We start from the raw sequence: 57,410 nt of genomic DNA on the forward strand, positions 1-57,410 counted from the left end.
TTGTTAGCAACAACTGCGATTTCTGCAATCGTTGGTATCGCAGTGACTCAAGCATTTGGGCTTTCAGCGGAAGGCTTGACTGAAGGTGCTCGTGAAACTGCACGTATTGCAACATTAGAAAGTCGCATTGGCAGTGTAGCTGATCTGACGATTCCACAAATGCTGGTTAGTTTCATTCCAACAAATCCATTTGCAGACTTAACGGGCGCTCGATCTACTTCTATTATCGCGGTAGTTATCTTTGGTGTGCTAACCGGTATTGCAGCACGTAAAGTGATGGCAGAGAAAGAAGAGCTAGAATCACCAATCCGTACATTTGTTGAAGCGGCTCAGTCTATCGTTATGCGTTTAGTTAAGATGATCATGGCGCTAACGCCTTACGGCATCGCAGCGTTAATGGCGAAGGTTGTTGCAACGTCTAGCGCGTCTGACATTCTAAGCCTACTAGGTTTCATCGTAGCGTCTTACGTAGCGATCCTATTGATGTTCGTGGTTCACGGCGTGTTAGTTTCTTTTGTTGGTGTCAACCCGAAAGAGTACTTCCAAAAAATTTGGCCTGTACTGACTTTTGCTTTCACATCGCGTAGCTCTGCTGCATCGATCCCACTGAACGTAGAAGCTCAAATTACTAAGCTAAACGTACCACCAGCGATTGCAAACCTATCTGCGTCTTTTGGTGCAACGATTGGTCAGAATGGCTGTGCAGGCATCTACCCTGCAATGCTAGCAGTCATGGTTGCGCCAACAGTCGGCATCAACCCAATGGATATCAACTTCATTCTGTCTCTGGTTGCGATTATCACAGTAAGCTCATTCGGTATTGCCGGTGTGGGCGGCGGTGCTACTTTCGCGGCACTTATCGTACTGCCAGCGATGGGCCTTCCGGTAACTATCGCAGCATTGCTTATCTCTATCGAACCACTTATCGATATGGCACGTACGGCACTTAACGTTTCAGGTGCGATGACGGCAGGTACCATTACAAGTCGTCTATTGGGTAAGAAAGACAAAAAACAGGATTTAGAACAAGCGAGCGCTTAATAAATGACTGTCTGACTCTCCACTCTGAAACAGAATAAATAAAAAGACCGATGTTCGTACATCGGTTTTTTATTTCCCCCTACTGCTTAGTAAGCATAATTTCCTACCTAGTTCACTAAACGGCTCATCAACGACAATATTAGACTTACCCTTGAAACAAATTTGCGAACAGTGCTCAAATGGTTACGAACAACAAAGGTTTCTTCTGGTTGATTAATACCAACAAAAAATGCAGCGACAACCTAAGGTTGTTCGCTGCATTTTACTGTACTTTCTTCTTTACTATAGCGGCTCTTGACGAAAGCTATGTAAAAGAACTACCACATTAGATCATCAGGGATAACGAAGTCTTTATACGGGTCATCTTCGTCCACTTCATCAGAGCTTGCTGCTTGAGTATCAACAATAGATTCTTCATCACGCATCGCAATCTTGTTCGCTACCGATGTGGGAATCACAACATAACTTTCGCCTTGACGAGCAATACTCAGGATACCTTTACTTAGTTGCTTTTGAGTCAGCTCTTCTACGTATAAGTATTTGACCAAAGTACCGTCAGTGAAGTTGTATTTGATATCACCATCTTTTTGTTCGATCTTGTTCATCTCAATCAGTTGCTTTACCTGAGCTTTAATCTCTTTGCTCAGTTGCTGTTCTTTCAACTGTTGGTTTAACTCTTTGTCTTTCGTTTGCTGCGCCAGTTTCGTTTCTTCTGCTGCCGCTTTTGCTTCACGAGCTTGAACGCGAGATTTTTTAGAGCCTTTCTTCGCCTTCTTTAATTTTTTCTCATTTACCAAGCCAGCTTTAAGCATCTGTTCTTGGAGTGTTAACTTTGCCATGACTTTCCCAGTTAAGGATTAAAAACGGCACTATCATACCTGTTTTTATGGTTTCTGTTTACTGAACAATCGCAAAATATACGCCTATCACTCACACACTTCTATATCGCAGTCCAAACCTCATCATACATACACCGTCTAGCTCAAGACCGCCGCTCATTGATCATACGAATAGCACATGGTAAACAACGAACCATAGACACATATCTACATCTGATTACCATACTCAGTTTCAACCAATAAACTTAACAAACAGAAGTTTGGCATATCTCTCATATTTGAACAAACACCTAGAGTTATCACTCCAATGTCATAAGTTTTGACTACGTTATTCTAAACATCAATCAGTAAGGATAACGTAACACATGAAAACTCAATGGACTTGGTTAGCTGCACTAATGGCATCAACATCAATCGCCTCGACGTCCGCGATGGCAGATACAGACGTATACCTCACCAACAACACCAATCAAATCATGACCATTCAAGCTCGTCACAGTGGTACAGACTTACTTGAGCTCGGTAACGAGTGGCAGCAGCATGTCGAACAAATAGGGCCTTGGGAGACCAAAAAATTGATCAGTTTCAATCGTTGGACTGGCGTAAAATCTGGGGAAACGTATGAGTTTGACACTGTGGTTTCAAATTCCATTGGGGAAACAGTCACACTGAATCAAACCATGGAGGGGCATTGGTATAACTCATCATTACAACATGGTTTGAGTGCGGCCGACATTGGTTTAGCACTGCACGATGACCGCGACATTCACCGTCGTTCGACCGATGCTTTTTACGAAAACACAGAACTGGCGCTCAAAGCTGACTCAACCGCCCGCTACGATGATATTTACTACACCATCACCCCACAGAAAGTGGACGAACAGCCAGAGCCAGACGCCAACACGCTGAAAGTCATGACCTACAATATTTGGGCCCTGCCCGCTATCGCTTCCCATATTGGGGACCGTTACGATCTCATCCCCCAATACGTTAAAGGCTATGACGTGTTGGCGCTTCAAGAAGTCTTTGCCAACGGACGAGGCGAGTTTTTGCGTGAACTCGCGAAAGAGTATCCTTATCAAACCAAAATGCTCGACAAAGATGGTATCAACATCTATGACGGTGGCGTGATTATCGTTAGCCGCTATCCAATTGTTAATGAAGCACAATACGTTTTCCCGGATTGCACGGGAACGGATTGTTTCGCGGATAAAGGCGTAAATTACGCTGAGGTCATTAAGAACGGTCAGGCCTACCATGTGTTTGGCACTCATACTGCTTCGTTCGATACGGACACAGCTCGTGATTACCGACAGCGCCAGTTTAGACAGATGCGAGAGCTTGCACAATCACTGGAGATACCAACATCAGAAACGGTGATTTACAGCGGTGATTTCAACGTGAACAAGCTTAAGTTCCCTAGCGACTACCAACAGATGTTCGCTAACCTGCAAGCCGTTGAGCCAGAATATTCAGGTTATACCGCTTCAACCTTTGATCCTCGCATTAATAACTTTGCTGGCGAGCCAATGTCTGGCGGGGAGAATGTTGAATACTTGGATTACGTGGTGGTGAGTTCAGAGTACGGACAAAAAGCTCACAACAATAACCGCGTTGATATTCCTCGCTCGACCAGCAGTGAATTATGGAAGCACTACAACCTTTCAGATCACTTCCCTGTTAGTGCTGTCATCAAGTAACGCGGTGAACAAATAATGCATCGAGTTATATTAATCCTAATGCTCGTCGTTGTGACGAGCATTGTTGGCTATTCATGGTCATCAAAATCGATTGAAACACCGCAACCTTCTGTCCAACACACAGAAGCAAAACAGTACGTTTCTAAAGCGACTGATGACAATCGTCCCATATCCAATACAACAGGCCATTCAAACAATTCGGTCTCGCGAGGTAAACAAATCCAAGCGAAAAAATCACACGAAAAAGCGTATGCAGAGAACTTAACTGAACTTAAAGGTAAGGCGCTGGTGAATCAACTCGATGAATTTTGGAAACTTTGCCAACAAGCTGATAACTGCACTGAACAACTCGCCCAGTTGAAATCTGACTTACCAGAAAAATGGCTGAAGTTATTGAGTGACTACCCGCAACTTTCTGCCGACTGGCAAGTAGCAGAAAGCGCGATTCAACTCGAATCCATCGACTCTCTGGAAGAGCGTGTTGATCTGTTTAAGCAGTCTGCAGAACAGGTTTGGGGAGAGCTAGCCCACCAGATATTTGCTGATCAATTTACGCATTTGGACTTTACGCTCAGTGCAAGCACACTTAAGGAAGTTGAAGCGACTGATTTTATGTTGCACTACCAAAAGCTGATCGCTGAATGGGAGAATGAAACAGAAACATTAAACGTAGAGACTCCGTCTCAAAAATACGAACTTGCTGTCTCCTTGCTACCAAACAGCTACAGCTCTAGCGAGTTAGCGACTATCAAGTCAAAACTTCAAGAGACATATTTAGATGAGGCACAAGCCGATAATATTGCCGTGCGCGAACAGCAAATGGCGCAACAACACCAGGCTGTGAGGGCTTATCACGAGCAGCTTGATCAGCTCAAAGCGACCTTAGACTCTCAACGCTCATCAAATTATGCAACTTGGACTCAACAAGAATGGGACAGTTACTATCAACAGCAAGTCACCAATTTCCGGGAGCAGTTTTTTAGTAAGTAACGCTTTAACTTAAACCGTCACGAAACTGCGTGGGCGTTTTGTGCAGCCAGCCTTTAAACGCCCTTCTGAAGTTTGCAGGATCACTATAACCGAGCCTTTCACCGATATCGTCGATGCTCATGGTTGTACCGAGCAGTAGTTCTTTGGCTAACTCAACTCGAACTTCGGTAAGTAAGCCTTGATAGCTCGAACCATGATTTGTCAACTCTCGCCTTAAAGTGCGGGAACTACAGCCAAACTCATCCGCGAGTTGTTCAATATTTGGGAAGTTGCCTGCGGTTTGATAGAAGATCGTTTTGATCTGACTCGTCAGCAGGTGCTTTGAATCGAGAGTTTCTACTATCGACTGACAAGAAGCGAGATAGCGTTTGAGCGTTGTGGTATCACGCGTGGCTAATGTTTTTGATAGAACCGAAGCGCCGAAGCGCAGTTCGCAAAAATTGTCTCCAAAAACCACCGGACATTGAAAACGCTCTTCATAAAGCTTGGCGTAACTTGGCTGTTCATAAGGGAAAGAGAGTGTTTGAATGGCTAATTGGTCTCCCGTTAACTCCTTGAACAATGAAACAATCGAACTAAGGAAATACTCGTTACAGAATGGAAGTAGCTCTCCTACCTCCAAGGTGTTTTCAATTTGAATTACCGCGTGTTCAGTATCAACAATCAGCTTAACCGAGAATATAGGCCCATTTAATCGCAGGTATTTAAAGCCAGACTTAATAGCTTCGCCTACGTTGTGACTGGTCGACAATGCATAACCCAACACACCAAAATGGCTCAAGCTGGCATGTTCTCCCAACCATAAACCCAAACCATCATGTGGAAAGCTTTGGCTAGCCACACTGAAGATAGACAGTTTATCCGCGTAAGTCAGCTTCCCATTTGGGTTTTGCCAATCTAGGCTTTCTAACCCAGCACTAGCAAGCAGCGTGTCAATGTCGGCACCTCTTTGCGCTAGTGTATTCAGCAACAACGCAACATCCAATGTGCCTAATTGGTGGCGATGCTCCGTTGGCATGTATTCAGCGATAATTTCCAATTGTCCCTCCTTATCAGAACGTGCGCATCACTAATGTGCCGTGGCAAAGTCGTGATTCACCGCAATTTTTGTCCGAATATGACCTCCAAATTTTACGTTACTCGTCGCACAATGCTGTTAATTGTTAAATTTATGTGAACCATCGCAATGATAAAAACGAATCCAGCCCCACACAGTTTGATTGATTTTAATGGTCAGCCGACAATTGGACATTTTGATGGTATCCCTAAACAACTGAATATCGATAACTTTGACTACCGAAATACAATGGATGCAAAAGCAACCCCTTGGCAGAAGCACTTCCATTACAAGCAATTTCAATTTGTAAGCATTGTTACCGAGACACACATCATCGGTGTTGCTATTGCAGATATTCGCTACTTGGGCTCAGCATTTTGTTATCTGTACGATATCGAAAATAACCACCTAGAAGAGTGCTCTTGGTTAAGGCCGTTAGGGTTTGATAAACAGGTGGCTACTTCGCCATTTGACGGTACAACGTCCATTGCAAACCAACGCATCACCTTTGATATTGCAGGAGGACAATGGAAAGTTCGCTTGAGTACCAAGCACATCAAGGCCGATATCACTTTAGAACCTGAGACGAATAGCTTACCCATAGCGATGTGTAGCCCAACGGGTTACTCGGGTTGGACCTACACCCAAAAGCATAACGCGTTAAAAGTAACGGGCAGCCTTGAGATTAACCAACAACCTATTTCCCTAGAGCAAGCTCGTGCTGGCTATGATTTCTCTGCGGGATACATGAGGCGCGAAACCAGTTGGCGGTGGGCGAGCATCAACACACAATCCAATAATACCGACATTGGCCTCAACCTCGCAGCAGGTGTCAATGAAACTGGAGGATGCGAAAACGTATTGTGGGTGAATGGAACCAGACATCTGCTTAACTCAGTACAGTTTACGTTCAATCGCCAATATGCGGATTTACCTTGGCAGATAACATCACAAGATGGACGCATTAACCTGACCTTTACGCCCCTTAATAACCGCAGCGAAAAGCTCAACTTATGGCTGCTCAAAAGTAACTTCCGCCAGTTTATCGGTCACTTTTCTGGCTCAATTAAAGACAGCGACGGTATAACCCATGAGATCGACAGTGTAATCGGCCTAACGGAAGATCATTTTGCTCGCTGGTAGAAGCAACACTCCAGCTCTGATTCTCAAACACGAGTATACGAATAGGACCCAGAAATGAATTTCGACGCATTGAACAATCACCCGGAATGGCTACTGCTAGTATTAGCCCCTCTATTCGGAATCTGTATGCTGGCCGAGTATTTTATTGGTCAGAAGCAAGGTCAATTACCAGACAATTCGAGTTACAAGCTATCGGAAGTCATGTGTAACTTCACGTTAGCAGGCATGCATCAGCTATCCGATTTGTTAACCGGGTTGCTGATCGTTCAGCTCTATCTTTGGCTATTTGGTTGGCGCTTAATGGATATTGAAATGGGAGTGTTGAGTTTCGTTGTATTGATGGTTCTACAAGACTTTTTTTACTACTGGTTTCACAGAGCAAGCCATCGAGTTCGCTGGATGTGGGCTGCACACGTAGCGCACCACAGTTCAGAACGCATGAATTTCAGTACCGCATTTCGTCAGAGTTTAATGTACCCAATCGCGGGAATGTGGTTATTTTGGGTGCCACTAGTCATCATAGGTTTTGATCCTAAATGGGTGGTGTTTGTGGTGCTGCTTAACCTTGGACTGCAGTTCTTTGTGCATACCCAGTGGATACGAAGCTTAGGCCCGATGGAACATCTCTTCAACACGCCATCACATCACCGGGTTCATCACGGCAGAAACCCGCAATACATCGATAAGAACTATGCTGGCGTGCTTATTATCTGGGACAAATTATTTGGTACGTTTGAGCCGGAAGTTGAAACGGTTCGTTACGGCGTCACCAAACCGATAGAGAGTTTCAACCCCATAACGGTGACCTTTCAAGAATGGAAAGCCATATTCAAAGATTTGAGGAACCGAGAGTTAACCATGAAACAGAAAGTCAAATTGATACTCTCCCCTCCGTCGGATTAAACGAACAATAGACAGATTGTGTTGACTAAGAAACGGTCTCAACGGAACTCAAAAGCATACCCACGCGACTCGATTGAAGAGTAAAGCACCGTTTTCCGGCAATTTATTTGTGATCTGGGTTGCACGCGTACCACATCCTGTCAGATACTGAGCAAAACTAACCTTTAGCCACAGTAAACGGCCCCCGCTTGCTGTTCAGGAAATTCAATGAGTTCAGATAATCAGCCAACCTACTTCTTTTTCGATTACGAAACATGGGGCGTGAGCCCGGCAAAAGACCGTCCAAGTCAGTTTGCGGGTGTTCGTACCGACCAAGATTTCAATGTTATCGGAGAGCCTTTGGTTATCTATTGCCAGCCTCCTGCTGATTATTTGCCTGCACCTGAGGCCGCATTGATCACTGGTATCACGCCACAAAAAGCAATGACTCAAGGCCTACCTGAACCTGAGTTTATCGCTAAGATTCATGCCGAACTTGCTAAGCCAAACACCACAAGCCTTGGCTACAACAGCATCCGATTCGATGACGAAGTAACGAGATACACCTGTTACCGTAACTTCATTGATCCGTATGCATGGAGTTGGCAAAACGGTAACTCACGCTGGGATCTACTCGACGTAATGCGCGCCGTACATGCACTTCGCCCTGAAGGTATTGTTTGGCCAGAGAATGACGAAGGCTTCCCAAGTTTCAAACTGGAACACCTCTCTGTGGCAAATGGCATTGAACACGAAAACGCGCACGATGCGATGGCCGATGTTATCGCGACTATCGAATTAGCGAAAAAGCTGAAAGCCGCACAACCTAAGATGTTTGATTACCTCTACAACATGCGCCACAAACGTAAATTGAACGAGTTAGTCGACATCGTAAACATGACACCTCTAATGCACGTATCAGGTATGTTCGGCCGTGATTGTAATTACACCAGCTGGATTGTGCCTATGGCTTGGCACCCAACCAACCAAAATGCCGTTATAGTGGTGGATTTAGCAAAAGATCCAACACCTTTACTTGACCTAGATTCAGAAGCTTTACGTGACAGGCTCTATACTAAGCGCACTGAACTTGCTGAAGACGAGTTACCAGTACCAATCAAATTGGTTCATTTAAACAAGTGCCCTATTCTTGCGCCAGCAAAAACGCTGACCGCAGAAAACGCGGAAACTATTGGTATCGACCGTCAGCAATGTTTGAAAAACTTGGCACTGTTACGCGAACATCCAGAAATCCGTGAAAAATTGATTGGTTTGTACTCACACGAAAGAGAGTACAAGAAGAGTGACGATGTCGACACTCACCTTTACGATGGTTTCTTCTCACCAGCCGATAAAACAGCGATGAACATCATTCGTGAAACAGACCCAAACAACTTGGCGGCTTTAGATATTACTTTTAGTGACGAACGAATTAAGCCTTTGTTGTTCCGTTATCGCGCTCGCCACTTTCCATGGACGCTCGACGAATCTGAACAATTGAAATGGGCGAACCATTGTCGTGAGTTCTATGAGAGCCACTTAGAAGAGTACATGCTGAATCTAGAAAATCTCGCGCACAAGCATGAAAGTGACGAGAAGAAAATGGCGATCTTAAAGGCGGTTTATCAGTACGTTGAAAAGTTAGCTAGCTAATTCCATTATCAAGAGACATGACACTTTGAAAGAAAGATTGATCCAACTGGTTTACTGCTTAATCTCCTTCACCTTAATCATAGGTGCTCTCACAGCAGGAAATGCATTACAGCAATTTTTGGAAACCTCAATTCCCGGTAGTATTTTTGGCATGTTGATTCTGTTTTCCGCTATGGTGATTGGTATTGTCCCTCCACACTGGGTACAGCCCGGTGCCAGCTTGATTATTCGTTTGATGATCTTGTTGTTCGTTCCAATCAGTGTTGGGTTAATGGATCACTTCGAATTGCTTATCGCCAATGCACTGCCAATCATGGCCAGTGCCGTTGGTGGAACGCTCATAGTCTTGGTTTCGTTATCTTGGTTCTTAGACCGCTTACTTTCGAGAGGTAAATAGTCATGTGGATTCTACTGACTATTGTGGTATTTCTGTTTGCTCGTTGGGTAAGCCAAAAAGTGAACTCTCCGCTGTGTAATCCTTTGTTAATCAGCATTGGCATCATTATCCCAGTTCTAATGTTCTTCAAAGTCCCCTTTGAAGCCTATTACGCAGACAACACTTGGATTACTTACATGCTTCAACCTGCGGTTGTTGCACTTGCTTACCCTTTGTATGAACAGTTACCTCAAATCAGAGCTAACTGGCGTATTATTACCTTTGCCTGCACATTGGGCAGTGTGATGTCGATGACTACAACCGCATTAATTGCTGTGGCTTTCAAAGCGGATTTAAGCTTGATTGCGAGTTTATTGGGTAAATCAGTCACCACACCTATCGCGATGGAAGTATCGAGCCATTTAGGTGGTGAAGCAGCCATTGCGGCAATTTTGGTATTGATTGTCGGCCTATTCGGGGCGATTTTTGCTTACCCTATTTACAACCTGATTGGCATTAAGAGCCCAGTTGCCAGAGGTTTAACCATGGGTACGGTTTCTCACGCGTTGGGCACCGCGACTTGTGCAGAAAAGAACCAAGAAGATGCCGCATTCAGTTCATTGGCATTAGTACTTTGCGGGGTTATCACTTCAATCATTGCCCCTAGCGTGTTTTCCGTCGTGGTTTGGCTCTATTCTTAACTAGCCAGATGACAAGATACGAGCAATAAGCCTCCACCAAACAACACTTGCAAGCTCTTTTAATCGCTTACAAGTGTTTTCAAAACCAAATCAGCCCAAGCAGGACTCTGTTTATTTCAGAGTCTGTTTGGGCTTCTTATTTTTGACAATAAATGCGATATCACGTGTTGTTTTCAATCTTGCAATCGATTTCATTTGTGACCTCACTCTAATTATGCAAGGCAATGTAACAATGGAATTTAAATGGTGACAATAATCACAGAAATATCCTGAACATTGCATAAAATTAAAGTCTAAGGTCAATTAAGGATTCAACATGAACAGTCGTATTACCCTGGCGCTGGAAAGTGCTCCCTCTTCAATTAAAGTACTTTTAAGCGACATCGTATTAGCAGACAACTTTGACGCAACATTCTCTCCAGAACAATTTGCCAGCCTACTACAAGCAAGTGGATTAGCGGATGACGAACTGCGTATTGCGTTGCTTCCTTTTGCTGCAGCCTATGCTTACGTACCGCTCTCAAACTTCTATGTTGGTGCAATCGTGCGTGGTTTGTCTGGTACTTTGTATTTTGGTGCAAACCTTGAAATCGCCGGAGCTCAACTTGGCCAAACCGTACACGCTGAGCAATCTGCGATCAGCCATGCTTGGATGAAAGGTGAAGAAGGTATCTCGGATATCACAATCAACTTCAGCCCTTGTGGACACTGCCGACAATTCATGAACGAACTGACGACAGCAAAAGAGCTCAAAGTTCAGCTTCCACAACGTGATGAAATGTCACTGCAAGAATACCTGCCAGATTCATTCGGTCCAGCAGATCTAGGCATCACAACGGGATTAATGGCTAAACTGAATCATGAATATCAGTCAGATGAAACGACCCCGCTTGTCGTCCGTGCCTTAGAAGCGTTAAACCGCAGCCACGCACCTTACACGAAGAACCTAAGTGGTGTTTCACTACAACTGACAACGGGTGAGATGTTCACCGGTGCTTACGCAGAAAACGCGGCATTCAACCCAAGTCTACCGCCGCTACAAGTAGCCTTGGTTCAACTTAAGATGGCTGGCTTCGATTTCGAACAAATTGAAAACGCTGCCTTAGTTGAGATTGCTGATGGTAGCATCAGTCACCTAGCCGATACTCAGTCTACGTTAGAAGCAATTAACCCCGATATTCCAGTGACTTACTTAGCAATCTAAGTACATCTGGTTAACATTATTTTAAATAAGCAGCCCTACTTTTCGGAGCTGCTTTTTTTATGCCTGTAATGAACGGAACAACCAAAGCAAACGTTTGCTTTTGTCATGCAAATCAGTATGATCACCCCGTTTTCAATCAATCGTTCATAAGGTCGGAAGGAATTTCTATGTTTGGTACTGCTACTCGTGAAAATGCTACTCGTGTACTTCTATTAGGTTCAGGTGAACTCGGCAAAGAAGTTGCTATCGAGTGCCAACGTTTAGGTTTGGAAGTTATTGCATGTGACCGTTACGCTGATGCACCCGCAATGCAAATTGCACATCGTAGCCATGTATTAGACATGTTAGATGGCGATGCACTGCAAGCAGTCATTGAACTCGAAAAACCAGATTATGTGGTTCCAGAAATAGAAGCTATTGCCACCAGCAAATTGGTAGAGCTAGAAGCACAAGGCTTGAATGTTGTTCCAACGGCTAATGCGACGAAACTGACAATGAACCGAGAAGGTATCCGTCGTCTTGCAGCTGAAGAGCTAAAACTGAGCACTTCACCTTACCGCTTTGCAGACACCTTCGAAGACTTCGCCGCTGCTGTTGAATTCGTGGGTATGCCTTGCGTTGTTAAGCCTGTAATGAGTTCTTCAGGCAAAGGCCAAAGCATTATCAGAACTGAAGAAGACATCCAGAAATCTTGGGACTACGCACAAGAAGGTGGTCGTACTGGCGCAGGTCGTGTGATTGTTGAAGGCTTCATCGACTTTGATTATGAGATCACTCTGTTAACCGTTCGCGCTGTTGATGGTGTTCACTTCTGTGCGCCTATCGGTCACCGCCAAGAAGACGGTGATTACCGTGAATCATGGCAACCACAAGTGATGTCAGACAATGCCTTGAAAGCGGCGCAATACACGGCAGAACAAGTGGTTAACGCACTAGGTGGTCACGGTATATTTGGTGTTGAACTGTTCGTTAAAGGCGATCATGTGATCTTCAATGAAGTCTCCCCTCGCCCACACGATACTGGCTTGGTGACTTTGATGTCTCAAGACTCATCAGAGTTTGCATTGCACGTTCGTGCCTTTACTGGTATGCCGATCAAATCAATTACTCAGTATGGTCCTTGTGCCTCTGCGGTAATCCTTGGCCAAGGCACCTCAACGAATATCCGCTTTGAAGGCCTTGCAGAAGCACTAGACACACCACAAACGCAAGTTCGTCTGTTTGGTAAACCTGACATTGATGGTCGTCGTCGTCTTGGTGTGGCGTTAACTCGTCGTAACAGCACAGAAGCAGCAATCGAAGATGCCATTAAAAGCGCTGCTAAAGTAAAAGTGATTTATTAACCCGCTATTCAATTCTGAACAATCACGAGTTAAAATCTGAACAATAAAAAAGACGGGCTATCGAGCCTGTCTTTTTGTTGGTGTTATCTTTTTATTTGAGCGCTCTTTTCGCTTGAAAGCCCATTGAAATTAAGCATCTGACTCAATCAAATACACTTCTTCACAGAAGCGAGACAAACCTTTCTTCGCAATCTTAGGATGTTCATCATCTGCGATGTCCTGATTCAACAATGTGATCTTATAACCTGCAAACAACTGATCGATTTCTAGCTTAGGCACGCTAAACGGAGGCCCTGCCATCTCGTTTTGATCATAATCCAGAGTCACCAGAAGAATCTTACCACCTGGCTTCAGTAGTTGTTTCAAACGCTCTACATACTGCACTCGCATCTCAGCAGGCAGAGCCACTAAAGAAGCGCGGTCATAAATAATGTCGACAGGCTGAATTGGCGCTGTGAAGTAATCACCCGTGTAAACACTCAGTTCGTCGAACTGGTAGAGCTCATGCTGGCCATTAATTTGAGTCACAGTCGGTGTGTAAAAATGCTCTGAGAAAAATGCGCGAACCGCGATCTGGCTTAATTCAACCCCTTGAACCTCTTCATGCTTAGACGCTAACCAGATCAGATCTTCGCTTTTACCACAAAGTGGAACAAACACACTCTTCTCGTAATTAGGGTTAGTTTTTTCCCAAAACTCAATCAGAAGTGGATTTACATCTTCAAGGTGGAAACCAATTTGGTTGGCTGCCCATTTATTGTGCCAAAATTCAGGATTATTCATCTTTCGTTCATGTTAAACAGTCATACTGCAAGAGTACAGTATAGAGAAGTAAGAGCAACCTTCGCTTGGTTTAAAATTACCAGTTAGACTCGCTAAAAATTAAACACTGACTGAGTTCAACATTCTTAAACAGAAGGGGCAAATGCTTGAATTATTTGTCTATATGTTCACATTTTAAAGCAATATTAAACGTTAGAGTTGGTTTCTACCTTAACTAGCCCCATTTAATACATAGTGAGTTTAGTTAGGCTGTTTTCACTCTTATGCGTTACTGGTTACCCCTTTAGACTATCCGTTTTTGTAACCTTGTATTTTGGAGTTTGAATGAGTGTATTTCTCCGTACGACGGCCCTAATGCTTCTAGTATTGAGCCGAGCGCCTGCATTCGCAGCAGCACCTGTTTCAACGAGTTCAACTGATCAATCGCGCACACCTGCGCAAAACCAAGTTTCATCTAACGTATTCCGCCATAGCCTAAGTGGCCTATACGGCATTAAAGCATTCGACTCACGTCCGACTCAGCCTTACACTGACTTCGACATTCTTTACAGCAAAGCTCATCAAGCACAAGCTGAGCTAGAAACTATCTGTAAAAGTACTGCCCTACTTACTAATTCAGAAGCCCTATTCGCAGGCGTTAAATCTCAATCTCGCGCCCAAGAAAAGATTGACTTTGAGCTTGATGGCGATGTAACAAGAATTACCGACCTAGCTCGTGCAACGATCATTGCAAACGACGTAGAGAGTTTGGTTGAAGTGTACGAATCACTAAGCCGTGAAGCGGACGTAGTGAAATTGAAAAACAAGTTTAAGTCTCCTGCTGATTCTGGCTACCGTGACCTTAACCTGTTAGTTCGTTTGCCTAAAACCAACATCATTGCTGAAGTTCAGCTTCACTTAAAAGCAATTGCTGATGTGAAAAGCGGTCCTGAGCATGAACTATATGAAATCATCCAAGGTATTGAGCGTCACGCGATTGCAGAAAAACGCCCGATCAATGACATCGAAGCAGCACAAATCAATAACTTGAGACGCCAGTCTCTGGAGCTTTACCAACAAGCATGGCAACCGTATATCACAACTCACATCAAAGCGGCATAACGCGTCTACAACTGTAATCTAATAGATACTAATAAGGGCTGAAGTCACAGCCCTTTATTTTCTCTTTGTTCTAGATACAAAAAGACCACGCTTGGCGTGGTCTATTGCTTGGCTACTTTTCGATTTTAATATTCTCGACTCGGGCCTTTAGTTTTTGTCCCGGTCTAAAAGTAACAACACGTCGAGCAGAAATTGGAATGTCTTCACCAGTTTTCGGGTTACGACCTGGTCGCTCGTTTTTTTCGCGAAGATCAAAATTACCAAAACCAGACAGTTTTACCTGTTCGCCATTTTCAAGTGCTTTACGAACTTCCTCGAAAAACACTTCAACCGTTTCCTTGGCATCCCGCTTGCTGTATCCGAGTGTTTCAAACAGGTTCTCAGCCAAATCGGCCTTCGTGAGTGCCATAAAACTTTCCTCAAAGCTGTGTTATACATTGCTACCATCACCAGTAGCGCCAAAGCATTTACCCTATTCAATCAAAGAGATAAGGTCATTTACAAGGAAAGTGTATGCCAAGCTTCTGATTTTCGCCAACTTTTTTATTTGAACAATTGATTTATTCTTTCTAATCAGAAAGATAACCCACTTCGAAACTCACACATATAGCTAAAAACACGCTACTCCCGACAAACAAAATAGCACTTAAACCTACAAAAAGATAATATGGCAGAATTTAATACTTTAGTTTTCTAAATGTTAATATCTGAGACTTTTATCGTATATCCAATTAAATCAGCCACTTGATTTGATATCAAACTCAACAAAGCACAGTAAACAATCACCATTCAATATGAGATTAGTATCATCTCAGTATTTTATTCGTTCAACAATCTAGAACTTTACAACCATTGCTTACGTATCAGTATTAGTTATTCGATCGAAGGGCAAGTAAAGCAGTAATTAGACGACTTAATCGGAATTCCCCATCAATGTGTAAACTGAATTTTTGATTTCATGCCCTTTGCTTATGACTATTAAGTCACCAAGTTGTTCATCGCTTTTTGTCATAAAAACACTGGCTATTATGCTCATTACAACGAGCGTAGTTCCCCGGGACTGTAAGGAAAAACACTTACCTTAAAACCCTGAAATGCTGAGTTTGCAAGGGGGCGCTAAATTATGCAACTTGGCCAATGACAGCTCATTTATTTTTTCTAAGTATATACCCGTCAGCGCTGGCGTTTTCCTGTATTCGAAGAGAACTTATTATGAGTGATAAATTTGAAAATAAACCCTTACCTTCCTTTATCGAAGAACGCTTGAACTTTTATGTTCAAGACCTCATTACCCCAAACAAAAACCAAAGGCACTTGGTATTAGGGAAACGCCCCAAGTCGAACGCCGTGGTTATGCAGAGTAATGACTACCTATCACTATCGCATAACGTGAACATCCAAACAGCACATAGGGATGCGATCTCAAAGCACGATGATAATGTAGTGATGTCTGCCATATTTTTGCAAGATGAACAATCTAAGCCAGCGTTTGAAACCGAACTCGCAGACTATGTTGGGATGGAAAGCTGTTTGCTGTCCCAGTCTGGTTGGGCTGCGAATATTGGGCTGTTGCAAACTATCTGCCCACCTAATACTCCGGTGTATATCGATTTCTTTGCACACATGTCCCTATGGGAAGGAATTCGTGCTGCTGGAGCTCATGCTTACCCGTTTATGCACAACAACATGAATCACCTGCGTAAACAGATCCAACGTAATGGATCAGGCGTGATTGTGGTCGACTCTGTTTATAGCACCATTGGCACTATTGCCCCACTACGCGACATCTACGAAATGGCGCAAGAGTTTGACTGTGCTTTGGTCGTTGATGAGTCGCACTCGTTAGGTACTCATGGTAAAAATGGGGCGGGTTTGGTTCAAGCTTTAGGGCTGACCAACAAAGTGGATTTCATTACCGTGAGTTTAGCCAAGACATTCGCTTATCGTGCCGGTGCTATTCTTGGACCTAAACGGCTATCAGAGACCCTTCCATTTGTCGCTTACCCCGCGATTTTCAGCTCTACCGTGCTGCCACAAGAAGTCATTCGCTTAGAAAAAACGTTAGAGGTAATCAAAAACTCTGATGATAAGCGAGACACCTTATTCAAACGAGTCAAAACGCTCACAACAGGCCTAAAACAAATAGGCTTTAACATTCGTAGCGAGTCACAAATCGTGGCCTTAGAATGCGGTAGCGAAAGAAACACGGAGCATGTGCGTGACTTCCTCGAAGAACGGAATGTGTTTGGTGCTGTATTTTGTCGCCCTGCAACGGGAAAAAACAAGAACATCATCCGATTCTCAGTGAATGCTGACATGACTTCGCAAGATATAGACCATGTTCTCAGGGTGTGCGATGAGGCATTTAACCACCCTGAATTAGAGTTCATTTAATAATACCGTTCATGTAATCAATTAAGACGATTGAACGAAACACACTCTATCATATCGCAATATAAAAGAGCCCAGCATTTAGCTGAGCTCTTTCTTGTCGCCTGTTATGTATGAAAAACAGCAAACAGCCTTGTAACGATAAACTAAATCCAATGTGCAATTTTATCGAATAATCGGTTCTTGTCCGCCGGCTTAACAATAAAATCAGACATGCCTGAAAGATCCATCTTCTCCAGAGTGACAGGAGAGCTATCCCCCGTATGCGCAATAATAGGTACAGATGAGAACGCTTTGTTTGCACTTCGGATACGACGAGAGGCTTCAACACCATCCATAATTGGCATCTCGATGTCCATCAGAATTAAATCGATATGATCAGTATCCAAAGCATCTAGTGCCTGCTGACCATTTTCTTTCTGAATAACATCAAAGCCTTGTTTTTCCAGCAGCATAGCGGTAAAACGACGTAAGGATTCATTGTCATCGACGACCATAATTGTACGCTTGTTAGTCGTGTTTAACGGTTTCACGGACGTGGTAGTTATCGCATAACTGGAGTCAAACAGCAGGCGATCAACTGTCGTTTGGGTATTCAAAAGCCACACTTGAGTTTCAACCCAAATAGGTTCAAAAGATACATTGTGGACACGTTTTAGCGGGGAATGTTCATACAAATAGACGATTCGAGATTCCGTGAATGACAGTAAAGATTCCATTCTCTCCAGGCAATTCGCTTTTAGATCTAAGCTCTCTATATCAACAAAGATCAGATCGAACTCAAATTGGTACTCTTTTCTGTTGAGTGTTGAGGCAACGTCTAGAACCGTTAATTCAAACCCCATAGTGCGGGCTAATTCCCTAACTTTAGCAGTGAGTATGTTTTGTTCACTCACCATCAACACATTCTTTAATTTTGTCAGCTCACTCTTGATCTCTTTTACTGCATTCGAAGTAAGCTGCGGGAAAGTCATTGTAAACTGTGTCCACTCATTGATTTCAGACTGGCATTTTATTTCGCCACCAAATGACTTCATGACCTTTTGGCAAAATGGCAATCCCAAGCCATAGCTTCCCGATTTACCCGTCGTATAGAAGTCTTGGAATATGCGTCGAATAACATCACTTGAAATACCAGAACCGTTATCGGAAACCACTATTTGATTAGCGATATCATCACTTTGTATAGAAACATGAATATGGAAGTCTTCTGGGCTACGGTGATGGAACGCATTTTTTAACAAATTGTACATCACATACTTCAATAAAGTATCACTGCCTAAGAAACTGAACTCCCCCTGTATGTCCAGAGATATTGCTTGCCTATCTGACGCACGTTTATAATTAAAACTATCTATCGCATCACCGACCACCGTTTTAGCCGAATGCTTTTTAAAGGTAGAACGAGATACACGGTTTTCATCAATTGAGGTCAGCAACAGATCAATGGTTTCGTTGCCTGAATGAATGATATTCATCGCCTCATCACTCACTTCTCGTAGCTGTCTCACTTCTTCATCGCTCAGAACATATTGCCCTTGGTGATGACCAGCTTTTGGATTCGGCAATATAGACTGCATGACATCAATTGAGGTCAATAGGCCACTAAGAGGATTTCTCATCTCGTGTGCAATACCTGCACCAAACGACTTAGCCAAAGACACCTTCGCTTCATGCTCTAGCTGATTACGGAAATAGAATAAATTACCAAACAAGTAAATGAACAAAAAGATAGGCACGTGCGTCCAGTTCATTGTGAGTTCAAGATAAAAGCCCTGCGCCGCCCATGCACCTATTGTAGCAATGCTGATTCCAGCAAAGGTCTGCGCGAACATAACCCTCGTTACATGCACTAGTAAAATATGAAGAAATATAGCGGACATGAACGACATAACCCAAACATTGGACCAATTGTTCATTAACAACATGAAGAAAAAGAAGCACGGTAGACAGAGTGTGATTGCCACTTGATAATAGACTGGAAGATATTTCCTCCACTCACACGGGATGTGATTACGATAAATGATCCCGAAGAACAATACAGAGCATAACAAGCGCAACGTTAAGTTTTCATAAGGTTGGGGGAACAGAAACTCCCAAACAATATAATAGATTGGGAAGCCGACAAAACCCATCCAACCAACGAGGGAAAGGTTTGGTTCTGCATACTGATAAACTTTACGAATAGCGTTCATACGAAATTATTTGCACTCTAAGCCCTGACATTGACTAATTATATGGTTGTTTTTATATGGTCCTTATTGAGTATATTATACATCATTCATGATCAGTGAGGTTTCAATCATATAAGTAATAAGACTTTGTACTCGGTTAAGCATATTTGGCTCGCAAATATACATGATTTACCCGTTAGGAACACTCACTGACAAAGAACTTAATATCGTCAATTGACACATATATAGCCCAAACACATACACGCTACCCGTCATGCCAACTCTTATGCAACGACTATTTCATGATTGGCACTACCATCTATCAACTCAACCGTCGTCGCTCCAGTTTTGACTACATGATCAAATACAAAACCGCACGCTCAGGAAACAAAAAATGCCCCTAAATAGGAGCACTTATGTTACTTACTGTATCAATAAAATTTATTTTAATGCCACTGCATCTCGCCGCTAAGAACCTTAGCACCAAGCTCAAGATCACCTTCAGTTGTCGAAAACTGCGGGTAAGCCTTCTTCATATAACGACTGATATCACCGGATGTTGGGTTGTTTTTACTTTCCAGAGCCTTTTCAATGTCAGCCACGTAATCAATCGTAAATTGAACACCGTTAACGCCTGATGGCATCTTACCAAGGTAATGACCTGGAATCACAACCTCTGGTTCAAGTACCTTCATTCGTTCTAAAGATTGTGACCATTGATGACGAATCTCTTTCGACTGCGTGTCTGCCATCCATACATGCACTCCGCTATATACCGAAACCCCACCAAACACCGTTTTTTCCGACGGCACCCATAGGTAAGCTTGATGCGTGTTTATTTCTTTCACTTCGATGGTTTCGCCTTCAATACTAATCGTTGTGTCGTTTAATACTGTCGGAACAATCACTTTAGAGGGTGAGTTTTCACCTAAGATTGGGCCCCAATATTCTAGTTTCGCATCTTTAGTTCGTTTGATATGCGCAACTACCGCCTCACTGGCAACGACATCAACACCTGGGAATGCATCCATCAGAGGCTCTAAACCAAAGTAAAAGTCTGGGTCACCACTGCTGATGTAAATCATCGACAATTCTTTACCCGTTGCTTCGATCTGTTCCACCAACTTCTGTCCATCTGCGACGCTAAATTGAGCATCGAACAGAACCACTTCCTTTTCACCAGAGACAAGTACTGAGCTTGCTGGGAATATCGCATTTTCACCCGGATTATAGTGAGTGATGTTTAAATCAGCAGCAGAAGCAAAACTCGATACTGCCGTTGTTGCTAAAAATAGTGCAGTTGTTGAAAAAACGTTTGATGACTTGTTCATTACTTTATTCCGTAGTTAAGAGCAGAAACTATATAGGCTCGCTGAATATGTCACGCATCTTATTTGATTGAATTTAGATTAAATAGATATCAAATTAACTTTCACTGTTGCGATTTTCGGACATATACTGTGATTCACTCGCTTTCTTTAGGTGGTAAATATAATGGATAGACTTGAGGCCATGAATGTCTTCGTCACAATAGTGGAGCGTGGCAGCTTAAGCGCGGCCGCAGAGCATCTTGAGCTCTCTCGAACCAAAGTGACCCGTTATCTAGGAGAGCTGGAAGGTTGGATGGACACACGCTTGCTTCACAGAACCACTCGCAGCCTGAGCTTAACCAATGCCGGCAAAGAAACTCTTGAAATAGCCAGAGAACTGCTCGCACTTGAAGAGTCTTTAAGCGGTATCAGAAATCAGAATCGTCAGCAGTTAAAAGGACAACTACGCATTACAGCAAGTTACTCCATTGTTGATAGCTTTTTAATTGATGCTATTAGTCGCTTTATCGATCAGTGGCCTGAAGTCTCTATTGATATCATCTCGACAGACGAAACCGTCAACCTTGTGGCATCACGGATTGACCTTGCCCTTCGAATCACCAATGAACTGACACCGAATATCGTTGCCAGACAGCTCGGTGAATGTCGCTCCGTGATTTGCGTGTCACCACAGTACTTACAAAACAAAGGGACACCGTTAGACGCACAAGATTTAGCTCACCATAATTGTTTATCGTTCAGTTACTTTGGTCGAACGACATGGACATTCGATGGCCCTAACGGCCCTGAATCCGTGCCAATTAAAGGGAGCATCAGCGCTAATACACCCGAAGTTTTATTGTCTGCAACGCTCAAAGGCAATGGCATTAGTTTACAACCCTTCCCCATGGTTGAAACCTTATTGCGTGACGGTCAATTGATTCAACTACTACCAGAATGGAACCCTAAAACATTAGGAGTTCACGCCATTTATGGAACAAGGAAACAAGTGACTCCGCTCTTAAGAGCTTTTATTGACCACTTATCCAGCGAAATGGAAAATTCAACGAGTTGGTGAACAAACGCTCTCTCCCTCACGAGTCAAGAGCTCGCAGCACTCCATTAATCAAACTGATGTGGAATAAGTATTGTTCATTTTACTTATGACACATTAGTTCCTATCGTAGTTCACACCGTTCAAACTAAGCAAAGCATGATAATCGAAACAACGTTGACTCAAATAGGACAATAAAGCATGACTGCCATTACTGATTTAGACATTCTGTTGAAATCCATGTCACCAGAATTGATTGAAGGGAACTACGTATTTTGCACTGTAAAAGGGGCGCAATCGGATTACGTTCAACTTAACCCGATAGCGACTTTTCGAGAAAAAGAGGGCTTAACTTTAGTTCTCGAAGAATCCGTAGCGACCAAATTTCAACTAGATTTCGATGGTGTATTTAGCCTCATCACACTCTCCGTACACTCTAGCCTCGAAGCTGTCGGATTAACCGCTGCTTTTGCTACTAAGCTTGGATCATATGGCATTAGCGCCAACGTTATTGCAGGCTACTATCACGACCATATTTTTGTGCAAAAAGAGAAAGCTGCAACCGCGATGAAAGCGCTACAAGAATTCTCAGAGTAAAAATAACGAACCCGTTAAGGGGCTAAGTACAAAAAAAGCGACGTAATCTACGTCGCTTTGGGTTATTGCTCACCGCTCTCTAACTGATCAGGCATCAGCTAGCTAGCCAGTTAAGCAAGTTTAAATGTCGCTACTTTGTCACTTAAGCTAGCGGCTTGATTCTTAAGTTCATTCGACTCAGTTAAGCTATCTTGTGAGCCTACCACCAACTGATCGGTCACATCTTTAATAGACGTAATGTTTTGAGTGATTTCACCCGTCACATGAGTTTGCTCTTCAGCTGCAGTCGCGATTTGCGTCGCCATGTCACTAATTAAAGCGACGGCAGTGTTGATTTCTTCTAACGCATGAGAAGCTCTGTCGGCATCTTCCACAGAATGTAATGCCAGCTTAGAACTGCTCTCCATAAGCTCAACAGCTTGACCCGTTGTACGCTGTAGAATATCAATCGTTGATTTTATTTCTTCTGTTGAAGAGTGTGTGCGCTGTGATAGAACACGTACTTCATCGGCAACCACCGCGAAACCACGCCCCTGCTCACCAGCGCGAGCTGCTTCAATCGCAGCGTTCAAAGCAAGTAAATTCGTTTGCTCTGCAATGCCTTGGATTGTCGCTAATACGGTTGAAATCTCTTGAGCGTGCTTGTTTAGCGCACTAATCACATTACCCGCTTCGTTAACTTCATTTGCTAAATTATTGATTGAACCTTTAGTATCAACCACTAACGCGTGGCCATTATTCGTGCTTGTTGCTGAATCTTGTGCCGCTTTTGCGGTTTGCTCTGCATGCGATGCAATTTCTCGTGTTGCACTGGCCATTTCGGTTACAGCCGTCGCCACCATAGTGATTTCTTGTTGCTGATGATTAAGCTCGCTCACCGAAAGGTTAGCTCGCTGTGCGCTTTGTTCTGATTGGCTATTCAGTTGTTCTGATTGCCCACGAATATGCCCAATTAACTGCTGTAAGCTGCCAACAAACGTATTGAAATTCTGCGCTAACTCGCCGACTTCATCTTGGTTCTCTACATGAATACGTTGAGTTAAGTCACCACTACCATTCGCAATTTGTGCCAAAGCGTTAGAAACATGATTAAGTGGACGGAATAGAATGGTACATAACAGGTTAAACAGCACCGTACATACAATCACTACAAATAACGTCACTAAAATTTGGCCAATCACAGCATCAAATAACGGTGCAACCAAAGAGTCATGATTAACAACGCTGACGGTAATCAGGTTCGTCCCATCAATAGAACGCGCGTAAAGAACATAATCGCTTCCGTTCAACTCTATTGTTGTGTTTTTTCCGCTAGCTAGCGCTTTCTGGACATCAGAAAAGTCCAATCCAAGTGAACTGATATTCTTATTCAATAGCTTAGTATCAGCGTGTGTGTAAACCGTACCCTTATCAGTCGCGATAAACATGTAGCCTTCCCCAGGAAGGATCACTTTCTCTAAACTATTTAAAATATCGGTAATCTCAACATCTGCCCCTAGGACAACCTGCTCGCCATGCAATTGCATCGCTTTCCCTAACGATACAACGTTTGCACCAGTGGCAGCCGCAACCGTTGGGTTATCCATAAACACTTTGCTTGGATTCGCTACCGCATTGGTGTACCAACCCCATTGGCGAGGGTCATCATTACCTGCAGGAAGTACAACTCCGTTCGCGTTCTTTTGCGAACCATCAGGAAACGCCAAGAAGACATTATCAAAGGAAGCTGAATCACGAACTTGTTTAAGGTGAGTAACCAAACTTTCTTGTTTGGACTCTTTCGACAGAGACGTCAACGCACGCTCTTTAGATAAAATCCAATCCGATACGTACTGGTTATAAGAAGCCGATGTCCCTTCTAAACGTTGTTCAACTTCAGTATCTAATCGTTGCAATGAAGCTCGGAAAGAAAGAGCTTCGACCAAAATCCCCCCCAGGATAATGGCCATGCTGGCAGAGATAGCCAATTTATTTTTCAGCGAGAGTTTCTTTAACATAGGAAACCTATAATTTGTAAGTAAAAACCGAGGCGAACAAATTCGTTGCCAAGACGGTTGCAAGCTGAATATATTTTACGCTTTAAAATAAATTAAAAAAACTAACCAACCAGTTGTATTACCAATATCTGTGAACTAGAAATTAGATCCAGATCAACTCACAAACTAGAACGACATACGTTAAGAATAAATGACAATGTTCAGATGATTAAAGGCCAAGCCTTCTGCTTCATTGATAACAATCTACTCAACAAAAAAGGCTTTAAAATTACGAGGCCTCTGATTAACATCTTCCCCCTGAAGAATGATTCACATTAACGACATGAGTTGAGGTATCACTTAACAACAGCTAGCGACTTTTAGCTAAAGTTTGATTGATAAACAATGCGGACAAAATGACCACCAACGCTAGCCACGTTGTTGTTTGAACAGACTCATCCGCAAGTAGTACACCAATCAAAACACCCACTGCAGGTACAAGGTAGTTAGTCATCGAAGTGAATACCGCTCCCGCATTTTTTATACTCATCATATAAAGATAATAAACAACACCTGCACACAGAACTCCCAAATAAATCAATGAAAACATTGATGATGCTGACGGCTTAACAGTTGTAATTGGGGCTGTTAAAAAAGCGATGAACAGTAGTTGAATACTCGCCATACAAAGTACATTTCGAGCGACAATTAGCGGGTGTTCATCTCGCACACGATTAAGCAAGAGAAGCGCAATAGCGAAACATACGGCTGCAACGATAATAGCGGCAGAACTCACTAAATTAATAGCGCCAGTATTCGATGACAGCTCTGGGGAAAACAAGATCAATAGTCCACTAAACCCGACTATGACACTAACGGTGTTCCCTTTACTTATCGTCGCACCTTTAATAAACACAGGTGAAAGTAGTAAAGCGTAAAAAGGCAGTGTACCCATCAATATAGCCGCGATTGAACTCGTTAGGTTTTGCTGAGCCCAAGGAACCAGAACAAAAGGAATAGCGGCTTCTAGCAACCCAATCAGAGCAAATAGGCTCCATTGCTTACTCGCACCTCTAATTCCCATTATTTTACATATAACAATAAGAGTCAGTGCGCCCAGTATTGCTCGAAGCGTCCCTACCCAAACAGGAGAAAAACCCTCAAGAGAAATTTCCTGAAAAACAAACTGTGAGCCCCAAATAAGCCCTATTGCGATTAACGTTAAGTAATTTTTTAGCATATTTATATTGCCTAAAAGATTAAAGCTCAATGTTTTACATGACATTCTGTGACCTATTAAGTTGTGTTTTTTGAACGTTTTAGAGTGTAAAACTTCAAGCTAACTTTAAGTCAATGGACATTTTCAACTATCTAAAGCTAAATCCATAATATCTTTTTAATCAGGATATTAAGTATAAAATTCGCCCCTCTGAGTCAGAGCCCACACCTACTCACTAGCTAATTATTAAGGCACTCTAGCGTTCACATTTTCAATACATTAATCTTATAAGTTGTTATTTCACCAGAGTGTCCTTATGTCCCGAAGCCAACGCCTCTTCGACCTGCTCCAATTATTGCGCTGTCATAAACACCCAGTGTCTGCCGATCACCTCGCTAAAGAGCTAAACGTGAGTACTCGCACCATTTATCGCGATATCGTGACACTACAAGCGCAGGGCGCTGAAGTTGATGGTGAAGCCGGAGTGGGTTATCAATTGAAACCCACCTTCACTCTCCCACCGATGATGTTTTCCATGGAAGAGTTGGAAGCGCTGCGGCTTGGCGCAGAATGGGTAGCTAAGCAAGCCAATGGAGAATTCAGTAAATCGGCTAGAAATGCCATCGCCAAGATTTCTGCCGTGTTACCTGCTGACCACCAGGCCAAACGCAGTGAAGACATTGTGCGTGTTGCTTCAATCATTGAGGTTGCAGAGTTAGCCATCGAACTGTCAGATATCAAGTTAGCAATTAAGCAGCAGAACAAAGCTGAGATTCATTACACAGACGCAAAAGCTAATGTGAGTTTAAGAATCGTTTGGCCAATGTTGATTGGTTTATTCGAACAGCACTATGTTTTGGTCGCTTGGTGTGAAGCGCGAAATGCGTATCGTAATTTCAGGCTAGATAGAATGGCTGAATGGAAAATGCTTGAAGAGAAATATCAGCTCCCGCGTCATGACTTGATCAAAAATTGGCAGAACATAGAAGGCATTGCAGATAAAGTGATTCGCTACTGACAAAAACTGTCACTGGTACACGCTATATTTCTCTCAACCCAATCGAACTCGATGCAAATCGAATTGACCAGCCTAGGAGCTATTATGTTTACCATTGATTCATTTGTTCTTTATGTCGCAGACATTCATCGCAGCATGGACTTTTACGCCAAAGCATTTGATTGCGAGCCAAAGCTTCTATCACCGACCTTTGCTGCCCTAGACTTTGCAGACAACGTTAAAATCACACTCAAACAGGCTGACTTTCTAACACCAGCAAGTACTGTTAAGGGCGGCGGTACTGAGATCTCTATGCCTCTCGCAGACAAAGAAACACTGGAAAACCTCTATGAAGCATGGACAGAAAAAGGAATCCAGTTTGAGCAAGCGCCAAAAGAGTCCGTTTACGGCATCAACTTCCTTGCGGTTGACCCAGACGGACACCGTATCCGCATCTTCGCTTAAATTGAGACGAGCAAGCTGCACCTAGCAGCTTGCTCATCTCATCAAAAAAGCTTACTAGCCGAAATCTAACGTCAGCAATAATCGAGTCTCGTCAGATGAAGTAACGGGAGAGCGATGCACAAGGCCCGCATTTTCATTGCCACTCCAACTCTCTCCTTTCAATAACGCCACATCACCACTCGCCATTTGCTGAATATCAGGTTCATGAGCGTATAAGCCTGAAGCCGAATCTGGCTGTCCGTTGCTTCCGCGACCAAGCTTCGAACGATCGACCACGTAATTTGGCAACCATTGAGTCGCGACACCATGATAGGTAGTCACTAAGCGGCAAGGTACTTGGTCAACATGAAAACGGGGGCACATCGCTTTATTCAGAACCGCTAGACGCAGCCCTACTTCTTCAAGATCGAACAAACAACAGAACATATCCACCAACTCCGCCATGTTTTCTAATAGCGCTTTAGAAGCCGTTCCGTCGGTCGCGAATTCCAATTTCTCATAAGCGTTGTTGGGTGAAAGGCTAATAGACTTACTAAAGTTGGGGTTAGACGCGATAAACTCACCGATGGCACCTGTTAAATCAGCATCAAATGTACGCTGCCAAATCGTAATATTAATATCGTTTTGATAGATATCTGCCAGTACCGTTGGCTGCTCAGAAGCACTAAAGCATGGCTTGTGACTCACCTGGTCTTTGATACTCACGGCGGAACTAATGTTAAGTGGCTGATTGCTATTGGTCGCCAAAGGCTTCGTTAACACGGCATTCATTACGTCATCTCCTTGATACATGCTTATCGTCCTCCTCTTACTGATACGATCGTTAGTCACAGCAAGAGTGATTTTTGGTTATGTTATAACATAACCAAAAATACACAAGTAACTTAGCCGATCATGGTTCCAATAATATGTCGATGCTCTACTTTCCTCAGGTAATTTGGTGGATGCTAAACTAAGCTTTATCGACCTTTCTTTTCCGAAAGATGTGTCAAAGAAGTTCTTCAAGCGAACAGCTCAATAACGTTAAATCTATAAATTAATCAACATGGTGACAACTTATGAAAAAACGAATACCTACGCTCGGTCTTTTTTGCATTCTCATTTCTGCGCCATCTTTTGCAGAAACGGGCTACACGTTAGATCCGAAGTTATCGAACGTTACATTCGCAACCATTAAGAAGCAGTTTGTTGTCGAGCCCGCATCCATAAAACCTCTATCGGGCGGGCTTACAAAAGAGGGTCAGTTTTCCATTTTATTAGATTTGAAGACCGTCAACACCGGAGTCTCGATTCGCGACCAGCGACTTAATGAGCTCTACTTTGAATCGATGACTTTCCCTGAAGTGAAGATTTCAGGAAAGGTTGACCCTTCAATGCTATCTGGCAACCCGAAAAATACGACCATCGAAACTGAAGTCACCTTACACGGCGTAACCAAAACCATCGACTTCCCGGTTATGGTTGTTCCGTCTGAAGGTTTTGTTATGGTCAATTCAACATCAACCATCATCGTCAATGGCGCTGATTTTGGGATATCGACTGAGAACCTAAACAAGCTTTCAGCAACTGTCGGCGGGCTAGCGATTTCTGACAAGGTTCCGCTAAACTTCAATCTACTCTTCGATAGATAGTGGAATCGCACCTCCCCTATTGGTGGGCCGTATCTGAACCTAAGCATTCAAACACATGAGCTATTATGCCTGGCTAATGGACGCTTTAGATTCAGATTGGTATGACTAACAGCGTAATGATATTGATAGGAAATCATGTCAGTATTAAGCGTAATACAAAGCCTAAACTGAAAATCAAAGGCATACCAAAAACCTTAACCCGTTGCTAAAACACCTAACGTTGCCAAAGAGAACCTCTTTTCTATGCTGAATAAAAACATTGTTAATCAAGACAGTTTAGCCGGAATGGGAGCTACCCTGATAGGCAATGGAATCGGTAGGTTCGCGTACATAGCCTTAATGCCAGCTTTGATCCAAAGCGGTTGGTTTAGCGAAAGTGATGCGTCTTATCTTGGTGTGGCAACACTTTTGGGATACATATTAGGGGCTCCTGCTGCCAACATATTATTGCGTTACTTTAGCGCAGGTCAGTTGATTCGTGCAGCCATGTTAGTAAGCAGTTTTAGTTACCTTAGCTGTGCAATGCAGGATGCACCTTTATCATGGTTTTATGCTTGGCGCACTTTAGCTGGTGTAGCCGGTGCTATGTTAATGGTTGTCGCCCCACCGGTTATTGTTCGTAAATTCAGTTCCGATGTAAAAACTAGAGTCAGCGGCGTCATATTTTCGGGCATCGGTATCGGCGCGATGTTATCGGGTACATTAATCCCAATACTGATTTATTTCAGCCTAATATCTGCTTGGATCGGAATGGGAGTCATAGCACTAGTAACGACTATGCTCACTTGGAATGCATGGAAAACCCAGCATAGCTCTTCAAAAGCGCACTATATTGACGCGTCTTTCTCTCAACTTTCGAGACCTAAATTAGTGAGCGTATTGCTTATTCTAATCGCGTATACCTTCGACGCCGTTGGGTATCTTCCTCACACCCTGTTTTGGGTCGATTACATTGTACGAGAACTAAACATGTCGTTTACTAGTGGCGGCTTGTTCTGGGCAACCTTCGGGATAGGCGCAGCCATTGGCCCACTGATTACCGGCATCCTAGGAGATAAGCTCGGCGTTAAAACCTCGCTCTGCATAGCATTTAGCTTAAAAGCACTAGGCGTAGCACTACCGCTATTAAGCTCCCACCCGGTTACCCTTGCTATTTCTTCATTATTGGTTGGTATTTTCACCCCGGGAACCGTAACGCTGATATCGACTTACACATTGGAAACCGTGGGTTATGAACTGCACACAAAAGCATGGGCTGGGATGACCCTATCTTTTGCGATATCACAAGGAGTGATTGGCCTGTTAATGGCGTACTATCTGAACCACGCAGCGTCATACAATTTGCTGTTTGCGATAAGCGCGATCGCTTTAACGTTGTCTGTGGTTTGTATTTTGTCGACATCAACTTGCCCTACTTCTAAATCAAGGTTTCAGTCGGTCAAGTAACTCATTAAATAAGGGATTATCATGCAACTTTACCTCAACGAAACGTCGCCTTTTTCACGCGTCGTAGTAGCAACGGCACTGCTATCACGCAGCTCACCACTATCATTTGTTTGGGTTGACCCATGGAGTTCTCCAGAGAACCTAAAAAGAGTCAACCCGTTTTGTCTAATCCCTGCGTTAGAACTTGAAGACGGCACATCGCTCACCGAAAGTTTGTGTATTTGCCAGTACCTCATTGAAACCTATCAACCTCAAACACTACGCCAAGTGACGTTCAGTGATACCAATGAAATGCAACAATTGGGAACAGCCAAGACATTAATGGAGATAGCGTTTCGAACCGCAGCGATCACTCGCTATTCAGACAACGATAATCCACTTATACAAAGAGGAAAAGAAGGCATTCTTGGTTCATTAAAGCAACTTGACCAAATGATAGAACAACACGGACTAGACGCTCACCTTACTAATAACCTCTCTACTCTGTACCTCCATGTTGCTCTAGATTATGTGAAATTCCGTCATGCTACATTGTTTGATGAAGTTGTTAGCCGCAACATAATCGATTTCATGCGACAGTCTCCCTTTAGGAGTATATTGTCTCAAATCAATATCGACGCTTTAGCTCAAAAGCCCACCTATGATCGATTATTTGTGGCCTGTAGCCTGTAGCCTGTAGCCTGTAGCCTGTAGCCATAAAATAACAAGCATGACTAACGTAGAGAAAAGCACAGTTAGAATGGGTTATACTTAGGCTGACATTAATATATTTCCATTAGTGTCACATGTCGTTACATAGCATGAAGCCTTAGTGCTTTACATCTAGGACTGGGTAAAGAACAATCCCAGAGAATAAATCCATAACATAATGTATTTAGAATTATGAGTAACACAGAAAACAAACAATCGAGCCCTCTATTCGAGATTCTTTTTAACGTATTTCTCCCTTCTTTCATCCTAATGAAGTTCAGTGGAGATGAACACCTTGGAACGGGTTTAGCATTACTTGTCGCGCTATCCTTCCCTATCGCTTATGGTGGTATGGAGCTCATACGTAACAAAAAATTTAACTTCATCGCGGCCCTTGGCTTTGTTAGCGTACTATTAACGGGCGGCATCGGTTTCTTCGAGCTGGACACTCGCTGGTTAGCGTTAAAAGAAGCCCTGATCCCAGGCTTAATAGGTTTAGCGGTTCTTGGATCGACGTTCACTCGATACCCATTTATACAAAAAGTCATCTTCACGCCTGCGCTACTAAACACTCCTCTGATTGAAGAGCGCTTAAGGCAGTTCGGCAACCAAGCGCAGTTTTACCGTTGTCTGATGACATCAAATTACCTGTTCGCCAGCACTTTCGCATTCTCTTCTGCGATGAACTATTTTCTAGCAACTTGGATTGTAACAAGCCCTACAGGAACACCAGCCTTTAATGAAGAACTTGGTAAGTTGACACTTTACAGCTACCCAGCGATTGCCATACCAAGCCTTTTAATGATGCTTGGTATTTTCTATTACATCTGGCGCCAAGTCCGCTCCATGACCTCGCTAGAAACAGAACAAATTTTTGTTACTAAATAGTCTAGACACTGTCCCTCACTGTATGACTGAAAGCCCAGCTTATCGCTGGGCTTTCAGTCTCTGTCGCCTCGTTAGGCTGCGGCTTACGATTGAACTTATGAACCAAACGATAAGTTTGAGGTCACATTTCTCGAATAAACTTAGATAACCAAGCTTTAAGCGACTACTAATTAAAGGGTTGCAATTAATCGAACTGAAAAGGGTTTTATCATCAATCTTGTTGATTACTTTACAAAACCCTACTCAAGCGTTAACACCATTTCAGTCCCTATTGCTAAGATAGAACAAGCTCGGTGTAAGAATAAGCACCTGCCGTACTCAATAAGGAATATAGAATATGAACAAATCTCAATTAGTTGAACACATCGCTACTTCTGCTGATATCTCAAAAGAGCAAGCGGGTTCAGCGTTAAGTGCTCTCGTTGAAGGTATCTCTGGTACACTAGCTAAAGGTGATGACGTAGCGATACTAGGATTTGGTAGCTTTAAAGTTAACACCCGTGCCGCCCGTACTGGCCGTAACCCACGCACAGGAGAAGAAATTCAAATATCCGAATCAAAAGCGCCAGCCTTTAAAGCAGGAAAAGCACTAAAAGAGGCGTGTAACCTTTAACGAAGCAAACAAACAAGGAAATTTACGATGACTACGCCAAAGGAAAAAGCGAAAACCAGTCGCAGTAAGAAAGCAGGCAAGTCAACCAAAGCACCCGCTGAAGCGCCTAAAGTCCGTCAACGCATTGAAGTGCTTCTTGAAGAGCGTGAATTAGCCAAACTGTTAGCGTTATAGTTTATTCTACTTTTAATGCCACTGCAGTCTTGCAGTGGCACAAATTAACTTTTTGATTTCCCATCTGTACTAGTAATATTATTCAAATACATAATATATGTCTGTCACAACGTCTTAACGAGGTCATCAATGATGATTTCACTAGGGCTTCTTTCAAGAGTTTGTCTGGGGCGACGATAATCAGCGTTGTTTTCTATAAAGTCATTAATAACGTCGTATTTAAAATATGAAAGAACCGCGTTTTCACCAAGCCCATCCCTTCTCTCTGTTTCATTTCGAATAATTAAGCATGGAATTCCAAGAAATGCACACTCTTCTTGGTTACTACCACCATCAGTGACCATAAATTCAGCATTTAAGATAAGTTCATTAAATTGCAAAAATGTCTTTCTCGGAATCAGTTCTAATCTGTTATTTTTTTCCAACGAACTATACAAATCATGCTTCTTTAGAGCCTCTCGAGTTGGAGGGTGCAGAATAAACTTTACTTCAATTAACGTGGTTATTTTCTCTATAATCCCAACAATCTTTACTAAGCCATCGCGACTTGAAATGGTTTCAAATCGATGAAGCGACACAATAGCAAAACGCTTTTTATGGGTAGAATCCATATTAATCGAATGCTTATTGATTTCACTGGCTAGTCGAATCGTGTCAACAATCGAATTGCCCTCTGTATTGACTACATGCTTATTATAATTTTGGACATTCGCTACAGAAACAGAGTCTTGGCAATAAAAAATATCAACAAGACCTAGTTTAGCCGTGATGACTCGAATCAACTCTTCAGGGAAAGGCTTTAATAGGTTGAAGGAACGAAGTCCAGCTTCAACTGAAGCCACTCTTAGTTTTTGACATTTGGCCAAGATGGCCCCCAGCAATAAAGGAGGGGCATCGCCATGTATAAGCACGACCCCTTTTTGATCGCCCTTAAATACCTTTCGCTTGTCCTTAATTCCCACCCAGAGAACCTTAATCGACCAACATAACATCTGAAGACTGCGAACAATATCTTGCCCTTCATCACCTAATATGTAGTCAGGATCTTTGATTCCGAACTCTTGTAATATTTCGAATATTGTTTCTCGGTGCTGAGCCATAAAGATGAAGTTGTATTCAATGCCTTGATCTTGCAACTTCCTCATAATTGGAAGCATTTTTATGAGTTGAGCACGAGTACCAATTAAAATATGCACCATCCGTAGCACCATCAAAACAGTGTGATTTCATACATTTATCTTAGTGCAATAGTGGATAAACCGTTAACAAAATGCATACATCATTCACTTCTAGAACAGTAATGACGACTAAAACGACTATAGTTACAAAAACAAACCAGAGTCGTCAGATCGAATAGATAAGAATTAATCGCATTAAGGTAACAGAATATGTTTGTTCACCCTGAGAGAAAACATCATTCAATCCTCACTGAAAGAGCATCGTTTAATGACAAATTCATTCTGTTTTCTTTGATACTCCTAGCAATAATTTTTCGCCTACACAACGTATTAAACTATGAGATTAACTGGGATGAATTCTACTACTTATCGTTTGTTCACCAGTTTTTATCCGGCGAAACTATAAGCAGCTTTCAGACGTTACATGTGCACTTTTTTAGTTGGTTAAGGTGGGTGTCTGAAAATGAAGTAAAACAAATCATAGCTGCTCGTAGTGTGATGCTGTGTCTTCAAGTAGCAACCGGTTTTTTTCTATTTAGAATTTGTCGAAACTATTTTACCTACTCTGCATCTTTATTTGCTGTATTAACTTACTTTTCCTTTTCATTTGTCATTCGAATGGGGGCCAGTTTTCGGGCGGATCCTATTGCTACGTTTTGTTTGATGGCTAGTTTAGATTATGTTTTAAGAGTGGAATATTCTCTGAGGCAGTCTTTGGTCGCTTCGGTGCTTACAGCAGTAGCATTCTTAGTTACATTAAAGTCGGTGTTCTACCTGCCTACTTTAGCCCTAATTGCTTTACTTTCAATTCTCCGCTCATCAGATAGACGCCGGACTATTGTTCGCTATGTTCGATACCTAATATTCAGCGCTCTTGCGTTCAGTATGCTCTACCTCTGGCACTCCAACAGTATTGCTAACACCACTAACCATGACATTGTTGCGATGATTGATGGTGCTGATAAAACATTAAATCATAAAATATTTTTTCCTAGGCTTAGTTATTTTATATATACATTGGGCACAGACATGGGATTCTGGTTTACCTTATCTTGTGGCGTTTTCTATTATCTGAAATCCATCAATAAGAAAACCAATATTGATACAAAGATAGAAAAACTTAAACTCATAACCCTAATTATCCCATTGACTTCATTACTTATTTACCGAAATGCATTTCCATATTTTTACTCATTCATGCTAGCCCCAGCCTGTGTTTTCTGTGGTGTTGCTTGGGATAAATGGAGTCAGAAAAAAATTAGAACAACATACATTAGTATCGGTCGCGGCATTCTTCTTTTATTTATAACTAATATTGTTATTCAAAATATTTACCAGCCATACGTTAGAAATTTAGATTATCAATATAATTTATTAGAAGTTGTACACAAAACATTCCCAAAACCTGTCGCTTATATAGATAGATGCTCCATGGTTTCATCATACCCACAAAAGGGATTTTTTATGAGTTCGTGGGGAATGGAAAAGTATTGGTTGGCAGAACAACCTATACTTGAACTTGCTATTGAAAATCACGAGCCTATATTTTTGATTATAAATTCTGAATACCTAGAATTTGTTCGTGAAGATAACTCCCTAGCAGAGTATTCCCCTCTGCTAGGGAGAGACATACTTGCCATAGAAAACAATTACATACCGCATTGGAACGAAATTTATGTCGCAGGTAAAGTTTTAGTCCTAAATCAAGAGAATACGAGTTTGACGTTCAAGTTAAATATACCTGGTGATTACACGTTAGAGTCAAGTTCGAAGGTCATGATTAATAGCGAAACCGTTAGCCCCCAAGAAACAATTGCTTTATCAAAAGGAGAACACACACTCCAAGTTTCAGAGGAACCCGGAGTATATACCCTCCGTTGGGGCAAAAACTTGTATAGACCTGTGGAATTCGAGCGAAATTTGCGAATATTCAACGGATTTTAATACATCAAATCATAAAGGTGGCATGATTGAAACTTATTATTCAAATTCCCTGCTATAACGAAGCTAGTAACCTCAAATCGGTTATCGATGATTTACCGTCTAAAATTTCGGGTATTGACAATATAGAGATACTTGTCATAGATGACGGTTCTACAGATGGGACAGTAACTTTAGCAAAAAAGTTAGGTGTCCAGCATATAGTAAGTAGCAACAAGAATAAGGGGTTAGCCTACACTTTTCACCTTGGTTTAGAAGCATGTATCAAACATAAGGCCGACATCATTGTTAATACTGATGGAGACAACCAATATAACGGTTTGGACATTCCTAAATTAGTCGAGCCAATACTAGCTAATAGAGCTGATATCGTTGTCGGAGACAGAGGGGGATATGACAATAAACATTTCTCCTTTTCCAAGCGGACTCTTCAAGTCTTTGGTAGCTACATTATTTCAAAAGCAACAGGCTTGGATGTAAAAGATTCGGTTAGCGGCTTTCGTGCCATATCAAGACCGGCAGCGCAGCAAATAAACATAGTGTCAGAGTTCAGTTACACTATAGAAATGCTCATACAAGCTAGTGCAAAAAAGCTCAATGTAATATCTATTCCAATCCGAACTAACAAAAAAACACGAGAATCTAGACTCTTTTCGAGCATTCCCAACTTTTTTAAGAATGTCTATTTCTACCTTGATTCGCATATATACAATGTACAAACCATTACGCGTTTTTTTTATTGTCGGTTGCATCATGACCGTGACAGGCTTAATGCCAATTGTTCGTTTCCTATACTTCTTTATGATTGGAGCAGGTGATGGACACATCCAATCACTACTACTTGGCAGTACATTATTAATCCTCGGCTTTCTCACCTTGATTGTTGGGTTTGTTGCAGATCTAGTAAGCTTTAATCGAAAGTTAATGGAAAAGTTGCTTTATCGAATTGAAAAAATTGAGGAGAGGTTAGCAAATGATAAATCAAAAATACCAAAATAATTTAGTCGGAATAATCTTTACGTGATAAATATACGAGAACAGGCTAAGAGATTAGGCTGGCTTCTGTCAACCTTACTCATTATCTGGTTCGTTTATCAATCCTTTACCAAGCTATCAATCTGGCACTCCGTATATTGGAATTATGACTTACTACTTGTGCTAATAGGAAGTATTCTTCTTTATTGTTTAACTACAATGAATGGCGGATTGGTTAGTTACTACCTACTAAGATCGATAGGAGAACCTAAGGGCAGTGCCACTCAGGTTATTTCAATATACCTAATTGCCCAACTAGCAAAATACTTACCTGGCAACGTAGCCCACCATATAGGACGACTAGTACTATCAGAAAAGTTACATTTGAAACGTAGCAGAGTACTCCTGAGTATGCTTATCGAAACTATTTGGGTTATTGGAGTCGTTGTTTGTTTGGCTATTTATTACGCAACCCACAATAAGAACGACTTCATAGAAGTATCATCGACACAAGCAACAGTAATAGTACTCGTGTTAACTGGAGTTTCCATTTTTTTGGGTCCAGTCATTTTCAGACACTGGTTTAATCGAATTGGTTCTTGGTTTTTACTTAGGCAAGAGGTAGTGCCAAGAGAAAACCTCACACTCCCTACACTACCGGTTGTCACAGCAAGTTTGGTTACTTACTTTTTTAATCATTTGATATTGGGTGCAATAATATATTTACTCGGTGCAATACTATTCGATCTTTGGGCTTCCGATATCTTAACGCTAGGCAGTATTTTTGCAGTCGCTTGGATTGTAGGCTTTTTTACCCCTGGTTCTCCCGCTGGTATAGGTGTGCGGGAGTTCGTTCTGATTAGCTTACTTCACCCCATTTACGGTCCTGAAGCTTCCTTAGCTATAACAATGGTTTTGCGTCTAACAACTATCTCCGGCGATACTGCCACTTGGCTCATTGGTTACTTTATGTGGTCGCGGTCTGATACAAAGACGACATATGACTAATCTATATAGAATACAGTAAACCTCCTAGCTCGCATATCCAATTCCTTATAGCTCTGATTCCACCTACGTCAATAGAACAAGATCTACCCACTAAGTAACTGGCTCAATTACATTGCTATACATATCCATACATACCCCAAAGACACTTTTCATTATCATCATCTCCCTTGTTGTTTATGAGAAGAAAAGAAGTCGTTTGCAGCACTGATGTGTTTGTGTTGTGCTTCTTTGTTGAGGTGATTATGAATGTAGTTCGCATGGGAATTGACGCTAATGTCCATAAGAATAAGGGAAAGTACAAAGCGATAATTAAGTTCGCTGCTCGTGCACTGTTTTATTATTCAGATACTAAAAAAATGAATGAGAATTTCAGCTCTGTCGAAAGAAAACTCTTATTCAAAAGGCAGCCAAATTTCCTCTCTAAGTTTGTAACCCCTTACTTGTGTACTGACTTCAGTAAAAAAGAGAAAATCGAAATACTATCAAAGCATTATGATTGGTTCGAAGACAAGTTCACAACAGAAGCTCGCCATAAAATATATAACGAAAGGCTTAACCTTTTAGAGCTAGAAATCGGCGACCAAATCTACTTTCTTAACCTTAGTTTTGAAAGAAATTCGAGAAAAGAAGGTGAGCTCACTCTATCCCTTACTGATTCCATCTTGAACAAAATGTACACCATATCATTCTCTGTTTTTAACAATGACATCTACATTGGTGGCGTTCAAGGCGGAGCAAATGACAACGGTTTTAGCCGCGCATTCACAAAGGAATTTTATGGTTTAAGACCCAAGTCCTTCATGGTCGAAACCCTTCGATTAATGGCGACCAGTTTAGGCATTAATCACATCTATGCGGTCAACGAAACAGGACACGTTTCGAATTCATTACGCTATGGGAAGAAAGGAAAAGAGATAAGTCTTAAATACAACTGCTTATGGGAAGAGCACGACGGGCAACAACACGACAAATGTTTTTATGTTCTGCCTATCCAGTCAACGAGAAAAGACCTAGAGGCACTGAAACGTCAGAAACGAAAACTATATCGCGAGCGCTATGCATGGTTAGATCTGTATGAACAAGACCTTCATAACGTAATTAGTCAGCACACTAACGGTGCTGACATGCAACCAATTCAATTAGCAAAAGCTAGCGGATTTAATGCTGTTAAATAAAACACTAGACCTCGCAATTACGGGGTCTTTGATTCACTCATACAAATCAATAAAGACTTGAAGTGCTTGTAGGTCAACAATCTCCAACCCTTGTTTCCCTTTATTGATGAAGCCTTTATCGAGTAAGTCTTTGACTGCTCTACGGTATACTCGGCTCGATGTGCCAAAGCGTTCCGCTTCTTGATTCACTCTATCGAAGCCGCCTAACACGGTATTGGTCTGGCTTTGCACCAACAAATCGTAGGCAATGTTGTAGGTAATCGAGTGTAAAAGACGGTTGGTGTAAATCCCCATAGAGTCTTGATAATCTTCGGCCAGTGCTGAGGCGAAAAAGAACATCATCTCCGGATTTTCATGGAGCGCTTCTGATAGTTTCTGGATACAAATAACATCAACCTGCATGTGTTCATCTGCCAGTACATTCCATTGGCAAGGCGTTTGAGTGAAGAACTCCATCTCGCCAAAGATATGATAATCGCAATTCACTTCCCCCAGCTGAAAGCGTCGCCCATTAGCCGCAGAGATACTCATAGAAACTCGCCCTGCTGGTACAACATAGAGATACTGAAGCTGCTTTCCTTGACGCAAAATTTCGTCATTCTTATCAAAGTAACGCGAACTCACTTGGTGTTGGTAGATGAGAGCTTTAAATTCAGAGCTTTTCTGTTCTAGGTAGTTTTTAAAACGTCCGCTTGAGTATGGTTCGATCTTCATACTAACTGTCTCTCATTGCATGAATTGCTGTTGATGTTGATGTTGATGTTGATGTTGATGTTGATGTTATTGTAGCCGCTTAAACCAATGGAGAGAACAATAAAAAAGCGACGGTCTCCCATCGCTTTTACCTTCAGTTTATTGCAGCTCTTACTGAACGATTAACGCTTCCAACGCCGCTAATGACGCGAGTCGTTCACCTTCCATCATCACTTTTGCTTCATCGACATACTGCCCAACGCCGTCTTTTACATCTTGTTCGTACAAAACAACATTGTTCAGGATGGAAGCGACATTAACCCCTCTCAAGCGCCCAACAGTAAACAGTGCCGATGTTTCCATGTCTGCCCCCAAAATGCCTTTACCATTCCAATACTGACAAAGTGCTTGTTCGTCATCCGTATAAAAGCTGTCGTGTGAGCGAACCGTTCCTAAATAGTAAGGTGTTGATTGTTGTTGTAAGAACCCATCAAGCTCTTTCAGCAGAGAGAAGCTCGCATAAGCCGGATACGACGGTTTAACGTAAGCCGCAGAGCCACCCTCATCGCGAACCGCACCCTCTGCGACAATCAATTCACCAAGTCCTATGTGAGATTGCATCGCACCCGCAGAGCCGACTCGGACGATATGGGTTACACCACAAAAATTAAGCTCTTCGACTGCAATAATCATCGAAGGTGAACCAATGCCCGTACTGCAAACCGATATCGCTTTACCTTGATAGGTACCCGTGAAAATTCGATATTCACGGTTTTCAGATACCAACTCAGCATGCTCAAGTAAATTCGCAATGCGATTCGCTCTATCTGGCTCGCCACAAACAATGACTAACGGAGCAATTTGCGTTTCATCAATACCAATATGAGGTTGCTTTGCCATTTTAACTCCTAAGAAGCCGTTGCTTGAGTCAGTGATTTATCACTGTTGCGTTTAGCTGTACGAGCCCACTCACGAGTACCGTTCGCCGCAATAAACATCAAAATAGCGTATTGAACAGACATTGCGTAAACGCCCTGCGTCGCATAAATACCAACACTGATAATGTTAATTACAATCCAAAGTATCCAGTTTTCAACATACTTACGTGTCATAAGAACTTGAGCAACAATCGATAAAATGGTCATGGTCGCATCCCAGAATGGGAACGCATCCGGTTCAAGCACTGGCTCCGCTAAATCCGCACCAAATAGGTTCAGGCTATCAACCGCGATGTTTGCTAGCGCAAAGAAGAATGGGTCGATGTACATAGTTAGCAAAGCAATCGAAATCGCACACGCTGCAGCCGTTGCTACGAGCTTATTTTGGCTCAACCAACGAACTTCTAGTGTTTCACCTTGCTCATTAGGTCGTGTCCATGCGTACCAACCGTAAATGTTGGCACAGAAGAAAAAGAGTTGAAGAAGTAAAAGTCCGTATAACTGAATTTGGAAAAAGATAACCGCAAATAAGGTGACATTCAGTAATCCGAACAAGTAGTTAATGGTTTTCTCTTGGCTTGCAAACCAAATACACAACAGGCCAAATACAGTACCGAAGGCTTCGATCCAGCTCATTGCATAGCCATCACCTATTGGGATATTGACTAGAGTATTGTTGATATCAAGTAGGGCGAATAGGTCCATAGGGATGTCCTTTATTATTTGTTTTTTTAGTAGCACCTATCTTATTGCGCCGATAGAAACAAAAAGGAGGACATTTGTCTCCCTAAGATTGCATGCGATCATAAATCAGAATAATAAACAAAGAAAAACAAATCTCTCATCATCAAGATCGCTCCCTTTTAGCTGTCTATTTGCGTAGCTATTCGTTTAAACAAGCATCTTCGAAAAGCAACCCTAATTACCTACTCTAGGCTTGAAGAATGTATAACCAAAACCAGCTAACCACTTGCTCAATTAAGTTTAAAATCGAGCCACTCCTTTTCTTAACTCATTCAAACTGAACACACTTTGCTCATATTGCTTTTTACTGTCTTCCATTAGAGTGTGCGAAGCTTCTGCTTTACTGTGAATAGAAAGAATATTCTGGTTAATCTCTTCTGATACATTGACTTGCTCTTCAATAGCTACGGCTATCTGATTATTCCTATCAACCACTCCCTGTACTTTTTCACTCAATGAAGTGAGACTTTCTAGGGTTGATTGAATCGTACTCTGAGTCCGCTTCGCTTTTTCAGTACCATTGTTAACGGCAATGACTGACTGGCCACTTCCTGCGCATAACTTTTCAATAACAGCTTGGATCTCTGTTGTTGCTTCTTGCGTTTTTTGAGCAAGCACTCTTACCTCATCCGCCACTACCGAGAACCCTCTTCCTGAATCGCCCGCACGTGCGGCTTCTATCGCGGCATTAAGTGCTAACAGATTGGTTTGGTTTGCAATCGCGTTGATCATCTCTATAACGGAACTAATTTGCTGCGTCTCCCTTTCTACAGAAAGAGATATTGTCGATATGTTATCCAATTCATTAGTGAGGTCGACAAAATTTTCTTCGACTTGGTTTAACTCTTTCTGACAAGATAAAAGCTCTTGCTGCGTACTAAAAGTAGAATCCAACGTACCTTGCGCATTTTGAGAGATTTCACTTGACGCCGCCTGCATTTCGTTGATAGCAGTAGCTGCCATATCAATTTCTGTCTTTTGGTTTTCCAGATTTTCAGACACAGTAGCGTTCGATTCTGCCGTTTTATTCGCTTGCTTGAGGGTCATTTCGCATGAGTCACTCACCGAAATCCGTATTCTACCCAGTAATGCTTTTGTATATTGCTTCCGCGCTTTCATTCCCAAAGCAATTTCAGATAGATCATCCACCTTACCAAAATAAATATGTTCCATCAGAGGGTTGTTAAATTCCTCTTTTGCTATTTTACAAATACTTTCTAAACGGCGCGTCAAAATATAAATTGAGATTGCCCCCGCCAAAAATAATATAAAGAAACTTTGCAGTACCGTTATGGCTTGATTAAGGTGAAGCGCATAAACACCTCCCATTAACAATATCGAAATGAAAGTTTGACGCTGCCAAAGCCTTGTTTTAGGTAATATAAGCTTAAGCGGTGTTTTTCCCTTATTCAAAGTACTATATGCTTTATCTGCTCGTGCAACATATTCTCTTTTTGGTTTAAACCGAACAGACTGATACTCAACAATCTCATTGTCTTCTTTTAAAGGAGAAGCAAAAGCATCAACCCAATAATAACCGCCGCCTTTTCGTTGGTTTTTTACCATACCCATCCAGTTATTGCCTGACTGAATGTGCCCCCACAAGTCCTTAAATGCGGCTTTAGGCATATCACTATGACGAACCACATTGTGATACTCACCTATTAGCTCTCCTTCTTTATAGCCTGCGACTTCATTAAAATGGGGGCTTGCATACTTGATTTTGCTAGAAGGGTCCGTCACTGAAATCAAATTATACGAATCGGGGTAATCATACTCTTGCTCTGCCATAAATATTTCCCTATTTAAACGAGATAACAGCCAATTTATTGTGCGACCCGTCCATGTCACACTGTGCTAAAATAGAGCGTGATTCACCACCTCACTCTAGCAAAAACCACTAGCCATTGATTTGATATGATTTTTCATTGAGTAAAGTCGATATCAGATCAGCCCAAAGGTTACTTAACAAATCCAAACGGCATACTCACTCACATTAATTCAATCTATTTCATATCAATATGAGATAAGGTTAGCTTATGAAAAATAAAACGGGATTGCTCAACATCACATTCCGCAAGGTCATAGCGTATCGCCCCAAACATTTCGTTATCTTCAATTTTTATCACTAAAAACCAACAAGATTATACAATTAAAGTCTAATATAAACTTGAAATAAAAATATCATCTTAAAATGGCTTAACAGCTCTCAAAGGTAACCACTTTACCGAGAATAAAGGCACTGTTTTTATCTCGTTAGTAATAAACAAATATACTGTCGTAAAAACTTTGGTTCTTTTGGCACTCTTATTTATTTCTTAAGCTAACTCCACCTTGCAGTACAACCCACTTCCAAAAACGAAACTTTAGCTTACTGGTTTTCAACTGATATCGCGTTGACGGTTAAGCTTGAGAAGCGCATGCTTTTATTTCCAAGCAGAACCGCTCTTGGTGGCATTAATAACTTAACCCACCGATAACTGGTTCTCTGTAACGCATCTAATGAAATGGCAGGTCACATGAATAAAGTTATTATGTTAGTGATGGGGCTGCTGTTTACCAGTCGATTGTTTGCCAGCATTGTTCCGCACGTTGGGCAACTTGAGCATGACGCACCTATCCTCCTTCGCTCCGCGCTTATCGTTGGTGTTGCCGCTTATGTTGTTTGGACAGCGTTCAAATACTTCAAGAAAAACAAAGCCTCTGGTTCAGACCAGCAGTAACGAAAAACCACCAAAAATCCTTGGCGTATGTCGCAGATGTCGATTGCTTGTCCGCAAAGTATTCGACTAAGATTTTACGTCACTTCCAATACTCCCGAATTTGCAGCAGTGCGCGGTTTATCTCTTCTTCATACGGGTTATTTCCCGTGATGATGAAGCCGTAGTGGGACTTTTATAACTGATAAAGCAACACCGCTATACCAAGCTTAAGTTTGATAGCTAGAAACTGACATAAACTGGCTTTGTGCTGACGAACACAACCTTCCGTTCTGAGTGATTTTACTCTCTAAGAAATGAATATTGCGTTTGCGTTTGACCCATTGAGCGCGAACTTCTAACTCTTGACCAATAGTGATTGGATGATGAAAGCGAGACGCTAAACTCACCGTCATCGCATTGATACTGTTTTGGAACAGGCAATGCAGCATCGCGCAGTCGTGTAACGTAGTGACTATGCCGCCCTGCATAATGCCATCGTAGCCCTCAGCTTTATCTGTTGGTACAATCTTGGCGATAGCTTGATACTTAATTAACGTTTCATATTCAGCTAAAGGTTCATTCTTTGCTAAGGACTCGTGCTCGCTAACTGCTTCAAAGCAAATTGGGCTGTCTGAAAAGAAGTTTTGGCTGCATACTTGGCAGCGCCGATGGTTGTGAGGAATGAAAACTTTCATACTTACCCTTATTCCTTTTACCCTTAGATTCCTAGAGATTGATATGGCTCGACCAAAAAAACATCGCCAGTTATGTACCCGTGCGGCTTACTCTTGTTTCAAGCCCAATGGTGTTCCTATGGATGAGCTTCATAAGGAAGAACTGCTGTTAGAAGAATTGGAAGCCTTGCGCTTAGCGGATCAAGAAGGTCTGAGCCAACTTGAAGCCGCCGAGCAAATGCAGGTGTCTCGCCAAACGTTCGGCAACATCATTAAACGTGCACGAGCGAAAGTGGCCAAGTGCATCGTCAACGGCCATGCATTAGTGATTCAAGACTCATAATCCGAAGCTTTAACTTTGTTTATCTCGAGGCTCTCAAAGAATATTAATGTGATGGCTCAGTAATCTGATACAGCTTTCGGCTTGGTCCTTCACACACATCTTTGCAATTGCATTCGCGCTCGATATCTAACTGCGCGAGTCCTCCACAACTGCCTTTGATTGGCTTACGTGAAAAAATAACGCCTATCGCCATCAAAAAAATGACTCCAACAAAACCCAATAGTGTCAGTAAGAAGGTCATTTACGGACACCTCGAATTACACTGAACCTGTTCAACTTGGGCGTGAGAATCGAGGCTTTGTTCTTGTGTCCTTTATCACCGCACGTTCTATGGCCGCACCCGACATTTCGCGGCTCTCGACCATAATCGAGATCGGTGACTTCTTGCAGATTGTTGAAGTTCAAAGTAGCCACTTCCGCCTTTCCTTTAGACGCAAAAACACGAATATCGTTGTTGAACAAGTGCGCCAACATCTTCTTCCCAATGTGTCGAACCACCACAGCGTTGACATCGTAAGATTTAACGACAGACATCCATTGCTTCTTCTTATTACACGGGCTGTCGGACTCACCCAAAGGGATAAGATGCTTGATTTGCTGTCGCTCATCGACAATGGCTATCTCAGGAGAACGAGCAAAGTGATTGCCGACATGGAGATCGCGACAAGGTACTGCGTATAACATGGTTACTTCCTGTTATTGATGATTAGGAGTTCAGAATACGCCTCATTATTAGCATATGCCAATAACTATTGTGTGAAAAATTAGATTGCATACCTAGCGTCGTGTGTTTATCTCAACGAGTAATCCACTACGGTATTATTGATTTACAAAATAGAATCAAAACCGCTAAAGAAAAGCACCGAGAAACGATACAATGCTCGAGTTGCGAGAGCACGGCGTAGAATACCCATTTACAGAAAGCCCATTCACAAAGAGCATTAAAGTAGCCACACATGTCTAAAGAATCCGGTTTCACCACAGAATACACCCTCGACAAGGCGTTTTTCGCGGAGTGTTATGATCAAACTAGCGTTCCGACTCAATTTCCAAAAGCCTATTTAAAAGGAATACTGTTTCTTGTTTTTGGTGTGGTTCTATTAGAGTTTGAGCTACTACCGAACGGTTACGTTGGCTGGTTTTTTATTGTTTTGAGTGTGATTGAAGCGTTCAGTGTGTACTGCAAGAGAACCTGGTGGTTATGGCGACAAAGAATCAGCTCTGGTGCTGGCAGCAAAATAGTCTTTCAAGGTGATGCTAACGGAGTGAGTTACAAAAACCATAAAACCACGAATACTATCGCGTGGAATCAAATCGACGAACTTCAACAAACTGATTTAGGGTTCATCCTTCATATCGGTAAACAGCGCCAGTATGTCAGCAAGTCTTGTTTAAGCGATGAAGCAATCGCGTTCATGATTGAGCAGCACGAAGCATCAAAGTAAGCCAGTCTTTTTTGCTTAGCCCCCTTCTAACGCTCTCTGATTTAGGTTTATCAATATATGTGTAAAATAAAGAGAAGGTTAGGAGGGAGCCTGTTTGACCATGACTTGAGAGCCATTCATCAAGACTCATGATGAATTCAGTTTGATCATTTTATCAACGCCATTTTTGATTTTTCTGTAATAAGGCCCAATTAGCTCTATTTGAATAACCCTAATTGAGTGCCTGTATTAACATTTTAAAACTTAGAAGAACACACAGAATACCAACTATCTTCTTAAGTGTTTTACTCGGGAAATAGTCAGCGCAACGAACGCCAAGGCTAGTCGTGAAATAACTACTAATGGAGAAGCTAATCATAGCTGGCAGATATATGTACCCTAAAATTAAACTGTCCCAGTCTGTATTTCCCCAGCCATTTAACATGTACCCGAGGCTTCCAGACAGCGCAATAGGAAAACCTATGGCAGCAGATGTGCCGATAGCACGTTTTACCTCAAAATTTTGCTGGACAAGATAAGGGATGATCAAACCCGCACCACTTATTGAGACAAGTGCTGAAACCGAACCAACCACGGAACCAATAGCGATATTACCAACGGCTCTATGTGGATTTTGGTTGTACTCATGCTCTGTGTTTCGAAACATTTTATAAGCAATGTACAACATAAATACGCTGAAAAAACCCGCTAAATAGGCCCCCTGTAGATAGGATGCTACGAATGTAGCGCAAAATGTACCAACTAAAACTCCACATAACATTTTGATCACCATGATTGAGTCAACATTCTTTTTTTTGTAGTGAGCGCGCATGCTCCCCAGTGTTGTGATAATCATAGAAGCCATGGACGTTCCTAATGCTAGGTGAATCACTTCATTATTAGCTACTCCTTGTATTGAAAATAGAAACGCAAAAATAGGAACAGCCATTCCTCCCCCTCCTACTCCAACGAGCCCTGCAAGGAAACCAACCCCTAAACCTGCAGCTATGTAATATAAGATAAAGATAGGTTCGCTCATAATGACTCCGCTTTTAATCAGTATGTTAGTTGCGGAAATGTTACGTGAAAGCTAACCTGTCATGGTAACGTTAATTGGACAATAAACAATGAATAGTGGCCAACCGTGAAGTGCGAAAAGCAAGGAACAAACTGTGATTACAGTGAATGGGAAAATGGTGCGACATTAATAGTCAAGGAGTGGCAACATGAACGAAGTGATTTTAATCATTTAGATAAACGGCCGCATAACTGGCACACGCATTATCGAGGCCAGCTACTCTGTATAGATCAAGGGCTAATACAAGTTAAAACTGATGAAGGGACTTGGGTATTACCGCCCCACCGTGCTGGATGGATACCACCAGGTGCGATGCACAGTGTGTATTTTTGCGGGTCTTTAAAGGGGCGATCACTGCTATTTACCCCTGAGAGTTGCAATCAGTTTCCAACCAAACCTTGCGTGATCGAAATGAGGGATGTCTTGAAAGCCCTGTCGAGCAGAGCATCCACCTGGAGTAAAACCGAGAAACTTTCTGTTCAAAATTTACGAATCCTTGCCGTTATTTCTGATGAAATCTGCAAAAGCCCTCACGAATCACTTTATTTTCCACAGCCTAAAGATCCACGGCTACAAAAGGTAACCCAAGCGATTTTAATTGATCCAAGCAGTAAGAACTCTGTCGAGCATTGGGCAAGTATAGGAGCTATTTCATCTCGAACATTAAGAAGGTTGATTCGGAATGAATTAAATATGAGTTTTAACGAATGGCGGCAACAAATACTGCTAATACATTCGTTAGAAATGATGGCGCGCGGGGAGTCAGTTGGAGATGTTGCGTATGCTCTTGGTTATGCAACGCCAAGTAATTTTATCGCAATGTTTCGTCGGGTTTATGGTGAATCACCCACGCGTTACTTTTCCAACCGTGGCATATAATGACCACACCCATTTAATTCATGGCAACTTCCATCTCAAAGCACCTTCTATCTAAATAGAGTCCTTTTTATCAACACTTTACCATTGATGACTAATCATTCGATTCTCCTATGACAAGTGCCTGAGCAAGTGTGCCGTTCTAAAGCCATTACAACAGATGATCTCGTAGCTCTTTTTCAATCTGTAGGCTCATAGCCTCCGTATTTTATGTTATTTTTGCACGTCTAGGTTTGCTTGACGCTGTAGGTGTTCAATGAATATTGGCACCTTTTTCGCTATGTGTTTTCTAGAAGCATAAAAGGCATACAACACTAAGTCTTCAGGTTTGTATTCAAGTTCTATAACTTCCAGATAGCCAGCATCTATTTCATCGCGACAGAATTCGGCAGGAAGTATCGCAAACCCCAATCCAGCCAATGCGCCAGCTTTAGCAAGCTGCCCACTGTTGACCTTAAATGCAGATTGCACCCTTTGCGTGATAAGTTCACCTGTTAAGGATTTGAAAACCCAAGGAGTCCCGTTCAATGCGGTAAAACTGTTAATGCAAGGTACGTGTTTCAAGTCGGTAATCTTGAAAGGTTTAAGGGATGTTTTCAGAAGTTTAGGGGCCACTACAACAGCACTTGGCCAGCGTTTGATCTCCTTGGCTATCCAATTATTGTCTTCGAGCTTCCCTCGGTGAAAACTCAGAATAACGTCAAAGCCGTCCACAAAGTCTTCTTTAGGGCTGATGTTCGTATCACAACACAATGAAATGGAAGAGTGCTGGGTACAAAAAGAAACGACGGCTTGGGCTAATTCCGGTGAATCTGGCATGAGTACGTTGAGCTGCCCCATCACCTCACGAGAATGTTGTGTGACCTCCTCAAGCGCATCATTGAGCTTATCCAACAGAGGCTGAGTTCGCAGATAGAGGTGTTCTCCTGCTTCTGTCGACGCAATTCGGCGAGTCGTTCTATCGAATAATCGAACGTCTAGTTGCTCTTCTAACAAAGCGATGTGGCGACTGACGTTTGAGGTCGGTAAACATAAAAACTCCGCCGCTTTTTTAAAACTATTGTTCTCATAAACACAGTGAAAGCTTTTAAGCCACTGTTGGTCAATTTTTTCAAGCATTACATCAACTCCTCCTATCTCACAAGCCCCACACATCCCATTAAATGGGATTATAAAGTCAATATTAGACACTTTATTACCAATAACAGGCTTATACAATGCTAATCACTAGAGCGATTAGAATAAGGTCTCGCCATGAGCTGGTTAGAAAAACTGTTAGATAAAAAGAAGTTAATAAGTACACGTAAGACATCAATTCCCGAAGGGGTATGGACCAAATGCCCATCCTGTGATCAGGTCCTTTACCGCATTGCCCTTAAGGAGAACCTGGAGGTGTGCCCTAAATGTGAACACCACATGCGAATGACAGCACGTCTTCGTTTGGATACATTTTTAGATAAAGGCGAAAGAACTGAGTTAGGCAAACAACATGAGCCGAAAGATTTACTCAATTTTAAAGACAATAAACGCTACACAGAGCGCCTTGCCCTAACCCAAAAAAGCACAGGCGAAAAAGATGCATTAGTCGCAATGCAAGGAGAGCTGCTCGGAATGCCTGTTGTAGCCTGCGCTTTCGAATTTTCTTTTATGGCTGGATCTATGGGATCGGTTGTCGGTGCTCGATTTGTGGACGCCGTTAATCAAGCAATTGCATCAAACTGTGCACTGGTTTGCTTTTCCGCGTGTGGTGGTGCCCGCATGCAAGAGTCACTGATGGCGTTAATGCAAATGGCAAAAACAAGCGCAGCTTTAAAGCGACTATCCGAAGCAAGGTTACCCTATATTTCAGTATTAACCGATCAAACCTTTGGCGGTGTCTCAGCCAGTTTAGCAATGCTTGGTGACATCAATATTGGTGAACCCAAAGCGCGAATTGGGTTTGCAGGGCGAAGAGTGATTGAACAAACGGTACGAGAAAAATTACCTGATGATTTTCAACAAAGTGAATTCTTACTAGAGCATGGTGCTTTAGATATGATTGTTGATAGACGTGATATGCGTAAACGTGCCGCCAGACTCATCGCGATGATGACCAACACACAAATTCAAGCTTAAGATTAGCAAGTTATTCCGTAATTTGTCTTTGCTCCTTTTTGAAGTAAACCGTATCCTATTACATGTCATTAGATTACTGTACTTACACTAGCCTCTTATGGTTAAAATGCCTTTGGGTACACACGATAAAATTATAAATACTCGCGGCCGTTGTCAGAGAGACTCTCCATTTAAAACGAAAAGACTTACTATGAATTTTGATATCAATGCACTGAAACATCACCAACTGGTCGAAGATGGTCAACTAGAAGGGTGTTACATTCATCAGCCTGTGCAAGGCAACCAACCAGATGACAAAGCCGTTTTAGCTGAGCGCCAAGCGCTGGAAAGCCAAGGATATAAAGTCGTTCAAGTTAAAGCAAAAGGCGGAACAACTACGTTTGCCGAGGCTATGCAAGAGCTTGCGAAAAAGACAGGCCACCAGCCTAAATAGTAAGCGACTTGGTAAACCAATATGGTCACTAGGTTCTATATCGAGAAAGCACCCTACCGACTATTGAGTCAGCAGGGTGCTTTTTTATTTACGGCCTTTTAACTGACTGAGCTTACAAGTTTTTCTTACTGACCTAAGTCATTGAGTAAGCTGACTGAACTTCGGCAAGCTCTTCACAAACCTTTGGTGTACATCCATATAGGTTTGCATATAGATTTCATCGATACTGTCACCACTCGGGAAGCTCGATGAGAAGTCGGCATGCTTGCGGTCAATCGACAATTTAGCAGCCTCGATAATATGAGCAATGAACATTCGAGGGTCTTCCAAGCCAATCGAGATACGCATTGTGGTCGGTTTAATGCCAGCTTCATTAAGCGCTTCATCACTGAGCTCTGAATGCGTGGTCAGTGCTGGGCACAAGGCCACGGTGTTGGTTTGCCCTAAGCTCACTTGCATACCGATTGCAGGCTCAAGCATGTCGAAGAACTGTTTGAACCCATCTCGATTGATTGGCGCACGATTGCCGTTACCTTCCATATCGATAGTAAACAGCGCAGCTGGTAGCCCCAAGTACATGTTGTTCTGGCAGTGTTCATAGTTATCGCTGTCTGGCAAAGCAGGACACGACACATTGATGTCTGGGTGTGCATCAAAGATCTTCGCGAGAGTCAGGGTGTTGATGGTTTTTTGTACCACACGCATCTCATAAGTCTTCATGCCATTGAGCACTTCAAACGCTTTGTCTGCGTCTAAGAACGCGCCTTTAATGTAATACACATTCCAAAACAGGGTTTCGTTCCATGGAATGATTGCCTCATCACCGTTAGGTTTAGTAAAGGCAACCTCCTCACCTTTTGGCACAAACATGGTCTCGTTGCGACCAATCACGACTCCAGCGGTTGTAATGCCTGAACCCGCCAGCTCTTTGGTATAGGAATGAATCACATAATCAGGTCTTTCCATCACATCATCACGTTTTAATATTGGGTGCAGTAATGGCGTACCCACAGTCGAGTCGACAATCACGTCCCAACCACGAGAGTGACCAGCTTTACTGATGCTAGCAACATCTAACACGTAGCCATGTGGGTTACACGGTGACTCTAGGTATACGTAGATTTTCTTACCTGCGGCGAGGCGATCAGCGTATTTTTCGGCAACCTCATCAAGTCGAGTAGCAAACTCACTTCCGGAGTAGCCATCGAACCACTCTACCGCGACATTCAAGTTCGAAGGCTTGCCAAACCAATCTTCCAACAACTGGTAAGAACCGCCGTAAATGTTACGTGAGGCCAAAACAATGTCTTCGTGTCCAAGTAAATGGCTCAACAACCCATCAATGGCCGCCATACCCGAGTTAAAGTTCCATGCGAGGTACTCGTTGGCTCTAGAACCGGCCTCAATATCAACCATATGATTAGCCAGTGAAATCGAGGTTGGGTTAAGCAGTCGAGAGTAAATATCGTGCAGCGGCTCTTTACCGTTGAAGGCGTCTTCAATCCACTCTGTACACGCAAACAAATAGGTCGCGGTGCGCGTAATCACAGGGCTTGCCGAGAAGATAGCCGCCACATTATCGAAGATAGGATACGCACCTTTAGAGGCAAAGTTACCATTGTTAGTAGCGATAGATTGGTAAGTGGCACGCATTGGGTTTTGCAGATTATCAAGGATCTTCGCGATCTGGAATGACAAAAAACGTTTGGCGTTAAACCAAGCGATTCGGTCGCTTTTGTCGAGCTCTGAAAGTCCATCAACCGTCAATGCCCAAAGGTCGTGTGTCTTGGTATTGGCTTGGTACAGCGTTGTAGCCAGTTCAATCAGCGTGATACCGTAATCACTATCTGGGTCGATACCAAAGTGTTTTGCTTGCTCAATGGCAAGGGCTTCTGCTTGTTCGTGTTTGGTCGTTTTACGCAGCGGGCTAAGTTGAGTTGACGTGTTCATAGTTCAATCCTTTGTTATACCTCCTTTAATTTTAGTGTTGTGCAGATATTGAAAATTGCGATTTGCGAAGTAAGACCTACACTTTGAGCAATAATATTGCTAAACAAATTCCAATATTGATGGAACATGCCAATGGACGAGATCGACAAGAAAATACTGGCTGAACTGCAAAGCAACGCTCGACTGACGAATCAAGAGTTGGCCGATCGAGTGGCGCTATCACCCTCTCCTTGTTTACGCCGAGTTCGAGCACTGGAGAAACAAAGGATTATTCGCGGCTATCACGCCAGTGTTGACCAAGAAGCGTGTGGTCTGCCTGTGAATGTGTTTGTGTTGGTAAAGCTCGAAAAGCCGACTGAAGAGAACATGCGAGACTTTGAGCAACACATTGAGGTGATTGATGAAGTGTTGGAGTGCTTTTTGATGACAGGCAATCACGACTACCTGTTGCATGTAGTGAGCGAGTCACTCAAAAGCTACGAGCAGTTTATCCGTAAACAACTAACTCGCCTGCCCAATATCGCTTCTATTGAATCCAGCTTCGCCTTCGGTCAGGTAAAAACAAAGACTAAGCTCCCAGTGAGGTAAATGGAATGCCAGTATGTTATGGCTGGCATTCGTGTTAATACGGCTACCTATGTATTACTGAGCATGAAGTGTAGAACAAAGCTCCACACTCCCTAGTTACCGTGCCACTTAGACGAAATGCAATAGATAACTAAAACCAAGAGCAGTCATCGTCGTCAAATAGCAAACATCATCCAAGTTGAAGCGCAAATTCATAAACGTAAATAGAGTCATAGTATCCCCCTTACTGTTAGTTCCCAGGAATAACTATTCAATCAATATGCCACTTATTTAAGCTATTGATATAAAAGGATTAGGGCTTATTTAGAACTAACCCTTCGGATCAGATGCACACCTTTGATGCAGTGGTTTCACCATTTTATAACGCAGATCACATAAAAAGCATCTCATCCGAGCTAGCCGACCAAGTTTCACTTAATCGCCATCATTGCCTTAGTGCGCACAAAAAATTCACTAAAGAAGCGTATTTTTCTTTTATCTTCCTGCCATTAAAAGGGTACATAGCTGATCTTCAACGCGATTTGGACGTATAGGCTCCTTAAAAAGGAAGGAAAACTATGGCCAACGTCTATGTCAGCATCGGAAGCAACATTAACCGAGAACACCACGTCACAGAGTCTCTCAAGGCATTGCACGACCGCTTTGCACCTCTGAATATTTCTAATTTCTACGATTGCGAACCTGTCGGTTTCAAAGGGGATAACTTCCTAAACCTAGTCGTTGGGTTCGAATGTGACCTGCCTGTCGCAGAGCTAGTTAAGGTTCTGCATCAAATCGAATCAGAGAACGATCGCCAGCGCCAGACCAAAGCGTATGCCTCACGTACGATGGATATCGACATCCTTCTTTATGATAATCAAGTGGGCGTTATCGACGGTGTAGAGCTTCCTAGAGGCGAGATCACCGAGTACGCATTTGTGCTCAGACCGTTAGTCGATGTCGCCGCGCAAGAACGTCACCCCACCTTAAATATCTCGTTTCAGCAACTCTGGGAAAGCTTCGACCAGTTGAGTCAGAAAACAGAACCCATCTCTTTCGAGCTCAGTTTCACTTAGCCTTTACACGACAAAAAAAAGACTGCAACAGGAACAACGGCAAAACGAACAACTGTAAAAAGAACGACTGAAATCTTAATCGCGTGACTTTACTGATCTTTTCTTAAAACAAACACGTAACTGACTTCACTTTCTAAGGATTGGACACTGTTATGAATCACAACGCCATTATCACCATTACGAACCTGAGACTAAGAACCTTCATCGGTTTCAACGAAGAAGAAAAGTCGAAGCAACAAGACATCGTTATCAATGCAGAAATCCACTACCCCGCTAACAACCTTTGTCTCTCTGATGATGTGGACAACGCGCTTAACTACAAAAACATCTGTAAGAAGATTATTCAACACGTCGAATCCGGAAGGTTTCTGCTTTTGGAAAAGCTAACCAGCGACGTCCTCGGCATTTGTATCGACCATCCATGGGTGCGATACGCTCAAGTGAGAATCGACAAGCCTCATGCGCTACGTTTTGCCGACTCTGTCTCGCTCACCCTGAGCTATGAAGCAGACAACGACAAGAATTCTTAAGGAGAGAGTCATGCTGAATACAGAAGCCGAAAAAGTAAGAGAAGCTTTGCTCGCAAAAGGACTTGAAACCCCAATGACTTCGAGCGAAATGAACCCCAACCAAAAGTACAACCGTATCAAAGGGCTTTTAACGGAAGTGGTGAGTACGCTTGGGTTGGATTTAACCGATGATAGCCTTGCTGAAACACCCCATCGCATTGCAAAGATGTACGTACATGAGATCTTTTCAGGGCTCGATTACAACAACTTTCCAAAAGTCAGTGTGATAGACAACAAAATGTCGGTTGATGAAATGGTTAAGGTATCAGACATCAACTTAACATCGACGTGCGAACATCACTTCATTACCATCGATGGTTTAGCGGAAGTGGCCTATATTCCTGAAAACAAGATTCTTGGATTGTCTAAAATCAACCGTATTGTTCGATTCTTTGCCCAGCGCCCTCAAGTTCAAGAACGTCTTACTCAGCAAATCCTGGTCGCGATACAGACTCTGGTTGAAACAGAAAACGTGGCCGTGACGATTAAAGCAACCCACTATTGCGTTAAATCCAGAGGTGTCATGGATGCAAACTCTGAAACCTCAACAACCGCGCTCGGTGGCATTTTCAAAACTAACCCTCAAACCAGAGCTGAGTTTTTACGATGAGTGAAACGATACTAGTAACAGGTGTGGGAAAGCGACTCGGCTTCGCACTGGCGCAGCAACTTTTAGCGGATGGATACAACGTGGTTGGCACCTACCGCAACGACTATCCTCACCTGCAACGATTGCGCGACACTGGAGCCGACTTGCAGCAGGTAGACTTTTATCAACAAAGCAGCCTAGAGAGTTTTCTTCATTATGTTGGGCAAGAATATAAGACACTCAGAGCCGTCATACACAATGCTTCCGACTGGAAACCCGAGAACAAGCAAGATCCCAGCGAAAATGCCTCACACATCATGCACCAGATGATGACGATTCACGCTACCGTGCCTTACCTGGTTAATTTAATGCTGAAAGACCAACTGATGTCTGGCGAGCAAAACTCAGACATCATCCACATCAGTGATTACGTTGCGGAAAAAGGCAGTAAAAAACACATCGCTTACGCCGCCAGTAAAGCGGCGCTCAACAACCTAACGCTGTCGTTTTCAGCAATGTTGGCTCCCAAGGTGAAAGTAAATACCATCGCCCCAGCCATGATTAAGTTTAATGAACATGACGATGAGGCATACAAAACCAAAGCGCTGCAGAAAGCTCTTATTCCCGCAGAAGCGGGCTTTGAGGAAATAATAGAGGGCATCAAGTTTGTGTTGGCCAGTCACTACATGACGGGAAGAACCTTGCACCTAGATGGCGGCAGGCATTTGAAGTGATGGTCTTGCATTTTCTGCTATCTAAAGCGGCTGTAACCTGCCCATTAAAGACGGTTGCCCAGTTTAGCTTGCGCCAAATGGTAACCTCTATCTATCATCTCTTGTGAGCGATAAAACTCTAAGGTGCCACAGGCATTTCGTGGGATCTCAAGCGTGATATCGGCGGGGTAAGCGGCCAACTTTTGGCGAGCAATGGTCGATTGCATCGCATCAAATGCTTGGTTGGCAATATCGTAAAAAGCAAAGTTGAAGCTCATTTTGCTTTTTACACTGCTACCGAGGTTATCGATAAAATGCACAACCTTCTCATGCAGCTTGCTCTCTTTTGTTGGCTGGGAAACCGGCATCACTTCCTGTTTAACCATTTCAGGTTCACCACCTAAATTCACAGCCAGTGTAAAGTCTGTATTATCACCAAAGGTAGGCGCAATCGGTACGGGATTGAGAACGCCGCCATCAATCAGCACTTCTCCATTGATAACGTGAGGGGTCAAGAACAGTGGCAACGAGATAGAGGCACGAATAGCATCAAACAGAGAACCTGATTGCAGCCAAACCTCTTTTTCATCGGCGACGTTAGCGGCAACGGCGGTATAAGGGATAGGCAGATCTTCAATTGAAATCTCACCGATCAGTCCACGCAGAGTGTCGATGATCTTGTCCCCTTTGAACATACCACTCGATTGCCATGAAAAGTCCAACAGCATCGCCATATCACCTTGGTCGATACTGGTGACCCACTCTTCAAATTCATCTAACTTGCCCGCCGCGTAGACACCACCGATCAGTGCGCCAATTGAACAGCCAGAAATGGATTTTATCTGATAGCCATGCTCAACTAACCAACGGATGACTCCAACATGAACCAAGCCTCTTGCGCCACCACTGCCAAGTACAAGTGAGATCGTTTTTGCCATCGTATTAATCCTTTAGTTTTTAATTTTAGGGAAGCTAACTCGCCGATTTACCAATTCGCCGATCTCAATTCACTGAATCACTCTCAGTTCATTCGGGTAATGAAGGTTTGCTCGTCATCGACAAAAGCCACATAGTCGCCATGGTAGATAAACATCCGGCCACGCCCTTCAACGATACACGCAAGCTGTGGGTTCAAATCTTCTTCAAGATCTTTACTTTGATACGTGCCGGTATCGGTGATCACACCGCGGAGTGTAGGTAGAAATCCATAG

At 42.7% G+C, this 57,410-nt stretch carries 59 protein-coding genes (2 of these 59 running past the window's edge); 37 read left to right on the plus strand and 22 right to left on the minus strand.

The window, feature by feature from the left end; all coding sequences use genetic code 11:
* Positions 1-1,041: the 3' portion of an L-cystine transporter gene (locus OCU50_RS07605; RefSeq protein ID WP_060467825.1), read on the plus strand. Its footprint begins 333 nt before the window's first position; only the last 1,041 of its 1,374 coding nucleotides appear in the window; the start codon falls outside the window, past its left edge; the stop codon is at positions 1,039-1,041.
* 317 nt (positions 1,042-1,358) lie between these two features.
* Here the strand turns inward: OCU50_RS07605 and OCU50_RS07610 are convergent, their stop codons facing one another.
* Positions 1,359-1,880 carry a DUF2058 domain-containing protein gene (locus OCU50_RS07610; protein WP_060467826.1) on the minus strand — a complete coding sequence of 174 codons (522 nt, stop codon included), beginning with the start codon at positions 1,878-1,880 and terminating at the stop codon, positions 1,359-1,361.
* A gap of 365 nt (positions 1,881-2,245) precedes the next feature.
* On the opposite strand from OCU50_RS07610, the gene OCU50_RS07615 reads away from it, so the two are divergent.
* Positions 2,246-3,580 (plus strand): sphingomyelin phosphodiesterase, encoded by a 1,335-nt coding sequence (locus tag OCU50_RS07615; RefSeq protein WP_060467827.1) that lies wholly within the window; start codon positions 2,246-2,248, stop codon positions 3,578-3,580.
* 39 nt (positions 3,581-3,619) lie between these two features.
* Positions 3,620-4,570 carry a hypothetical protein gene (locus OCU50_RS07620; RefSeq protein WP_060467828.1) on the plus strand — a complete coding sequence of 317 codons (951 nt, stop codon included), beginning with the start codon at positions 3,620-3,622 and terminating at the stop codon, positions 4,568-4,570.
* Between the two features lie 4 nt (positions 4,571-4,574).
* Here OCU50_RS07620 and OCU50_RS07625 read toward each other — a convergent pair whose 3' ends face one another.
* Entirely contained in the window at positions 4,575-5,609 is a 1,035-nt protein-coding gene (locus OCU50_RS07625; RefSeq protein WP_060467829.1) for an AraC family transcriptional regulator, read from the minus strand.
* 147 nt (positions 5,610-5,756) lie between these two features.
* Here OCU50_RS07625 and OCU50_RS07630 point away from each other — a divergent pair, with 147 nt between their 5' ends.
* From OCU50_RS07630 to purT, 7 genes are all read left to right on the plus strand, one after another.
* Positions 5,757-6,770 (plus strand): DUF2804 domain-containing protein, encoded by a 1,014-nt coding sequence (locus OCU50_RS07630; protein WP_060467830.1) that lies wholly within the window; start codon positions 5,757-5,759, stop codon positions 6,768-6,770.
* Between the two features lie 54 nt (positions 6,771-6,824).
* Positions 6,825-7,673, plus strand: a complete 849-nt coding sequence (locus tag OCU50_RS07635; RefSeq protein ID WP_060467831.1) for a sterol desaturase family protein — start codon at positions 6,825-6,827, stop codon at positions 7,671-7,673.
* 207 nt (positions 7,674-7,880) lie between these two features.
* Positions 7,881-9,305 (plus strand): exodeoxyribonuclease I, encoded by a 1,425-nt coding sequence (gene sbcB, locus OCU50_RS07640; RefSeq protein WP_060467832.1) that lies wholly within the window; start codon positions 7,881-7,883, stop codon positions 9,303-9,305.
* 25 nt (positions 9,306-9,330) lie between these two features.
* On the plus strand, positions 9,331-9,702 hold the full coding sequence (locus OCU50_RS07645; RefSeq protein WP_017057447.1) for a CidA/LrgA family protein: 372 nt from the start codon (positions 9,331-9,333) through the stop codon (positions 9,700-9,702).
* Positions 9,703-9,704: 2 nt separating this feature from the next.
* Entirely contained in the window at positions 9,705-10,382 is a 678-nt protein-coding gene (locus OCU50_RS07650) for an LrgB family protein (protein ID WP_046224077.1), read from the plus strand.
* A gap of 316 nt (positions 10,383-10,698) precedes the next feature.
* Positions 10,699-11,586 (plus strand): cytidine deaminase, encoded by an 888-nt coding sequence (cdd, locus tag OCU50_RS07655; protein WP_060467833.1) that lies wholly within the window; start codon positions 10,699-10,701, stop codon positions 11,584-11,586.
* Positions 11,587-11,753: 167 nt separating this feature from the next.
* Positions 11,754-12,929, plus strand: coding sequence for a formate-dependent phosphoribosylglycinamide formyltransferase (purT, locus tag OCU50_RS07660; RefSeq protein WP_060467834.1), 1,176 nt, complete (start codon positions 11,754-11,756; stop codon positions 12,927-12,929).
* A gap of 129 nt (positions 12,930-13,058) precedes the next feature.
* Here the strand turns inward: purT and OCU50_RS07665 are convergent, their stop codons facing one another.
* The gene (locus OCU50_RS07665; RefSeq protein WP_017057451.1) at positions 13,059-13,712 is read right to left on the minus strand and encodes a thiopurine S-methyltransferase; all 654 of its coding nucleotides are present in this window, start codon (positions 13,710-13,712) and stop codon (positions 13,059-13,061) included.
* Between the two features lie 324 nt (positions 13,713-14,036).
* On the opposite strand from OCU50_RS07665, the gene OCU50_RS07670 reads away from it, so the two are divergent.
* Positions 14,037-14,813, plus strand: coding sequence for a RelA/SpoT domain-containing protein (locus OCU50_RS07670; protein WP_060467835.1), 777 nt, complete (start codon positions 14,037-14,039; stop codon positions 14,811-14,813).
* Between the two features lie 112 nt (positions 14,814-14,925).
* Here OCU50_RS07670 and ihfA read toward each other — a convergent pair whose 3' ends face one another.
* Positions 14,926-15,222 carry an integration host factor subunit alpha gene (gene ihfA / locus OCU50_RS07675; RefSeq protein ID WP_004734853.1) on the minus strand — a complete coding sequence of 99 codons (297 nt, stop codon included), beginning with the start codon at positions 15,220-15,222 and terminating at the stop codon, positions 14,926-14,928.
* An 803-nt stretch (positions 15,223-16,025) separates the two neighbouring features.
* Here ihfA and cqsA point away from each other — a divergent pair.
* Positions 16,026-17,207: an alpha-hydroxyketone-type quorum-sensing autoinducer synthase gene (gene cqsA, locus OCU50_RS07680; RefSeq protein ID WP_060467836.1), complete on the plus strand. Its 1,182-nt coding sequence runs from the start codon at positions 16,026-16,028 to the stop codon at positions 17,205-17,207.
* A gap of 143 nt (positions 17,208-17,350) precedes the next feature.
* On the opposite strand, the gene OCU50_RS07685 is transcribed toward cqsA, so the two are convergent.
* Together OCU50_RS07685 and OCU50_RS07690 are read right to left on the minus strand one after the other, a co-directional pair.
* Entirely contained in the window at positions 17,351-19,399 is a 2,049-nt protein-coding gene (locus tag OCU50_RS07685; RefSeq protein WP_060467837.1) for a hybrid sensor histidine kinase/response regulator, read from the minus strand.
* Between the two features lie 425 nt (positions 19,400-19,824).
* Positions 19,825-20,709, minus strand: coding sequence for a Vmh family MBL fold metallo-hydrolase (locus OCU50_RS07690; RefSeq protein WP_060467838.1), 885 nt, complete (start codon positions 20,707-20,709; stop codon positions 19,825-19,827).
* 163 nt (positions 20,710-20,872) lie between these two features.
* Between OCU50_RS07690 and OCU50_RS07695 the strand changes: the two genes are divergently transcribed.
* Together OCU50_RS07695 and OCU50_RS07700 are read left to right on the plus strand one after the other, a co-directional pair.
* Positions 20,873-21,766 (plus strand): LysR family transcriptional regulator, encoded by an 894-nt coding sequence (locus tag OCU50_RS07695; protein WP_060467839.1) that lies wholly within the window; start codon positions 20,873-20,875, stop codon positions 21,764-21,766.
* 177 nt (positions 21,767-21,943) lie between these two features.
* A complete protein-coding gene (locus OCU50_RS07700) occupies positions 21,944-22,339 on the plus strand; it encodes an ACT domain-containing protein (RefSeq protein WP_060467840.1) in 396 nt (131 codons plus the stop codon).
* A 110-nt stretch (positions 22,340-22,449) separates the two neighbouring features.
* On the opposite strand, the gene OCU50_RS07705 is transcribed toward OCU50_RS07700, so the two are convergent.
* On the minus strand, positions 22,450-24,336 hold the full coding sequence (locus OCU50_RS07705) for a methyl-accepting chemotaxis protein (protein ID WP_060467841.1): 1,887 nt from the start codon (positions 24,334-24,336) through the stop codon (positions 22,450-22,452).
* 349 nt (positions 24,337-24,685) lie between these two features.
* Positions 24,686-25,555: a DMT family transporter gene (locus OCU50_RS07710; protein WP_060467842.1), complete on the minus strand. Its 870-nt coding sequence runs from the start codon at positions 25,553-25,555 to the stop codon at positions 24,686-24,688.
* A 295-nt stretch (positions 25,556-25,850) separates the two neighbouring features.
* Here OCU50_RS07710 and OCU50_RS07715 point away from each other — a divergent pair, with 295 nt between their 5' ends.
* Both OCU50_RS07715 and OCU50_RS07720 read left to right on the plus strand, forming a co-directional pair.
* Positions 25,851-26,552, plus strand: a complete 702-nt coding sequence (locus OCU50_RS07715) for a helix-turn-helix transcriptional regulator (RefSeq protein ID WP_060467843.1) — start codon at positions 25,851-25,853, stop codon at positions 26,550-26,552.
* Between the two features lie 84 nt (positions 26,553-26,636).
* Positions 26,637-26,996, plus strand: coding sequence for a VOC family protein (locus OCU50_RS07720; RefSeq protein WP_060467844.1), 360 nt, complete (start codon positions 26,637-26,639; stop codon positions 26,994-26,996).
* 54 nt (positions 26,997-27,050) lie between these two features.
* Here the strand turns inward: OCU50_RS07720 and OCU50_RS07725 are convergent, their stop codons facing one another.
* On the minus strand, positions 27,051-27,767 hold the full coding sequence (locus OCU50_RS07725; RefSeq protein ID WP_060467845.1) for a DUF1826 domain-containing protein: 717 nt from the start codon (positions 27,765-27,767) through the stop codon (positions 27,051-27,053).
* A 287-nt stretch (positions 27,768-28,054) separates the two neighbouring features.
* Between OCU50_RS07725 and OCU50_RS07730 the strand changes: the two genes are divergently transcribed.
* The 6 genes from OCU50_RS07730 to OCU50_RS07755 all read left to right on the plus strand — a co-directional run bounded on the left by OCU50_RS07730 (position 28,055) and on the right by OCU50_RS07755 (position 32,438).
* Positions 28,055-28,627 (plus strand): YceI family protein, encoded by a 573-nt coding sequence (locus tag OCU50_RS07730; RefSeq protein ID WP_060467846.1) that lies wholly within the window; start codon positions 28,055-28,057, stop codon positions 28,625-28,627.
* Positions 28,628-28,870: 243 nt separating this feature from the next.
* Positions 28,871-30,073, plus strand: a complete 1,203-nt coding sequence (locus OCU50_RS07735; RefSeq protein WP_060467847.1) for a YbfB/YjiJ family MFS transporter — start codon at positions 28,871-28,873, stop codon at positions 30,071-30,073.
* A 21-nt stretch (positions 30,074-30,094) separates the two neighbouring features.
* The gene (locus OCU50_RS07740) at positions 30,095-30,745 is read left to right on the plus strand and encodes a glutathione S-transferase N-terminal domain-containing protein (RefSeq protein WP_060467848.1); all 651 of its coding nucleotides are present in this window, start codon (positions 30,095-30,097) and stop codon (positions 30,743-30,745) included.
* Between the two features lie 210 nt (positions 30,746-30,955).
* Entirely contained in the window at positions 30,956-31,651 is a 696-nt protein-coding gene (locus OCU50_RS07745; protein ID WP_060467849.1) for a VC0807 family protein, read from the plus strand.
* A 337-nt stretch (positions 31,652-31,988) separates the two neighbouring features.
* Positions 31,989-32,264, plus strand: coding sequence for an HU family DNA-binding protein (locus tag OCU50_RS07750; RefSeq protein WP_060467850.1), 276 nt, complete (start codon positions 31,989-31,991; stop codon positions 32,262-32,264).
* A 27-nt stretch (positions 32,265-32,291) separates the two neighbouring features.
* On the plus strand, positions 32,292-32,438 hold the full coding sequence (locus tag OCU50_RS07755; protein ID WP_167346762.1) for a hypothetical protein: 147 nt from the start codon (positions 32,292-32,294) through the stop codon (positions 32,436-32,438).
* 104 nt (positions 32,439-32,542) lie between these two features.
* On the opposite strand, the gene OCU50_RS07760 is transcribed toward OCU50_RS07755, so the two are convergent.
* Positions 32,543-33,637 carry a UDP-N-acetylglucosamine 2-epimerase gene (locus OCU50_RS07760; RefSeq protein WP_060467851.1) on the minus strand — a complete coding sequence of 365 codons (1,095 nt, stop codon included), beginning with the start codon at positions 33,635-33,637 and terminating at the stop codon, positions 32,543-32,545.
* Positions 33,638-34,069: 432 nt separating this feature from the next.
* On the opposite strand from OCU50_RS07760, the gene OCU50_RS07765 reads away from it, so the two are divergent.
* The 4 genes from OCU50_RS07765 (at position 34,070) to OCU50_RS07780 (ending at position 38,715) form a co-directional block, all read left to right on the plus strand.
* Positions 34,070-35,560 (plus strand): hypothetical protein, encoded by a 1,491-nt coding sequence (locus OCU50_RS07765; protein ID WP_235588144.1) that lies wholly within the window; start codon positions 34,070-34,072, stop codon positions 35,558-35,560.
* Between the two features lie 26 nt (positions 35,561-35,586).
* Positions 35,587-36,375 (plus strand): glycosyltransferase family 2 protein, encoded by a 789-nt coding sequence (locus OCU50_RS07770; RefSeq protein ID WP_235588145.1) that lies wholly within the window; start codon positions 35,587-35,589, stop codon positions 36,373-36,375.
* Positions 36,376-36,577: 202 nt separating this feature from the next.
* A complete protein-coding gene (locus OCU50_RS07775; protein ID WP_060467853.1) occupies positions 36,578-37,540 on the plus strand; it encodes a lysylphosphatidylglycerol synthase domain-containing protein in 963 nt (320 codons plus the stop codon).
* 242 nt (positions 37,541-37,782) lie between these two features.
* The gene (locus OCU50_RS07780) at positions 37,783-38,715 is read left to right on the plus strand and encodes a VirK/YbjX family protein (RefSeq protein WP_153011317.1); all 933 of its coding nucleotides are present in this window, start codon (positions 37,783-37,785) and stop codon (positions 38,713-38,715) included.
* A gap of 33 nt (positions 38,716-38,748) precedes the next feature.
* Here OCU50_RS07780 and OCU50_RS07785 read toward each other — a convergent pair whose 3' ends face one another.
* From OCU50_RS07785 to OCU50_RS07800, 4 genes are all read right to left on the minus strand, one after another.
* Positions 38,749-39,429, minus strand: a complete 681-nt coding sequence (locus OCU50_RS07785) for a Crp/Fnr family transcriptional regulator (RefSeq protein ID WP_060467855.1) — start codon at positions 39,427-39,429, stop codon at positions 38,749-38,751.
* 150 nt (positions 39,430-39,579) lie between these two features.
* Positions 39,580-40,308 (minus strand): nucleoside phosphorylase, encoded by a 729-nt coding sequence (locus OCU50_RS07790; RefSeq protein ID WP_060467856.1) that lies wholly within the window; start codon positions 40,306-40,308, stop codon positions 39,580-39,582.
* A gap of 8 nt (positions 40,309-40,316) precedes the next feature.
* A complete protein-coding gene (pnuC, locus tag OCU50_RS07795) occupies positions 40,317-41,051 on the minus strand; it encodes a nicotinamide riboside transporter PnuC (protein WP_017065475.1) in 735 nt (244 codons plus the stop codon).
* Between the two features lie 279 nt (positions 41,052-41,330).
* Complete coding sequence (locus OCU50_RS07800; protein ID WP_060467857.1) at positions 41,331-42,881, minus strand: methyl-accepting chemotaxis protein; 1,551 nt, start codon at positions 42,879-42,881, stop codon at positions 41,331-41,333.
* Between the two features lie 728 nt (positions 42,882-43,609).
* Here OCU50_RS07800 and OCU50_RS07805 point away from each other — a divergent pair.
* Positions 43,610-43,813 (plus strand): hypothetical protein, encoded by a 204-nt coding sequence (locus tag OCU50_RS07805; RefSeq protein WP_060467858.1) that lies wholly within the window; start codon positions 43,610-43,612, stop codon positions 43,811-43,813.
* Between the two features lie 206 nt (positions 43,814-44,019).
* On the opposite strand, the gene OCU50_RS07810 is transcribed toward OCU50_RS07805, so the two are convergent.
* Complete coding sequence (locus tag OCU50_RS07810) at positions 44,020-44,487, minus strand: PaaI family thioesterase (protein ID WP_060467859.1); 468 nt, start codon at positions 44,485-44,487, stop codon at positions 44,020-44,022.
* Between the two features lie 43 nt (positions 44,488-44,530).
* Here OCU50_RS07810 and OCU50_RS07815 point away from each other — a divergent pair, with 43 nt between their 5' ends.
* Positions 44,531-44,809 carry a DUF134 domain-containing protein gene (locus OCU50_RS07815; protein ID WP_060467975.1) on the plus strand — a complete coding sequence of 93 codons (279 nt, stop codon included), beginning with the start codon at positions 44,531-44,533 and terminating at the stop codon, positions 44,807-44,809.
* A gap of 43 nt (positions 44,810-44,852) precedes the next feature.
* On the opposite strand, the gene nqrM is transcribed toward OCU50_RS07815, so the two are convergent.
* Both nqrM and OCU50_RS07825 read right to left on the minus strand, forming a co-directional pair.
* The gene (gene nqrM / locus OCU50_RS07820; RefSeq protein WP_060467860.1) at positions 44,853-45,050 is read right to left on the minus strand and encodes a (Na+)-NQR maturation NqrM; all 198 of its coding nucleotides are present in this window, start codon (positions 45,048-45,050) and stop codon (positions 44,853-44,855) included.
* A complete protein-coding gene (locus OCU50_RS07825) occupies positions 45,047-45,493 on the minus strand; it encodes a NifB/NifX family molybdenum-iron cluster-binding protein (RefSeq protein WP_060467861.1) in 447 nt (148 codons plus the stop codon). The genes nqrM and OCU50_RS07825 overlap by 4 nt, the downstream gene beginning before the upstream one ends.
* Before the next feature lie 272 nt (positions 45,494-45,765).
* Between OCU50_RS07825 and OCU50_RS07830 the strand changes: the two genes are divergently transcribed.
* Positions 45,766-46,254 (plus strand): YcxB family protein, encoded by a 489-nt coding sequence (locus OCU50_RS07830; protein ID WP_060467862.1) that lies wholly within the window; start codon positions 45,766-45,768, stop codon positions 46,252-46,254.
* Between the two features lie 211 nt (positions 46,255-46,465).
* Here the strand turns inward: OCU50_RS07830 and OCU50_RS07835 are convergent, their stop codons facing one another.
* Positions 46,466-47,272: a sulfite exporter TauE/SafE family protein gene (locus OCU50_RS07835; protein ID WP_060467863.1), complete on the minus strand. Its 807-nt coding sequence runs from the start codon at positions 47,270-47,272 to the stop codon at positions 46,466-46,468.
* Positions 47,273-47,377: 105 nt separating this feature from the next.
* Between OCU50_RS07835 and OCU50_RS07840 the strand changes: the two genes are divergently transcribed.
* Positions 47,378-48,190: an AraC family transcriptional regulator gene (locus OCU50_RS07840; protein WP_060467864.1), complete on the plus strand. Its 813-nt coding sequence runs from the start codon at positions 47,378-47,380 to the stop codon at positions 48,188-48,190.
* Positions 48,191-48,400: 210 nt separating this feature from the next.
* Here OCU50_RS07840 and OCU50_RS07845 read toward each other — a convergent pair whose 3' ends face one another.
* Complete coding sequence (locus OCU50_RS07845; RefSeq protein ID WP_060467865.1) at positions 48,401-49,306, minus strand: LysR family transcriptional regulator; 906 nt, start codon at positions 49,304-49,306, stop codon at positions 48,401-48,403.
* Between the two features lie 135 nt (positions 49,307-49,441).
* On the opposite strand from OCU50_RS07845, the gene accD reads away from it, so the two are divergent.
* Entirely contained in the window at positions 49,442-50,302 is an 861-nt protein-coding gene (gene accD, locus OCU50_RS07850) for an acetyl-CoA carboxylase, carboxyltransferase subunit beta (RefSeq protein ID WP_060467866.1), read from the plus strand.
* Positions 50,303-50,492: 190 nt separating this feature from the next.
* Complete coding sequence (locus tag OCU50_RS07855; protein ID WP_060467867.1) at positions 50,493-50,735, plus strand: hypothetical protein; 243 nt, start codon at positions 50,493-50,495, stop codon at positions 50,733-50,735.
* A 138-nt stretch (positions 50,736-50,873) separates the two neighbouring features.
* Here OCU50_RS07855 and OCU50_RS07860 read toward each other — a convergent pair whose 3' ends face one another.
* Positions 50,874-52,685: a PLP-dependent transferase gene (locus OCU50_RS07860; RefSeq protein WP_060467868.1), complete on the minus strand. Its 1,812-nt coding sequence runs from the start codon at positions 52,683-52,685 to the stop codon at positions 50,874-50,876.
* A gap of 132 nt (positions 52,686-52,817) precedes the next feature.
* Here OCU50_RS07860 and OCU50_RS07865 point away from each other — a divergent pair, with 132 nt between their 5' ends.
* The 5 genes from OCU50_RS07865 (at position 52,818) to folM (ending at position 56,220) form a co-directional block, all read left to right on the plus strand.
* Complete coding sequence (locus OCU50_RS07865) at positions 52,818-53,273, plus strand: Lrp/AsnC family transcriptional regulator (protein WP_060467869.1); 456 nt, start codon at positions 52,818-52,820, stop codon at positions 53,271-53,273.
* Positions 53,274-53,830: 557 nt separating this feature from the next.
* The gene (folK, locus tag OCU50_RS07870; RefSeq protein WP_060467871.1) at positions 53,831-54,328 is read left to right on the plus strand and encodes a 2-amino-4-hydroxy-6-hydroxymethyldihydropteridine diphosphokinase; all 498 of its coding nucleotides are present in this window, start codon (positions 53,831-53,833) and stop codon (positions 54,326-54,328) included.
* Positions 54,329-54,480: 152 nt separating this feature from the next.
* A complete protein-coding gene (gene folX / locus OCU50_RS07875) occupies positions 54,481-54,858 on the plus strand; it encodes a dihydroneopterin triphosphate 2'-epimerase (protein ID WP_060467872.1) in 378 nt (125 codons plus the stop codon).
* A gap of 10 nt (positions 54,859-54,868) precedes the next feature.
* A complete protein-coding gene (folE, locus tag OCU50_RS07880; RefSeq protein WP_060467873.1) occupies positions 54,869-55,507 on the plus strand; it encodes a GTP cyclohydrolase I FolE in 639 nt (212 codons plus the stop codon).
* The gene (gene folM, locus OCU50_RS07885; protein WP_060467874.1) at positions 55,504-56,220 is read left to right on the plus strand and encodes a dihydromonapterin reductase; all 717 of its coding nucleotides are present in this window, start codon (positions 55,504-55,506) and stop codon (positions 56,218-56,220) included. Before folE ends, folM begins: the two co-directional genes overlap by 4 nt.
* A 44-nt stretch (positions 56,221-56,264) precedes the next feature.
* Here the strand turns inward: folM and OCU50_RS07890 are convergent, their stop codons facing one another.
* Both OCU50_RS07890 and OCU50_RS07895 read right to left on the minus strand, forming a co-directional pair.
* Complete coding sequence (locus OCU50_RS07890; RefSeq protein WP_060467875.1) at positions 56,265-57,137, minus strand: patatin-like phospholipase family protein; 873 nt, start codon at positions 57,135-57,137, stop codon at positions 56,265-56,267.
* A gap of 83 nt (positions 57,138-57,220) precedes the next feature.
* Positions 57,221-57,410: the 3' portion of a hypothetical protein gene (locus OCU50_RS07895; protein ID WP_060467876.1), read on the minus strand. The gene runs 149 nt beyond the window's last position; only the last 190 of its 339 coding nucleotides appear in the window; its start codon lies off the right edge, out of view — the gene reads right to left on this strand; the stop codon is at positions 57,221-57,223.

It is taken from the genome of Vibrio toranzoniae (assembly GCF_024347655.1).
Taxonomy (GTDB): Bacteria; Pseudomonadota; Gammaproteobacteria; order Enterobacterales; family Vibrionaceae; genus Vibrio; species Vibrio toranzoniae.

What these genes read in the sequence shown, in the direction of transcription:
- OCU50_RS07610 (WP_060467826.1), bottom strand. Translation starts at nt 1,880, where the DNA reads ATGGCAAAGTTAACACTCCAAGAACAGATGCTTAAAGCTGGCTTGGTA.
- OCU50_RS07615 (WP_060467827.1), top strand. Translation starts at nt 2,246, where the DNA reads ATGAAAACTCAATGGACTTGGTTAGCTGCACTAATGGCATCAACATCA.
- OCU50_RS07620 (WP_060467828.1), top strand. Translation starts at nt 3,620, where the DNA reads ATGCTCGTCGTTGTGACGAGCATTGTTGGCTATTCATGGTCATCAAAA.
- OCU50_RS07630 (WP_060467830.1), top strand. Translation starts at nt 5,757, where the DNA reads ATGATAAAAACGAATCCAGCCCCACACAGTTTGATTGATTTTAATGGT.
- OCU50_RS07635 (WP_060467831.1), top strand. Translation starts at nt 6,825, where the DNA reads ATGAATTTCGACGCATTGAACAATCACCCGGAATGGCTACTGCTAGTA.
- sbcB (WP_060467832.1), top strand. Translation starts at nt 7,881, where the DNA reads ATGAGTTCAGATAATCAGCCAACCTACTTCTTTTTCGATTACGAAACA.
- OCU50_RS07650 (WP_046224077.1), top strand. Translation starts at nt 9,705, where the DNA reads ATGTGGATTCTACTGACTATTGTGGTATTTCTGTTTGCTCGTTGGGTA.
- cdd (WP_060467833.1), top strand. Translation starts at nt 10,699, where the DNA reads ATGAACAGTCGTATTACCCTGGCGCTGGAAAGTGCTCCCTCTTCAATT.
- purT (WP_060467834.1), top strand. Translation starts at nt 11,754, where the DNA reads ATGTTTGGTACTGCTACTCGTGAAAATGCTACTCGTGTACTTCTATTA.
- OCU50_RS07665 (WP_017057451.1), bottom strand. Translation starts at nt 13,712, where the DNA reads ATGAATAATCCTGAATTTTGGCACAATAAATGGGCAGCCAACCAAATT.
- OCU50_RS07670 (WP_060467835.1), top strand. Translation starts at nt 14,037, where the DNA reads ATGAGTGTATTTCTCCGTACGACGGCCCTAATGCTTCTAGTATTGAGC.
- ihfA (WP_004734853.1), bottom strand. Translation starts at nt 15,222, where the DNA reads ATGGCACTCACGAAGGCCGATTTGGCTGAGAACCTGTTTGAAACACTC.
- cqsA (WP_060467836.1), top strand. Translation starts at nt 16,026, where the DNA reads ATGAGTGATAAATTTGAAAATAAACCCTTACCTTCCTTTATCGAAGAA.
- OCU50_RS07685 (WP_060467837.1), bottom strand. Translation starts at nt 19,399, where the DNA reads ATGAACGCTATTCGTAAAGTTTATCAGTATGCAGAACCAAACCTTTCC.
- OCU50_RS07690 (WP_060467838.1), bottom strand. Translation starts at nt 20,709, where the DNA reads ATGAACAAGTCATCAAACGTTTTTTCAACAACTGCACTATTTTTAGCA.
- OCU50_RS07695 (WP_060467839.1), top strand. Translation starts at nt 20,873, where the DNA reads ATGGATAGACTTGAGGCCATGAATGTCTTCGTCACAATAGTGGAGCGT.
- OCU50_RS07700 (WP_060467840.1), top strand. Translation starts at nt 21,944, where the DNA reads ATGACTGCCATTACTGATTTAGACATTCTGTTGAAATCCATGTCACCA.
- OCU50_RS07705 (WP_060467841.1), bottom strand. Translation starts at nt 24,336, where the DNA reads ATGTTAAAGAAACTCTCGCTGAAAAATAAATTGGCTATCTCTGCCAGC.
- OCU50_RS07710 (WP_060467842.1), bottom strand. Translation starts at nt 25,555, where the DNA reads ATGCTAAAAAATTACTTAACGTTAATCGCAATAGGGCTTATTTGGGGC.
- OCU50_RS07715 (WP_060467843.1), top strand. Translation starts at nt 25,851, where the DNA reads ATGTCCCGAAGCCAACGCCTCTTCGACCTGCTCCAATTATTGCGCTGT.
- OCU50_RS07720 (WP_060467844.1), top strand. Translation starts at nt 26,637, where the DNA reads ATGTTTACCATTGATTCATTTGTTCTTTATGTCGCAGACATTCATCGC.
- OCU50_RS07725 (WP_060467845.1), bottom strand. Translation starts at nt 27,767, where the DNA reads ATGAATGCCGTGTTAACGAAGCCTTTGGCGACCAATAGCAATCAGCCA.
- OCU50_RS07730 (WP_060467846.1), top strand. Translation starts at nt 28,055, where the DNA reads ATGAAAAAACGAATACCTACGCTCGGTCTTTTTTGCATTCTCATTTCT.
- OCU50_RS07735 (WP_060467847.1), top strand. Translation starts at nt 28,871, where the DNA reads ATGCTGAATAAAAACATTGTTAATCAAGACAGTTTAGCCGGAATGGGA.
- OCU50_RS07740 (WP_060467848.1), top strand. Translation starts at nt 30,095, where the DNA reads ATGCAACTTTACCTCAACGAAACGTCGCCTTTTTCACGCGTCGTAGTA.
- OCU50_RS07745 (WP_060467849.1), top strand. Translation starts at nt 30,956, where the DNA reads ATGAGTAACACAGAAAACAAACAATCGAGCCCTCTATTCGAGATTCTT.
- OCU50_RS07750 (WP_060467850.1), top strand. Translation starts at nt 31,989, where the DNA reads ATGAACAAATCTCAATTAGTTGAACACATCGCTACTTCTGCTGATATC.
- OCU50_RS07755 (WP_167346762.1), top strand. Translation starts at nt 32,292, where the DNA reads ATGACTACGCCAAAGGAAAAAGCGAAAACCAGTCGCAGTAAGAAAGCA.
- OCU50_RS07760 (WP_060467851.1), bottom strand. Translation starts at nt 33,637, where the DNA reads ATGGTGCATATTTTAATTGGTACTCGTGCTCAACTCATAAAAATGCTT.
- OCU50_RS07780 (WP_153011317.1), top strand. Translation starts at nt 37,783, where the DNA reads ATGAATGTAGTTCGCATGGGAATTGACGCTAATGTCCATAAGAATAAG.
- OCU50_RS07785 (WP_060467855.1), bottom strand. Translation starts at nt 39,429, where the DNA reads ATGAAGATCGAACCATACTCAAGCGGACGTTTTAAAAACTACCTAGAA.
- OCU50_RS07790 (WP_060467856.1), bottom strand. Translation starts at nt 40,308, where the DNA reads ATGGCAAAGCAACCTCATATTGGTATTGATGAAACGCAAATTGCTCCG.
- pnuC (WP_017065475.1), bottom strand. Translation starts at nt 41,051, where the DNA reads ATGGACCTATTCGCCCTACTTGATATCAACAATACTCTAGTCAATATC.
- OCU50_RS07800 (WP_060467857.1), bottom strand. Translation starts at nt 42,881, where the DNA reads ATGGCAGAGCAAGAGTATGATTACCCCGATTCGTATAATTTGATTTCA.
- OCU50_RS07805 (WP_060467858.1), top strand. Translation starts at nt 43,610, where the DNA reads ATGAATAAAGTTATTATGTTAGTGATGGGGCTGCTGTTTACCAGTCGA.
- OCU50_RS07810 (WP_060467859.1), bottom strand. Translation starts at nt 44,487, where the DNA reads ATGAAAGTTTTCATTCCTCACAACCATCGGCGCTGCCAAGTATGCAGC.
- OCU50_RS07815 (WP_060467975.1), top strand. Translation starts at nt 44,531, where the DNA reads ATGGCTCGACCAAAAAAACATCGCCAGTTATGTACCCGTGCGGCTTAC.
- nqrM (WP_060467860.1), bottom strand. Translation starts at nt 45,050, where the DNA reads ATGACCTTCTTACTGACACTATTGGGTTTTGTTGGAGTCATTTTTTTG.
- OCU50_RS07825 (WP_060467861.1), bottom strand. Translation starts at nt 45,493, where the DNA reads ATGTTATACGCAGTACCTTGTCGCGATCTCCATGTCGGCAATCACTTT.
- OCU50_RS07830 (WP_060467862.1), top strand. Translation starts at nt 45,766, where the DNA reads ATGTCTAAAGAATCCGGTTTCACCACAGAATACACCCTCGACAAGGCG.
- OCU50_RS07835 (WP_060467863.1), bottom strand. Translation starts at nt 47,272, where the DNA reads ATGAGCGAACCTATCTTTATCTTATATTACATAGCTGCAGGTTTAGGG.
- OCU50_RS07845 (WP_060467865.1), bottom strand. Translation starts at nt 49,306, where the DNA reads ATGCTTGAAAAAATTGACCAACAGTGGCTTAAAAGCTTTCACTGTGTT.
- accD (WP_060467866.1), top strand. Translation starts at nt 49,442, where the DNA reads ATGAGCTGGTTAGAAAAACTGTTAGATAAAAAGAAGTTAATAAGTACA.
- OCU50_RS07855 (WP_060467867.1), top strand. Translation starts at nt 50,493, where the DNA reads ATGAATTTTGATATCAATGCACTGAAACATCACCAACTGGTCGAAGAT.
- OCU50_RS07860 (WP_060467868.1), bottom strand. Translation starts at nt 52,685, where the DNA reads ATGAACACGTCAACTCAACTTAGCCCGCTGCGTAAAACGACCAAACAC.
- OCU50_RS07865 (WP_060467869.1), top strand. Translation starts at nt 52,818, where the DNA reads ATGGACGAGATCGACAAGAAAATACTGGCTGAACTGCAAAGCAACGCT.
- folK (WP_060467871.1), top strand. Translation starts at nt 53,831, where the DNA reads ATGGCCAACGTCTATGTCAGCATCGGAAGCAACATTAACCGAGAACAC.
- folX (WP_060467872.1), top strand. Translation starts at nt 54,481, where the DNA reads ATGAATCACAACGCCATTATCACCATTACGAACCTGAGACTAAGAACC.
- folE (WP_060467873.1), top strand. Translation starts at nt 54,869, where the DNA reads ATGCTGAATACAGAAGCCGAAAAAGTAAGAGAAGCTTTGCTCGCAAAA.
- folM (WP_060467874.1), top strand. Translation starts at nt 55,504, where the DNA reads ATGAGTGAAACGATACTAGTAACAGGTGTGGGAAAGCGACTCGGCTTC.
- OCU50_RS07890 (WP_060467875.1), bottom strand. Translation starts at nt 57,137, where the DNA reads ATGGCAAAAACGATCTCACTTGTACTTGGCAGTGGTGGCGCAAGAGGC.